Source organism: Desulfovirgula thermocuniculi DSM 16036 (genome assembly GCF_000429345.1).
Lineage (GTDB): Bacteria > Bacillota > Desulfotomaculia > Desulfotomaculales > Desulfovirgulaceae > Desulfovirgula > Desulfovirgula thermocuniculi.
Map to the genome: position 1 here is coordinate 1 of NZ_AUBR01000024.1, position 47,066 is coordinate 47,066.

The 47,066-nt window shown below is 60.5% G+C and carries 49 protein-coding genes, 4 tRNA genes, 1 pseudogene and 1 riboswitch; of the genes and pseudogenes, 44 read left to right on the forward strand and 10 right to left on the reverse strand.

What is annotated here, in order from left to right:
• The 12 genes from G454_RS18105 to G454_RS0106965 form a co-directional block, all read left to right on the forward strand.
• On the forward strand, nucleotides 1–465 hold a 465-nt coding region (locus G454_RS18105; RefSeq protein WP_035107271.1), incomplete at its 5' end, for an aldehyde ferredoxin oxidoreductase C-terminal domain-containing protein.
• 70 nt (nucleotides 466–535) lie between these two features.
• The gene (locus tag G454_RS0106915) at nucleotides 536–748 is read left to right on the forward strand and encodes a hypothetical protein (RefSeq protein WP_027718037.1); all 213 of its coding nucleotides are present in this window, start codon (nucleotides 536–538) and stop codon (nucleotides 746–748) included.
• 17 nt (nucleotides 749–765) lie between these two features.
• Nucleotides 766–2,322 (forward strand): sodium:solute symporter family protein, encoded by a 1,557-nt coding sequence (locus G454_RS0106920; protein ID WP_027718038.1) that lies wholly within the window; start codon nucleotides 766–768, stop codon nucleotides 2,320–2,322.
• A 95-nt stretch (nucleotides 2,323–2,417) separates the two neighbouring features.
• Complete coding sequence (locus G454_RS0106925; protein WP_156896693.1) at nucleotides 2,418–2,756, forward strand: hypothetical protein; 339 nt, start codon at nucleotides 2,418–2,420, stop codon at nucleotides 2,754–2,756.
• Nucleotides 2,757–2,761: 5 nt separating this feature from the next.
• Nucleotides 2,762–4,180, forward strand: coding sequence for an NAD-dependent malic enzyme (locus G454_RS0106930; protein ID WP_035107297.1), 1,419 nt, complete (start codon nucleotides 2,762–2,764; stop codon nucleotides 4,178–4,180).
• Nucleotides 4,181–4,183: 3 nt separating this feature from the next.
• Nucleotides 4,184–4,918, forward strand: a complete 735-nt coding sequence (locus G454_RS0106935; RefSeq protein ID WP_027718041.1) for a HesA/MoeB/ThiF family protein — start codon at nucleotides 4,184–4,186, stop codon at nucleotides 4,916–4,918.
• An 89-nt stretch (nucleotides 4,919–5,007) separates the two neighbouring features.
• The gene (locus G454_RS18110; RefSeq protein ID WP_051276018.1) at nucleotides 5,008–5,268 is read left to right on the forward strand and encodes a 4Fe-4S dicluster domain-containing protein; all 261 of its coding nucleotides are present in this window, start codon (nucleotides 5,008–5,010) and stop codon (nucleotides 5,266–5,268) included.
• Nucleotides 5,268–7,232: an aldehyde ferredoxin oxidoreductase family protein gene (locus tag G454_RS18115; RefSeq protein ID WP_035107275.1), complete on the forward strand. Its 1,965-nt coding sequence runs from the start codon at nucleotides 5,268–5,270 to the stop codon at nucleotides 7,230–7,232. Before G454_RS18110 ends, G454_RS18115 begins: the two co-directional genes overlap by 1 nt.
• Nucleotides 7,217–7,915 (forward strand): ABC transporter permease, encoded by a 699-nt coding sequence (locus G454_RS0106950; protein ID WP_027718042.1) that lies wholly within the window; start codon nucleotides 7,217–7,219, stop codon nucleotides 7,913–7,915. The genes G454_RS18115 and G454_RS0106950 overlap by 16 nt, the downstream gene beginning before the upstream one ends.
• A 17-nt stretch (nucleotides 7,916–7,932) precedes the next feature.
• Nucleotides 7,933–8,361, forward strand: coding sequence for a nucleoside recognition domain-containing protein (locus tag G454_RS0106955; protein WP_027718043.1), 429 nt, complete (start codon nucleotides 7,933–7,935; stop codon nucleotides 8,359–8,361).
• A 28-nt stretch (nucleotides 8,362–8,389) separates the two neighbouring features.
• A complete protein-coding gene (locus tag G454_RS18120; RefSeq protein ID WP_035107277.1) occupies nucleotides 8,390–8,851 on the forward strand; it encodes a hypothetical protein in 462 nt (153 codons plus the stop codon).
• A 55-nt stretch (nucleotides 8,852–8,906) separates the two neighbouring features.
• Nucleotides 8,907–9,638: a FadR/GntR family transcriptional regulator gene (locus G454_RS0106965; RefSeq protein WP_027718044.1), complete on the forward strand. Its 732-nt coding sequence runs from the start codon at nucleotides 8,907–8,909 to the stop codon at nucleotides 9,636–9,638.
• 27 nt (nucleotides 9,639–9,665) lie between these two features.
• On the opposite strand, the gene G454_RS18125 is transcribed toward G454_RS0106965, so the two are convergent.
• The 3 genes from G454_RS18125 to G454_RS21770 all read right to left on the reverse strand — a co-directional run bounded on the left by G454_RS18125 (nucleotide 9,666) and on the right by G454_RS21770 (nucleotide 13,141).
• Nucleotides 9,666–11,633 carry a TRAP transporter permease gene (locus tag G454_RS18125; protein ID WP_035107280.1) on the reverse strand — a complete coding sequence of 656 codons (1,968 nt, stop codon included), beginning with the start codon at nucleotides 11,631–11,633 and terminating at the stop codon, nucleotides 9,666–9,668.
• Between the two features lie 78 nt (nucleotides 11,634–11,711).
• Entirely contained in the window at nucleotides 11,712–12,746 is a 1,035-nt protein-coding gene (locus tag G454_RS0106975) for a TAXI family TRAP transporter solute-binding subunit (protein WP_027718045.1), read from the reverse strand.
• 251 nt (nucleotides 12,747–12,997) lie between these two features.
• Nucleotides 12,998–13,141 carry a hypothetical protein gene (locus G454_RS21770; protein WP_169719322.1) on the reverse strand — a complete coding sequence of 48 codons (144 nt, stop codon included), beginning with the start codon at nucleotides 13,139–13,141 and terminating at the stop codon, nucleotides 12,998–13,000.
• Here G454_RS21770 and G454_RS0106980 point away from each other — a divergent pair.
• The 3 genes from G454_RS0106980 to G454_RS0106990 are packed head-to-tail and all read left to right on the forward strand — an operon-like array spanning nucleotide 13,133 to nucleotide 16,960.
• Nucleotides 13,133–14,476, forward strand: coding sequence for an FAD-binding oxidoreductase (locus tag G454_RS0106980; protein ID WP_245574346.1), 1,344 nt, complete (start codon nucleotides 13,133–13,135; stop codon nucleotides 14,474–14,476). The two genes, G454_RS21770 and G454_RS0106980, sit on opposite strands and share 9 nt — an antisense overlap.
• A gap of 3 nt (nucleotides 14,477–14,479) precedes the next feature.
• Nucleotides 14,480–15,712, forward strand: a complete 1,233-nt coding sequence (locus tag G454_RS18130) for a (Fe-S)-binding protein (protein ID WP_051276020.1) — start codon at nucleotides 14,480–14,482, stop codon at nucleotides 15,710–15,712.
• Nucleotides 15,713–16,960: a nickel pincer cofactor-dependent isomerase, group 22 gene (locus G454_RS0106990; RefSeq protein WP_027718047.1), complete on the forward strand. Its 1,248-nt coding sequence runs from the start codon at nucleotides 15,713–15,715 to the stop codon at nucleotides 16,958–16,960.
• Here G454_RS0106990 and G454_RS0106995 read toward each other — a convergent pair whose 3' ends face one another.
• Both G454_RS0106995 and G454_RS0107000 read right to left on the reverse strand, forming a co-directional pair.
• Complete coding sequence (locus G454_RS0106995) at nucleotides 16,961–17,704, reverse strand: ABC transporter ATP-binding protein (RefSeq protein ID WP_027718048.1); 744 nt, start codon at nucleotides 17,702–17,704, stop codon at nucleotides 16,961–16,963.
• The gene (locus G454_RS0107000) at nucleotides 17,701–18,588 is read right to left on the reverse strand and encodes an ABC transporter substrate-binding protein (RefSeq protein WP_027718049.1); all 888 of its coding nucleotides are present in this window, start codon (nucleotides 18,586–18,588) and stop codon (nucleotides 17,701–17,703) included. Before G454_RS0107000 ends, G454_RS0106995 begins: the two co-directional genes overlap by 4 nt.
• Nucleotides 18,589–18,768: 180 nt before the next feature.
• Nucleotides 18,769–18,889: riboswitch (molybdenum cofactor riboswitch) on the reverse strand.
• Nucleotides 18,890–19,055: 166 nt separating this feature from the next.
• On the opposite strand from G454_RS0107000, the gene G454_RS0107005 reads away from it, so the two are divergent.
• From G454_RS0107005 to G454_RS0107015, 3 genes are all read left to right on the forward strand, one after another.
• Entirely contained in the window at nucleotides 19,056–20,687 is a 1,632-nt protein-coding gene (locus tag G454_RS0107005) for a long-chain-fatty-acid--CoA ligase (protein ID WP_027718050.1), read from the forward strand.
• 84 nt (nucleotides 20,688–20,771) lie between these two features.
• The gene (locus tag G454_RS0107010; protein WP_084413337.1) at nucleotides 20,772–21,068 is read left to right on the forward strand and encodes a 4Fe-4S binding protein; all 297 of its coding nucleotides are present in this window, start codon (nucleotides 20,772–20,774) and stop codon (nucleotides 21,066–21,068) included.
• Nucleotides 21,069–21,152: 84 nt separating this feature from the next.
• The gene (locus G454_RS0107015; RefSeq protein WP_027718052.1) at nucleotides 21,153–21,347 is read left to right on the forward strand and encodes an MBL fold metallo-hydrolase; all 195 of its coding nucleotides are present in this window, start codon (nucleotides 21,153–21,155) and stop codon (nucleotides 21,345–21,347) included.
• Here the strand turns inward: G454_RS0107015 and fdhD are convergent.
• Nucleotides 21,344–22,144, reverse strand: coding sequence for a formate dehydrogenase accessory sulfurtransferase FdhD (fdhD, locus tag G454_RS0107020; RefSeq protein ID WP_027718053.1), 801 nt, complete (start codon nucleotides 22,142–22,144; stop codon nucleotides 21,344–21,346). The two genes, G454_RS0107015 and fdhD, sit on opposite strands and share 4 nt — an antisense overlap.
• A gap of 92 nt (nucleotides 22,145–22,236) precedes the next feature.
• On the opposite strand from fdhD, the gene G454_RS0107025 reads away from it, so the two are divergent.
• The 12 genes from G454_RS0107025 to G454_RS0107080 all read left to right on the forward strand — a co-directional run bounded on the left by G454_RS0107025 (nucleotide 22,237) and on the right by G454_RS0107080 (nucleotide 31,441).
• On the forward strand, nucleotides 22,237–22,728 hold the full coding sequence (locus tag G454_RS0107025) for a MogA/MoaB family molybdenum cofactor biosynthesis protein (protein ID WP_027718054.1): 492 nt from the start codon (nucleotides 22,237–22,239) through the stop codon (nucleotides 22,726–22,728).
• A 291-nt stretch (nucleotides 22,729–23,019) separates the two neighbouring features.
• Nucleotides 23,020–23,310, forward strand: a complete 291-nt coding sequence (gene groES, locus G454_RS0107030; protein ID WP_027718055.1) for a co-chaperone GroES — start codon at nucleotides 23,020–23,022, stop codon at nucleotides 23,308–23,310.
• Between the two features lie 38 nt (nucleotides 23,311–23,348).
• Complete coding sequence (gene groL / locus G454_RS0107035; RefSeq protein WP_027718056.1) at nucleotides 23,349–24,959, forward strand: chaperonin GroEL; 1,611 nt, start codon at nucleotides 23,349–23,351, stop codon at nucleotides 24,957–24,959.
• Nucleotides 24,960–25,083: 124 nt separating this feature from the next.
• Complete coding sequence (locus G454_RS0107040; RefSeq protein WP_027718057.1) at nucleotides 25,084–25,515, forward strand: EamA family transporter; 432 nt, start codon at nucleotides 25,084–25,086, stop codon at nucleotides 25,513–25,515.
• Between the two features lie 11 nt (nucleotides 25,516–25,526).
• Complete coding sequence (gene cysK, locus G454_RS0107045) at nucleotides 25,527–26,465, forward strand: cysteine synthase A (RefSeq protein ID WP_027718058.1); 939 nt, start codon at nucleotides 25,527–25,529, stop codon at nucleotides 26,463–26,465.
• 55 nt (nucleotides 26,466–26,520) lie between these two features.
• A complete protein-coding gene (locus G454_RS0107050; protein WP_027718059.1) occupies nucleotides 26,521–27,414 on the forward strand; it encodes a DMT family transporter in 894 nt (297 codons plus the stop codon).
• A gap of 2 nt (nucleotides 27,415–27,416) precedes the next feature.
• Nucleotides 27,417–27,977 (forward strand): methylated-DNA--[protein]-cysteine S-methyltransferase, encoded by a 561-nt coding sequence (locus G454_RS18135; protein ID WP_035107306.1) that lies wholly within the window; start codon nucleotides 27,417–27,419, stop codon nucleotides 27,975–27,977.
• 115 nt (nucleotides 27,978–28,092) lie between these two features.
• A tRNA-Thr gene (locus G454_RS0107060) sits at nucleotides 28,093–28,167 on the forward strand.
• Nucleotides 28,168–28,251: 84 nt separating this feature from the next.
• Complete coding sequence (locus tag G454_RS0107065; RefSeq protein WP_156896694.1) at nucleotides 28,252–29,148, forward strand: DMT family transporter; 897 nt, start codon at nucleotides 28,252–28,254, stop codon at nucleotides 29,146–29,148.
• A gap of 25 nt (nucleotides 29,149–29,173) precedes the next feature.
• Entirely contained in the window at nucleotides 29,174–30,088 is a 915-nt protein-coding gene (hslO, locus tag G454_RS0107070; protein WP_027718061.1) for an Hsp33 family molecular chaperone HslO, read from the forward strand.
• A gap of 5 nt (nucleotides 30,089–30,093) precedes the next feature.
• Nucleotides 30,094–30,900 carry a DUF429 domain-containing protein gene (locus G454_RS0107075; RefSeq protein WP_027718062.1) on the forward strand — a complete coding sequence of 269 codons (807 nt, stop codon included), beginning with the start codon at nucleotides 30,094–30,096 and terminating at the stop codon, nucleotides 30,898–30,900.
• A complete protein-coding gene (locus G454_RS0107080) occupies nucleotides 30,896–31,441 on the forward strand; it encodes a nucleoside-triphosphatase (RefSeq protein WP_035107288.1) in 546 nt (181 codons plus the stop codon). Before G454_RS0107075 ends, G454_RS0107080 begins: the two co-directional genes overlap by 5 nt.
• Here the strand turns inward: G454_RS0107080 and thiM are convergent.
• Nucleotides 31,433–32,245, reverse strand: coding sequence for a hydroxyethylthiazole kinase (thiM, locus tag G454_RS0107085; protein ID WP_035107290.1), 813 nt, complete (start codon nucleotides 32,243–32,245; stop codon nucleotides 31,433–31,435). The genes G454_RS0107080 and thiM overlap by 9 nt on opposite strands.
• 104 nt (nucleotides 32,246–32,349) lie before the next feature.
• Here thiM and G454_RS20340 point away from each other — a divergent pair, with 104 nt between their 5' ends.
• The 5 genes from G454_RS20340 to G454_RS0107115 all read left to right on the forward strand — a co-directional run bounded on the left by G454_RS20340 (nucleotide 32,350) and on the right by G454_RS0107115 (nucleotide 34,346).
• Nucleotides 32,350–32,976 (forward strand): alpha/beta hydrolase, encoded by a 627-nt coding sequence (locus G454_RS20340; RefSeq protein WP_051276027.1) that lies wholly within the window; start codon nucleotides 32,350–32,352, stop codon nucleotides 32,974–32,976.
• 393 nt (nucleotides 32,977–33,369) lie between these two features.
• Nucleotides 33,370–33,891: a GNAT family N-acetyltransferase gene (locus tag G454_RS0107100; RefSeq protein WP_027718065.1), complete on the forward strand. Its 522-nt coding sequence runs from the start codon at nucleotides 33,370–33,372 to the stop codon at nucleotides 33,889–33,891.
• A 96-nt stretch (nucleotides 33,892–33,987) separates the two neighbouring features.
• Nucleotides 33,988–34,064 (forward strand) — tRNA-His (locus G454_RS0107105).
• A 5-nt stretch (nucleotides 34,065–34,069) separates the two neighbouring features.
• Nucleotides 34,070–34,144: transfer RNA gene (locus G454_RS0107110), tRNA-Gln, on the forward strand.
• 116 nt (nucleotides 34,145–34,260) lie between these two features.
• Nucleotides 34,261–34,346, forward strand: a tRNA-Leu gene (locus G454_RS0107115).
• A 120-nt stretch (nucleotides 34,347–34,466) separates the two neighbouring features.
• On the opposite strand, the gene G454_RS0107120 is transcribed toward G454_RS0107115, so the two are convergent.
• Nucleotides 34,467–34,901 carry a universal stress protein gene (locus G454_RS0107120; protein ID WP_027718066.1) on the reverse strand — a complete coding sequence of 145 codons (435 nt, stop codon included), beginning with the start codon at nucleotides 34,899–34,901 and terminating at the stop codon, nucleotides 34,467–34,469.
• A 306-nt stretch (nucleotides 34,902–35,207) separates the two neighbouring features.
• On the opposite strand from G454_RS0107120, the gene G454_RS0107125 reads away from it, so the two are divergent.
• From G454_RS0107125 to G454_RS18145, 3 genes are all read left to right on the forward strand, one after another.
• The gene (locus tag G454_RS0107125; protein ID WP_027718067.1) at nucleotides 35,208–35,468 is read left to right on the forward strand and encodes a TIGR04076 family protein; all 261 of its coding nucleotides are present in this window, start codon (nucleotides 35,208–35,210) and stop codon (nucleotides 35,466–35,468) included.
• 155 nt (nucleotides 35,469–35,623) lie between these two features.
• Nucleotides 35,624–36,895, forward strand: coding sequence for an MFS transporter (locus G454_RS0107130; protein ID WP_211230002.1), 1,272 nt, complete (start codon nucleotides 35,624–35,626; stop codon nucleotides 36,893–36,895).
• Between the two features lie 93 nt (nucleotides 36,896–36,988).
• Entirely contained in the window at nucleotides 36,989–38,359 is a 1,371-nt protein-coding gene (locus G454_RS18145) for an MFS transporter (RefSeq protein ID WP_051276028.1), read from the forward strand.
• 55 nt (nucleotides 38,360–38,414) lie between these two features.
• Here G454_RS18145 and G454_RS18150 read toward each other — a convergent pair whose 3' ends face one another.
• Nucleotides 38,415–39,263, reverse strand: a complete 849-nt coding sequence (locus G454_RS18150) for a methyl-accepting chemotaxis protein (RefSeq protein ID WP_051276029.1) — start codon at nucleotides 39,261–39,263, stop codon at nucleotides 38,415–38,417.
• 179 nt (nucleotides 39,264–39,442) lie between these two features.
• Nucleotides 39,443–40,726, reverse strand: coding sequence for a CaiB/BaiF CoA transferase family protein (locus tag G454_RS0107145; protein ID WP_027718069.1), 1,284 nt, complete (start codon nucleotides 40,724–40,726; stop codon nucleotides 39,443–39,445).
• Nucleotides 40,727–41,254: 528 nt separating this feature from the next.
• Here G454_RS0107145 and G454_RS0107150 point away from each other — a divergent pair.
• From G454_RS0107150 to G454_RS0107175, 6 genes and pseudogenes are all read left to right on the forward strand, one after another.
• Nucleotides 41,255–42,112: a 3-hydroxyacyl-CoA dehydrogenase family protein gene (locus G454_RS0107150; RefSeq protein WP_027718070.1), complete on the forward strand. Its 858-nt coding sequence runs from the start codon at nucleotides 41,255–41,257 to the stop codon at nucleotides 42,110–42,112.
• A 38-nt stretch (nucleotides 42,113–42,150) separates the two neighbouring features.
• Nucleotides 42,151–42,927, forward strand: coding sequence for an enoyl-CoA hydratase/isomerase family protein (locus G454_RS0107155; RefSeq protein WP_245574347.1), 777 nt, complete (start codon nucleotides 42,151–42,153; stop codon nucleotides 42,925–42,927).
• Nucleotides 42,928–42,958: 31 nt separating this feature from the next.
• Complete coding sequence (locus G454_RS0107160; RefSeq protein ID WP_035107293.1) at nucleotides 42,959–44,710, forward strand: acyl-CoA dehydrogenase family protein; 1,752 nt, start codon at nucleotides 42,959–42,961, stop codon at nucleotides 44,708–44,710.
• 31 nt (nucleotides 44,711–44,741) lie between these two features.
• A complete protein-coding gene (locus tag G454_RS0107165) occupies nucleotides 44,742–45,929 on the forward strand; it encodes a thiolase family protein (protein WP_027718073.1) in 1,188 nt (395 codons plus the stop codon).
• A gap of 88 nt (nucleotides 45,930–46,017) precedes the next feature.
• Nucleotides 46,018–46,791 (forward strand): electron transfer flavoprotein subunit beta/FixA family protein, encoded by a 774-nt coding sequence (locus G454_RS0107170; RefSeq protein WP_027718074.1) that lies wholly within the window; start codon nucleotides 46,018–46,020, stop codon nucleotides 46,789–46,791.
• 21 nt (nucleotides 46,792–46,812) lie between these two features.
• A pseudogene (locus tag G454_RS0107175) lies at nucleotides 46,813–47,066 on the forward strand (electron transfer flavoprotein subunit alpha); the annotation flags it as partial.

The window sequence follows — 47,066 nt, forward strand, 5'->3', positions numbered from 1 at the left end:
TACGACCCGCGGGTCTTACAGGGCATGGGGCTGGCCTACGCCACGGCGGCGCGGGGTGCGTGTCACCTGCGGGCCACCTTTTACAAGCCCGAGCTGGCGGGGATCATCGACCCCAAGGCCGTGGAAGGCAAGGCGGAGCTGTTCATCGACTACGAAGACCGGCTGGCCATCTACGATGCCTTGATTCTCTGCCGCTTTTACCGCGACCTCGTGCTGTGGGAGGACCTGGTGGAGCTGGTGAACGCCACCACGGGGCTGGGCTTAGACGAGGGGAACTTGCGCGGCATAGCCAGGCGCATTGTGGAGGCCACGCGGAAATTCAACCTGCGTGAAGGGTTAACGAAAGAAGACGACAGCCTGCCGCAGCGCTTCTTTACCGAGCCCCTGGAGAACGGAGACGTCCTGCCGCGGGAGAATTTTGCGCGGCTCTTGGCCGACTACTACCGCCTGCGGGGGTGGGAGTGAGGAAGGGACGTTGGGCTGGCCTAGGGTTGTTGCGCTTCTATCTAACACTCGGTAAAGGAGGGTGAGCCTTATGAAAGACTTGGCGCGCGTGCTGGTAGTATGGATCTTTCTCTGGATCTGGTGCTACGTGGGGGTAGGGCTCCTGGCACCTTCCCTCAGGTCCGTCCCCGGCCCTCTGGGGGTGTCGTGGACGGGCTGGCTGGGGCCCTGGGTTTACTATTTTGGCTCTGCGGCCATCTCCGTCTGGGCCGCGCAGGTGATTGCCAGGAAAATGGAGCGCTAGGGAGGAGGTATTGATTAATGGTCAGCGGAACCAACCCGTGGGTGGTAGGCATATTTATCGTTTACTTTATCGTCCTGCTTTACTTTGGCCTCATTGGTTATCGTAAAACCAAGACTTTAGCCGACTACCTGGTGGCCGGTAACTCCATGGGCCTGCTTTTGGGAGTGGGTACCTTTGCCGCCACCTGGATGAGCGCCGTGTCACTCCTGGGGTTGCCCGGCTACATTTACGCCTACGGCCTAAACGGCATTTACTACGGCGTCGGCAGCTGGTTCTTTGCCACCGTGCCCATCATCATCCTGGCCTACAAGCTGCGCCGCAAGCCGGTGACCACCGTCCCGGAGTTCTACCTGGCCAGGTACAACAGCCGTCCCCTGCAGGCACTGGGCGGCGCCCTCATTGCCCTCTTTTACATCCTCTACGTGGTTATCCAGCTGCGGGGCTTCGGCATTGTGGTCAACACCATGACAGGCATTCCCTACGAGTGGGCTGTTATCGGCTGCTGGGTTTTTCTTATCTACACCACCTTTGGCGGCTTTTATTCGGTGGCCTGGACCGACCTGATGAACTTTATCGTGCTGACCATCGGTGCCTGGGTGGCGGCCATTGCCGGCATAGCCATGTCCGGCGGGCTGGGGGAAATGTTTGCCACCTTAAATTCCCTGGGTACCGTTCCCCTTGAGGGGGCCAAGGGGATGCCGGGCAAGGTTACCCCGCCCGGCGGCCTGCTGGACGCCTGGACGCTGACCCTGTGGCCCTGGTTGACTATGGTCGGCGTGTTCATGGGCTGGGGCCTGGGCCACGCGGCCAACCCGCAGTACGCCGTGCGCCTCCTGGCCTCCCGGGACATCCCCACGGCGGCGCGCATGGGGGGCTACAGCGTGGCGGCCATGTGCTTCTCCTACCTGGGGGTAATCCTGGCCGGCCTTGCCGCCCGCGCCCTGGTGCCCACCCTGCCGGCCAAGGTGGGTAGCATTGACTACGCCCTGCCTTATGTGGCCAACCAGCTCTTCCACCCCATCCTGGTAGGCTTCCTGCTCACGGGCATTGCGGCAGCGGCCATATCTTCGGCCAACTCCCAGTTGCTGCTTATGGCCAGCGGCATTTCCTACGACATCGTGAAATTTTTCCGCCCCAACATTGACGACAAAAAGTTGCTCACCTACAGCAAGGCCGCCGTGGCCCTGGGGAGCCTGGTCAGCCTGGCCATTGCCCTGAACCCGCCTAAGGCCGTGCTCATCTTTGGCGGCTACGTGTGGGGTCTGTTTGCCGCCACCTTCCTGGCGCCGGTTTACCTGGGCTGCTTCTGGAAGCGCGGCACCAAGGAGGGCGCCTTTGTGGGCATCATCCTGGGGTTCATTGCCGCCGTCCTCTGGACGCCCATGTGGACGGGCATGGGCGGCAAGAGCCCCGTGCACCCGGCGGTGCTGGGCGTCGTCGCCTCCGTTGCCGGCTACGTCGTGGCCTCCCTGCTGAGCAAGCCCACGCCGGTGGAAAACCTCAAGCACTACTTCGACGACGTGGAAGGGGAGGCCAGAGGGTCTTCTCCCTCGCAGACCGTAGTTTCGGGTTAAGGGCGGGTAGCAGTGAAGGGGGATTCCCCGCTTCCCCGGCGAGGGGCGGGGACTCCCTCCTTTTAATTTTTCAGCGCCGGAGGAGGAGAAGTATGGTGCCGGAAAAAGACAACGGCCTGGAACTGCTGCATTGCTTTGCCAGGGTTGCCCCGTATATAAACCAGCTGGCCCCCGAGGACACGGCGGTGGCCGTGGCCACCCGGGAGAAATACCTTGCCTACGTGCCCGGGCGGAAAAAGAACCTTTTAGAAGAGCTAAAGAAGCACTTGGAAGAGGTCAGCGAGAGGGCTAAAATATTAGAAAAAGTTACCGAAGCCCAGGTAAAGTTAATGGAGTCGCTTTCCCAGATGATCGCCAGGCTGGAGCCCGTTGCCCTGGAGCTCCTGCGCATGGCCAGGAGTGTTTCCCACAAAGAAGAATCAAGTGAGGAGTGAATGCCGTGAGCCTTTCTTTAAACATCGTGCTGCGCTTGAAGCTGGCCAACCGTCCGGGGGTCCTGGCCAGGGTGCTGGAGGTCGTGGCCGCCGAAGGGGGGAACCTGGGGGCCATCGACCTGGTGGCGGCCACCCCGCAGCATGTGGTCAGGGACCTCATGGTGCGGCTGGCCAGCGCGGAGAGCCTGGAAAGGATCGCCGGGGCCTTAAAGCAGCTCCCCGGCGTTGAGTTGCTGCACGTGGCGGACAGGGTTTACCTGCGTCACCTGGGCGGCAAGATCGAGGTCGGCCTGAAGGCGCCTCTTAAAAACTGGGAGGACCTCTCGCTGGTGTACACGCCGGGTGTGGCCCGCATTGCGAAAGACGTGGCCCAAAACCCCCTTTCAGCCTACCGGCTGACCATGAAGGGCAACTTTGTGGCCATTGTCACCGACGGCTCGGCGGTGCTGGGCCTGGGCAACCTGGGCCCCCTGGCCGCCCTGCCCGTCATGGAGGGTAAGGCGGCCCTCTTCAAGCAGTTTGCCGGTGTAGACGCCGTGCCGCTCTGCCTTAACGTGCACGAGCCCGAGGAGATAGTGAGGGTTGTGGCCGCCATATCACCCGCCTTTGGCGGCATCAACCTGGAGGACATTGCCGCCCCCAAGTGCTTTGAGGTGGAGGAGAGGCTGCGGGAGCTTTTAGACATACCCGTCTTCCACGACGACCAGCACGGCACGGCCATTGTGACCCTGGCGGCCCTGCTCAACGCCCTGAAGGTGGTGGGCAAGGACATCCGGGCCGTGAAGGTGGTCATCAGCGGCGCCGGGGCTGCCGGGGTGGCCATCACGAAGATCCTCTTGAGCGCCGGCGCGCGCCGCATTGTGGTTTGCGACCGGAAAGGAGCCATCGCGCGGGACAACCCGCCCAAAGAGCCGCACAAACGCTGGCTGGCCGCAAACACCAACGAAGAGTGCCTTCACGGCAGCTTAAAGGAGGTCCTCGCGGGGGCGGACGTCTTCATCGGCGTTTCGGCGCCGGGCCTTCTCACACGGGAGAACGTCATGAAGATGGCCGATAACCCCGTGGTCTTTGCCCTGGCCAACCCCGACCCGGAGGTGGAGCCGGAGGAAATTTACGGGGTGGCAGGGGTTATTGCCACCGGCAGGTCCGACTACCCCAACCAGGTCAACAACGCCCTGGCCTTTCCGGGGGTCTTCCGCGGGGCGCTTAACTGCCACGCTCGCACCATCAACGAGGAGATGTGCCTGGCGGCGGCCCACGCCCTGGCCGGGGTCATACCGGACGACCAGCTGAGTGCGGAGAACATCATCCCCTCGGTGTTCAACAAGGATGTAGTCCCTGCGGTGGCCAGGGCCGTGGAGGAGGCCGCGGCGCGCACAGGGGTGGCCAGGCCAATACCCGGCCCGGAAGGGAAAGGGGTGTAGGCCGTGGGCGGAGAAAAGGGGCGCTACCACTACAACATCCTGCTTGCCGGGGTGGGAGAGGAGGGGCAAAAGAAGCTTTTGGCCTCCTCCGTCCTCCTGGTCGGCGCCGGCGGGCTGGGGTCGCCGGCGGCGTATTACCTGGCCGCCGCCGGGGTGGGACGGCTGGGGCTGGTGGACCCCGATGTGGTGGAGCTGTCGAACCTGCAGCGCCAGATCCTGCACCGCACCGCCGACGTAGGGCGGCTGAAGGTGGAGTCGGCCCGCGAAAAGCTCCTGGCCTTAAACCCCGAAATAGAAGTGGAAGTTTTCGCCGCGCGCTTTTCTCCGGAAAATGCCGCCTCCCTGGTGGGCCGCTACGATGTGGTAATTGACTGCACCGACAACTTTGCCGCGCGTTTTTTGCTCAACGAAACCTGTCTGGCCCTGGGCAGGCCCTTTGTCTACGGCGGGGTGCTGGCCTACGCCGGGCAGGTAATGACGGTGGTGCCGGGGAAAGGTCCCTGCCTGCGCTGCATCTTCCCCCAGGAGCCCGGCCCGGAAGCCCCGAGCACGCGGGAGCTGGGCGTGCTGGGGGCGGTGCCGGGCGTCATCGGCGCGTTGCAGGCCACGGAAGCCGTAAAGTACCTCCTGGGCCTGGGCGACCTTCTGGTGGGCCGCCTGCTGGTGTACGATGCCCTGTTCATGTCCTTTACCGAAATCAAGGTGGAACAAAATCCCACCTGTCCCGCCTGCGCCTAGCAGGCCGTTTTTTTCCCAAAAGAAGAGGTAATGCGCCGCCGGCGGCGAACACTTTTTAAAACCGCGCTTTTTGCCGGGGGTGTGTTATTTTGCCTAAGGGAGTGGCGGTGATCCCTGCCAGGTGCACGGGCTGCGGCACCTGCGCCCTGACCTGCTCCGTGGTCAACTGTGGCGAGTTTGGCCCTGCCCGCGGGCACATTTCCGTTGCGCGCCGCGAGTTTGCGGGGACTTTCGAGATCTCCTTTTCCTCCACCTGCAAGAGTTGCGGGACCTGCGCGCTGGCCTGCCCCTCGGGGGCCCTGCAGGTGGTGGAACTGGTTGAGGCCGCCGGTGAAAGGGGGCGGGCGTGATGTACGGCTACGCCGGAAAGATACTGGACGTGGACTTAAGCAACGGGAAAATAAGGGAGCTGCCCGTGGACGAGGGCCTGGCCAGGGAGTACCTGGGCGGCCTGGGCTTTAACGCCCGGCTGCTCTACGGGGAGATACCTGCCGGCGCCGACCTCCTGGGACCGGAAAACGTGCTCGTTTTTTGCGCCGGCGCGCTGGTGGGGACGAACGTGCCCACCGCTTCCCGCACCGAGGCCTCCGCCCTTTCCCCGGCCACCAACCTCTTCGGCACGGCAAACTCCGGCAACTTCTGGGGCGGCGAGCTGAAGTTTGCCGGCTTTGACGGGGTCATCATCAGGGGGAAAGCACCGGCGCCGGTTTACCTCTTCATCGGCGACGGCCAGGCAAAAATACTGCCCGCCGGCCACCTCTGGGGGCTGGACGCCTGGGAAACCGTGCGGCGCATCCGGGAGGAGCACCGGGACGAGGCCGTGCAGGTGGCGACCATCGGGCCGGCGGGCGAAAGGCTGGTCCGCTTTGCCAGCATCGAAAACGGCCCCTTTGACGCCTGGGCGCGCACCGGCCTGGGGGCGGTGATGGGCAGCAAGAATTTAAAGGCCGTGGCGGTGCGGGGAAGGGGCACCGTAAAGGTGGCGAAAAAGAAGGACTTTCTGCGGGGGGTGGAGGAGGCTAAAAAGGCCATCTTTTCCTCCCCCTTCTACGGCCCCTTTTCCCGTTACGGCACCATGCTGGCCAGCCTGCCCTACCAGGAGTTCGGCGCCCTGCCGGGTCGCAACTTCCGCTGGGGCGCCCTACCCGGCTGGGAGGAAACCCGCAGCCGCAAGGCCATGCATAAGTACACCTCGCGGGGCATTGCCTGCATGGCCTGCCCCCTTGCCTGCGCCCACTGGGTGGAGGTGAAGGAGGGGCCCCACGCGGGCCTGCGCTTAAAGGACCTGGAGGTCACCCCGGTCATCGGCTTTGGCGCCGGCTGCGATGTGGGCGACCTCGCCTCCGTAGCCGCGCTCACCGCGCTTTGCCAGCGCTTGGGGCTGGACATGGTTTCGGCCGCCGCCGTGGTGGCCTTTGCCATGGAGCTCTTTGAAAAGGGGATTATTTCCGCAAAGGACGTGGGCTTTCCCCTGGAGTGGGGGGACGAAGTAGCTGTGGCCAGGCTCCTGGAGATGATCGCCTTGCGGCAGGGCATAGGGGACGTCCTGGCCGAAGGAGTGCGGCGGGCCTCCCGGCACTTCCCCGGCGCGGAAAAGTGCGCCGTGGAGGTAAAGGGCCTGGAGCCCTTTCTCCTGGACCCGCGGGCCCGCTGGTCCACCTGGACCCTCGGCTACCTTACCAATGTGCGCGGCGGGGACCACCTGCGCACGCGCAACCCCGTGGAAAACCTGCGCTACAACGAGAACCCCGTGCCCTACTTCACGGAAAAATTCGGCTTCCCGCCGGAAATGTACGAGGGCCTGGACATGCCGGAGCACCTAAAGCGGGAAATCTTCGACCCCGTCACCAGGGACGTGAACATTCCTAGGATGGCCAAGTGGTCCGAAGACCTCCTGGCCCTGTACAATTCCCTGGGCGTCTGCATCCGCCCGCCGCTTTTGCACACCATCGGGCCCACCATCCTGGCCCGCCTGTACTCCGCCCTCACCGGTGTGGACGTCACTCCCGAGGAGGCCATCCGGGCCGGGGAGCGCGCCTGGAACCTGCAAAAGCTCTTTAACCTGCGCCACGGGGAAAAGCCCGCCGATTCCGACTTCCCCCCGCGGTTTTACGAAGAAGGGGTGCAGGCCGGTCCCGCCGCCGGCAGGAAGCTTGACCGTGCCAAGGTGCGGGAGGTGCTGCGGGAATATTATCGGGCGCGGGGATGGGACGAAGAGACGGGCGTTCCCGGCAATGAGAAGCTGGCGGAGCTGAACTTAAAAGAGCTAGTCCAGGAGGGAGGCGTGGGAGACAAACCATGGAGATTTTCTTAAACGGTTTAAAAGAGGCCGTCCGCCTCCTGGCTTCCGGCGACCCGGAGGTGCTGGACATCACCTGGCGAACGTTAAAAATATCTGGCCTGGCCACCCTGCTCAGCGTCATGGCCGGGGTGCCCCTGGGTGTACTTTTGGCCCTGACCCGCTTTCCGGGGCGGCGTTTCTTGATTAGCCTGGTGAACTTCGGCATGGGCCTGCCGCCGGTGGTGGTGGGGCTGGCCGTCTGGCTCACCTTTACCCGCTACGGGCCGCTGGGCTTTTTAAACCTCCTCTACACCCCGGCGGCCATGGTGGTGGCCCAGGCCATCATTGCCACGCCCATTGTGGCCGGCTTTACCGTGGCCGCCGTGCAGTCGCTGCCCCCGAAGATTCCCCTGCAGATTTTGGCCCTGGGGGCCTCCCGCTGGCAGTTGCTCTGGCTCTGCGTGCGGGAGGTGCGGCTGGGCCTCCTGGCCGCCGTAATGGCCGGCTTTGGCGGGGTGGTTTCCGAAGTGGGGGCTTCCATGATGGTGGGGGGCAACATTGCCGGCAGCACGAGGGTCCTGACCACGGCCACGGTCCTGGCCGTGGGGCAGGGCAAGTACGAGCTGGCCTGCGCTCTGAGCATCATCCTCCTGCTGCTCTCCTACGCCGTTACGGCTGCCCTGACCCTGGCCCAACAGCGCAGCAGCTACACCTGATGGCGGAGTGGTTTAAAATGCTGCAAGCGAGCGCAAAGGAGGTCTTTTACCAGGGCCTTTATAAAGGCGCTGCCACCACCTGGAAGCTGGCCAAAGTGGTGGTGCCCGTGTACGTCCTGGTAACGTTCTTGAAGCACACGCCCGTTTTGCCCTGGCTTACCGGGCTTTGCGCGCCGCTCATGGGTCATTTCGGCCTGCCCGGTGAGGCGGCCCTGGCCCTGGTGCTGGGCAATGTATTGAACCTGTACGCAGCCGTGGGGGTGATCACCTCCCTTGCCCTCTCCCCGCGGGAGGTGACCATCCTGGCCATGATGCTGCTCATCTCCCACAGCCTGCCCATGGAAGCGGCCGTCTGCGCGCAGGCGGGCGTAAACCCCCTGGTCATGACCCTCTTCCGCCTCGGTGCCTCCCTGGCGGCCGGCCTTCTGCTCAACGCCCTCTTGTAATCATGCGAGCGAAAAGGAGAGGTATCCCTTGAACCTTGTCTCCGTGGCCGGGGAAGCCCTTGCGGGCGCCCTGCGCACCGTCCTTTTCATGGCCGCTATACTGTTCCCGCTCATGGTGCTCCTGGAGGCCCTGCGCCGCGTCCCCCTGTGGAAGAGGTGGACGGAAAAAGGGGGGCGCTACCTGCGCTGGCTGGGCCTCTCGGAGGCCTCCGCCTTCCCCCTCCTGGCGGGTCTCTTCTTTGGGTTGCTGTACGGCGCGGGCGTGATCATTGAAGAGCTCAGAGGCGCCAGGCTGCACAGACGCGAGGTGTGGCTCTTAAACCTTTTTTTGGGGATGTCCCATGCCGTAGTGGAAGATACGGCCATTTTTCTGGCCCTGGGGGCCAACCTGTGGGTAATTCTGGGCGGTCGCCTCATTTTGACGCTGGCGGTAATCGGTCTTCTGGCGGCGGTGGTGCGGAAAATCGCGGCCAAACTTGTTATGCAGTAGGGTTTTATGATAACCTTACTTGTAGAGAAAATTTCGGAGAGGAGTAAGGCCGGGTTTGATTAACAGGCGCAAGGCTTGGGAGCTAATCGTGGATGAGCTCAAGGCCATGATTCAAAAAGGGCAGTACAAGCCGGGAGACAGGCTGCCCTCGGAGGCCGAGCTTGCCAAGATGTTCGGGGTAAGCCGCTCGCCGGTGCGGGAGGCCCTGAGCGTGCTGGAAGCGGCGGGGATTATAGCTTCCAGGCAGGGAGGGGGGAGCTACGTGCGGGCCGGCTGCGGCAGCTCACTCCTGGAACCCCTCATCCTGGAAGCCATGGATTACAAGCAGGTGCTTTACCTTTTAGAGGTGAGGCAGATCCTGGAGACGGAGGCTGCCGCGCTGGCCGCCGAGCGCCGGGATGAGGAGGACCTGGCGGCCATGAGGGAAGCGCTGGTGAGGTTCCGCCTGATTACGGAGGACGAGACGGCCATCGGCGAGGAAGAGGACTTTGCCTTTCACCGCGCGGTGGTGGCGGCAACGCACAACCCGGTGCTCATTCGCATTGTGGACGACATTTCGGACCTCTACCGCAAGTGCCTTTCGGTGACCCTGGCCAAAAACGTGGGCTTCCGCCGCAAGAGGGAGCAGGTCTTTAAGGAGCACGAGGCCATTTTCGAGGCCATCAAAGAGGGCCAGGCCAACCTGGCCAGGGTCCAGGCAAACGTACACCTGGAAAAGGTAAAGGAAAAGGTAAAGATGCTTCTGGAGTCCCTGGAAAAAGGAAAAGGGGCCCGGGTTAGCAACTGAGCCGCCCGGGCCCCGGTTTTTATTTTTTTAAAGTATGGTGCCTTTGGGAAGCTTTCTGGCAGCGCGGGCAAAGTGGAGGACGAGGGCTGTACCTACAAGCCCGATGCCGATACTATCTGTGACCAGTCCCGGAATGATGAGCAGGACGGAGCCGCAGAAGAACAGTGCGCGTTCAATCAGTGAAAGATAATCCTTTAAGTACCCGATGGTGGCTGCTGAGAGCCCGAATACGCCGATTATACTGGTGACAATGGCAATGAGCAATTCCGGGACGTGGAGCGAGCCTCCCGGCGGTGCCTGCATGAGCAGCAGGGGGTTGTAGGCGGCCACAAAGGGGATGAGGAAGCCTGGGATGGCCAGGCGGAAGGCTGCCCAGCCGGTGCGCATGGGATCGCTTTCGGCAATGCCCGCGGCGGTGTAGGAAGCCAGGGCGACGGGCGGCGTTATGTTGGAGATGGCCCCGAACCAGAAGACGAAGAAGTGCGCCGCCAGGGGATGGACGCCTGCCTTGATTAGTGCCGGTGCTGCCGTTACCGCTACCACAATGTAAAGGGCCGTGGAGGGTAGCCCCATGCTTAGAAGGATGGAGGTCAGCATAACCAGGATGAGGGCCAGGAGTACGCTGCCGTGGGAAAGGTTGATGATGTTGTAGGCGAAGACCGAGCCGACCCCCGTCATGTTGACCACGCCGACAATGATCCCCACGCTGGCGCAGGCAATGCCCACCTGGATTATGCCCGTAGCGCCTTCTTCCAGGGCGGTGAGCAGTTTAGATAAGGTTAGCCGGGAGCCCGGCACAAAGAAGCTGGCGGCAATGGTGACCAGGATACCCAAAAAGCCGGCGTAAAGTGGTGTCTTACCGGTAATGAGGGTGAAGAAGATGACCAGAATGGGGACTATGAGAATGCCTCTTTCCCGCAGAACCTGGCTTACCCGTGGCAGGGATGAGGGATCAAGGCCTTTGAGGTTCAAGCGGCGCGCCTCCAGGTAAACTGCTATGATTGCCGCCAGGTAATAGAGGAGGGCCGGGATGATGGCGGCCAGGACAACGGTGCCGTAGGGTATCCCCAGAAACCCGGCCATGATGAAGGCGGCGGCGCCCATGATAGGCGGCATGATCATGCCCCCGGTGGAGCTCACCGCCTCTACCGCGCCGGCAAAATGCGGTTCGTAACCCACGCGCTTCATGAGCGGTATGGTGAAGGTGCCGGTGGTGGCCACGTTGGAAACGGCACTGCCGCTTAAAGTACCCATCATGGCACTGGAGATGACCGCTACCTGGGCGGGGCCGCCCTGCCACCTCCCGGCAATGGCCATGGCCAGGTCGTTAAAGAAGGAGGCCGCGCCGGTAGCCCGCAGGAACGAGCCAAAGAGGATGAAGATGAAGATGTATGTTGAGGCTATAGAGAGGGTAGTACCGAAGATTCCTTCGGTGGTCATGTACATCCTGTAAAGCAGCCTTTCCGGGGAAAAGCCGGCCATGGCAAACATGCCTGGGAAATAGCGGGCGTAGAGGGCGTAGATAAGGAAAAGGACACACAGGACGGGTATGAACCACCCCACCGTGCGGCGGGAAACTTCTAGGAGTATGACAATTGCCAGGGCGGCAAAAAAGTAGTCCGTGAAGATGGCCTGGGACTTCCTCACCACGTGCAGGTCGGTGTAGAAAAAGACGATATAAAGCACGCTGAGCGTACCCACGATGGCCAGAATGAGGTCGAAGTAGGTAAAGCGCTGCTGCGGTGACCGGCGCGTGGCCGGATACAGCAGGAAAGTTAGCGCCACCATAAAGGCCAGGCTTATGGCGTTGCGGTAAATTTCCTCCATGTTAATTATGCTGTTGCTAATTATTTCAAAAAGGGAAAAGAGAATGGCAATAGCGCTGGTTAGGGTTTTCTGCCACCCTGCCAACTTGCGTGTGCTTCCCCCTGCTTCCTTATCTCTGTGTGCTCCGGCTTCTTTTGTTACTGCCTTTTGCTTCTTGGTTAGCAACATGAAGGCTTCCTCCTCAAAAAGGCTTTTAGGAAGGGGTAAGAGGTTTCCTCTTACCCCTTCGGAGATTGTTTTTAACCGTTACTTAACCCCTGGAGGAACGAGGTTATCGGGGATGCTTACGCCTTTTTCCTTAAAGTACCGGTATGCTCCGGGGTGAAGCGGTACGGGGAGGCCCTTCAAGGCGTTTTCCAGGGTAATGCCTTTTGCCGCGTCATGGATAGAGTGTACGGCGTCAAGGTTTTCAAACATGGTCTTGGTCAGCAGGTAAACCGTTTCCTCGCTGACGCTGTCGGCCACTCCCAGCCAGTTGGGCTGGGCTATGGTTTTGACTTCTTTATTCAGGCCCGGGTAAGTGTTCGGCGGAATCACGAAGCGGAACCAGGTGTTGTAAATCTTGTTCACGGCCTGCAGTTGCTCATCCGTAAACTCCAGGATGGTCACATTTGCCCGGCTGGCGTAGAGGTCGGTGACTGCCGCCACAGGTATGCCGGCAGGCATGGAGCCCCCTTGCACGCGTCCGTCCTTAATTGCCGAGGCCGTATCGTTGTAGCCGAGGTACTCCGGGGAAATGTCGTTGATGCTCAGGCCCAGCGCCTTCATGATGACCAGGGTCGATTCTTCGGTGCCGCTGGCCCTGGGCCCTACGGAGAACTTGGTGCCCTTGATGTCGGATACGTTGCCCGTTTTAACGGCACTGTTTACGAGGACGAAGTGCTCAACATTAGGCCAGAGCATGGCGATGGAGCGCAGGCCTTTATAGGGCTTACCTTCAAACCTCCCGCGTCCCTCATAGGCCTGGACACCGATCAGGCCCTGGAAAATGCCCAGCTGGGCTTCGCCTTTCTGGAGAAGGTCCACATTTTCCACCGAGCCGGCGGAGGACTGGCCGCTAGCGCGTATGCCCTTATCCTTTAGCTTTTCCGTCCACAGGTTTGCCAGCCCCACGCCTACGGGGTAGTAAGTTCCTCCCGGGGAGGCCGTAGCAATGTTCAGAAACTGTTGCTTGGGAGCGGTGCTTTCTTTCTTTTCGCCGCCGCAGCCGGCCAGGGCAAGGGTGAACAGGGCCATTACGGCAACCGCCAGCACCCTCAGGCCAGGTCTATTCACCTTCATGTGTTTTGATCCCCCTTCTACAAATGTTTACAAGTGCTTCTGTGCGGTTTTGAGGCTTGGGGCTTGCGCTTTGCGGTTCTTGTTCCCCTCCATCCACCACCCCCGCGCAGAAAAATTTTCAAGCTTGTATAACAAATTATAGCATATAACCTGACAGATGGGAAGAGCTAATCATCTTACATAGCATGTTTTTCTGAAACTTTTGGTGGGGGAAAGAAAGAAGATCTTATTGCCACTAAAGGGAAAATGGGTTAAAATAAACTCAACCTGTCTGACAACTTGACGGCCATATTGCCGGTTTCTTTGCCCGGGCGGGCCATTGATCCGAGGTGCAGATCGTGAAAAAAGGCAAGAATGAAAAAATTGTCAACAATCTTCGGCGCCTCTTGGGCCATGGCAAGGTTTTATCCTCTCCCGAGGACCTCTTTTGCTACTCCTACGACGGGACCTTTTTATACGGCGCGCCGGCGGTGGTGGTGCGGCCTGCCACCACCCGGGAGGTGGCGGCGGTGCTGAAGCTGGCATCTGCGGAAGGGATCCCCGTAGTTCCCCGGGGGGCTGGGACGGGCTTAAGCGGCGGCGCCGTGCCGGTGGAGGGGAGCATCGTCCTCGACTTAACGGCCATGGACCGCATCCTGGAGATCGATACGGCCGACATGCTGGCGGTGGTGGAGCCGGGGGTAGTCACCGCGCGGCTGCACCGGGCGGCGGAGAGCGCGGGCCTTTTTTACCCGCCGGATCCCTCCAGCTCGAACGTTTCCACCATCGGCGGGAACATTGCCGAGTGCGCTGGCGGTCCCCGGGGCTTGAAGTACGGCGTCACCCGGGACTACGTCCTGGGGCTGGAGGTGGTGCTGGCCGGCGGGGAGGTGGTGGTGTGCGGGGGCAGGACGGTAAAAAACGCCAGCGGGTACGATTTGACGGGGCTTTTTGTGGGCTCCGAGGGCACGCTGGGCGTTGTTACGCGGGCCGTCCTGCGCTTGATCCCCAGGCCGGAGACCAGGCAGACCCTGCGGGCCGACTTTAAGGCCATCGAGCAGGCGGCGGAGGCCATTACCGCGGTGCTCGGTGCCGGAGTGGTGCCGTCTGCCCTGGAGATCATGGACGACGTGACCATCAGGTGCGTGGAAAATTACCTCCGCATCGGGCTTCCCCTTGATGTGGAGGCCATCCTTCTCATAGAGGTGGACGGGCCGGCGGCGGCCCTGAGCGAGCAGGCCAGGCTCATTGCCGCCCTCTGTGAAGAGCACGGCGCCGTGAGGGTGAGGGTGGCGCAGACGAAGGAAGAAGAGGCGGAGCTGTGGCGGGCGAGAAAGGCCGTCTCACCTGCCGTGGTGCAGGTTAAGCCCACCAAGATTTCCGAGGACGCCACGGTACCCCGCAGCCGGGTGCCGGCCTTAATCAGGGCCATCAAGGAAATCGCCCGCAAGTACCGGTTGACCATTGCCATTTTTGGCCACGCCGGGGACGGCAACCTGCACCCGAACCTGCTGGTGGATAAAAGCGACCCGGACGAGATGGCCAGGGCGGAAGCGGCCATCGAGGAGATTTTCAAAGCGGCCCTTGCCCTGGGGGGAACCCTATCCGGCGAGCACGGCATCGGCCTTTTAAAAGCGCCCTTTTTGGAGCTAGAGTACGGGGGCCCGGGGGTGGCCACTATGAGGAAAATAAAGGAAACGCTTGACCCGTACGGCATCTTAAATCCGGGCAAGATCTTTGGGGGGAGTTAAGGGTTGCTGGAAAGTGCGGAAGAAGTGAGGTACCACGTCAACCGCTGCAGCAAGTGCGGCTCCTGCCGTGAGGTCTGCCCCGTATTTTTGCAGGAAGGCAGCGAGCCCTGGGTGGCCAGGGCGCGGGTGCAGCTGGCCGGGGCCGCCCTTGAAGGGCAGCTCCCTTTTTCCCGGCGCCTCGGCGAGATAATGGACGCCTGCCTCCTGTGCCAGGCCTGCGTGGCCCACTGTCCAAACGGCGTGAGGGTAGACGAGCTGGTGCTCTGGGCCAGGGCGGAAGGCGTCAAAAGGAGAGGGCTTGCGCCGGCCAAAAAGGTTCTCCTGCGCGGTGCCCTGCCTTCTCGACGCAGGCTGGCGCTGCTCGGCAGGGTGGCGGCGCTCTGCCAGCGTGCGGGCCTCTTGAAGAGCTTTCGCGGCAGGAAGCTGCCGGCTTTCCATCCCCTCCCCTTTACGCGGCTGTTCCGCCCGGCAAAGCTGGAAAAACCTTCTCTCACCGTGGCTTACTTTGTGGGGTGCATGACGCAGTACGCCTACCACCAGACCGGGCGGGCCGTATTGAAAGTGCTGGAGGAGAACAGCGTGCAGGTGCTCCTGGCCGGCGCCGGTTGCTGCGGCATGCCGGCCCTGGCGGCAGGGGACTTGAAAACGGCCAGGCAGTTAGCCAGGCGCAATGTAGAGAGCTTAAAAAATCTAGAAGCAGACTTCATCGTCACCGATTGCGCCACCTGCGGGGAGATGCTTAAGCTGTACGGCAGGCTTTTGGGGGGAGAGGCGGCCAAAGAGGTGGCCGCAAGGGTACAGGACATTTCATACTTCCTCGTGCATACCGGCGGTTTCTTAAAAGGAAAGATAGAGGTGCCGTTGGTGGTTACCTACCATGATCCCTGCCACTTAAAGAGAGGGCAGGGAGTGCATGCGGAGCCGCGCCAAATCCTGGCCGGCATTCCCGGCCTTACCCTGGTGGAGATGCCCCAAAGCGATGTCTGCTGCGGGCTGGCCGGTTCCTTTGGCTTTACTCACCCCGCGCTTTCCCAAAAAATATTGAAGGCAAAAGTAGGCAGCATTAAGGCAACTAAAGCGCGGGCGGTGGTTACGGGCTGCCCCTCCTGCCGCCTGCAGCTGGCTTCCGGCCTGGCCGGGGAGGGGCTGGACCTGCCCGTTTTCCACACGGTGGAGCTTCTGGCCATGTCTTACGGCACGGAAAGTATGAATATGCCGCCAAAGGAGATGGAGTAGATGGAATTCCCCCTCTTTGTAAAAATCCGGCAGCGCTTTCCCCGCCGGGTAGTTGAGGACGTACCCCGGAAGGTCCGCGCCGAGCTGGAGAGGATTGGCCTGCGCGGGAGGGTCGGGCCCGGCCAGCGCGTGGCCATCACCGCCGGCTCCCGGGGGATAAAGAACATTGCCGCCATCCTGCGCGCGGTGGCGGATGAGGTGAGGGCCGCCGGGGCCGAGCCTTTTGTGGTGGCCGCCATGGGCAGCCACGGCGGGGGGAGCGCGCAAGGACAGAAAAAGGTGCTGGCCTCTCTGGGCATTACGGAAGAAAGCGTGGGATGCCCGGTGCTGGCCGCGGAAGAAGTGGTGGAAATAGGCAGGACTGCCGGCGGGGTGAGGGTTTTCTGCGATGCCCTTGCCTGGCAGGCAGACGGCATGGTGGTGGTGAACCGCATCAAGCCCCACACCACCTTCCACGGCCCGGTGGAAAGCGGGCTGTTGAAAATGATGGCCGTGGGGCTGGGGAAGGCCAGGGGGGCTTCTGCCTTTCACCGCACGAAGCCCGCCGAGATGCCGCGGGTGCTCGTGGAGGTGGGGGAGGTTTTCCTGCGCGCGGGGAAGGTGGTGGCCGGCCTGGGCATTGTGGAAAACGGCTACGAGGAGACGGCCCTCATCGAGGCGGTGGTGCCCGAGGAAATGGTGGCCGCGGAGATGCGCCTTTTAAAGGAGGCCTACCGCTTGCTGCCCCGCCTGCCGGCGGACGAGCTGGACTTCCTGGTGGTCAGAGAAATGGGCAAGAACATCAGCGGCACGGGCATGGATGTGAACGTCATCGGCAGGATGAGGATGGCGGGGGTGCCGGAGCCGGAGCGCCCCTTTATTGCGCGCATCGTGGTTCTGGATTTGACCGCGGAGTCCCACGGCAACGCCACGGGCATAGGCCTGGCCGATTTCACCACCGCGCGCCTGGTGGAGAAGATGGACCGCGAGGCCACCTACCTCAACTGCATTACCAGCGGTAACGTGCAGCGGGCCATGATCCCCATCGTCATGCCCGACGACCAAAAGGCTGTCGAGGCGGCCCTGCGGAGCCTGGGGGCGGAGGACTGCCGCGCCCTCAAAGGGGCCATCATCAAGAACACCCTGGAACTGGAGTGCCTCTGGGTCACGGAAAACCTGGCCCACGAGCTGGCCTCCCGGGAAGGCGTGGAAATACTTACGCCGCCCCAAAAGATCGAGTTTATAGGCGGCCTGCTCCAGCTCGATTAGTTAGAAGCCACGGCAGTGCAGCGCTTTCGCGAGGGAGGTGATGCGGGCCACCTCCGACGGCGAAAGCCCGCACAGCCCGGTAAAGCTGCCCCGGTAAATTAGGCGTCCCTCCTTTAGCAGGGCCGCCTGCCCGGTGAGGTGGGGTACCTCCGTTAGGTCGTGGGTGACGAAGACGGTGCTCGTGCCGGTGTCCCGCAGGAGCTTCCCCAGGTCCTCCAGGAGGGCCAGGCGGGTGGGCAGGTCCAGGGCGGCAAAGGGCTCGTCTAAAAGGAGCACCTCCGGCTCCAGGACGAAGGCGCGGGCCAGGCTCACCCGCCGCGCCTCTCCTCCCGAAAGCTGGTGGGGGCGGCGGCCCGCCAGGTGTTCGATTCCCAGGCGGGCCAGCCAGTGCCCCACCCTCTTTTTAATTTCCCCTGCGGGGAGCCCCCTGAGCTTCAGCCCGGCGGCCACGTTCTCGTAAACGGTGGTGTTGAGGAGCAGGGGCTCCTGGAAGACCACGGCCATGCGGCGGCGCACCAAGAGGGCCTCGCGGGGGCCAACTAACGAGCCCCGGAACAGCACCTCCCCCCGGGTGGGCTTTAAAAGCAAGGCCAGAACCTGCAGGAGGGTGCTCTTGCCCGCCCCGTTGGGGCCGAGCAGGGCCAGGACCTCTCCTTCCTCCAGCCCGAAGCTTTCCACGTCCAGGATTTTTCTTTTCCCCCGCCAGAACTGCAGGTTGCGCGCCTCAATAACGTACTTTTTCACCTCGTGCCTCCCAGTTCCTCTTCTTTTTTGCCCGCGTCGGGGAAGAAGAGCGGCTGGCCGTACTTGTCCACCCCGAAGCTGCCGATGATTTGCTGGCCCTCGGGCGAGACCAGGAAGTCCACAAAGGCCTTAGCGCCTGCAGCGTTGACCTTAGCGAACTTATCCGGGTTCACCTGCATGACATGGTAGATGTTGAGCAGGCTTTTATCCCCTTCCAGGAGGATTTTGAGCTTCAGGTGCTTCTGGTTGGCCAAGTAGGTGGCGCGGTCGCTTAAGGTGTAGCCGCCCTTTTCCGAGGCAATGTTTAAGGTATTGCCCATGCCCGTGCCCGCTTCCTGGTACCACCTGCCGCCGGGGGCGATGCCGGCTTCCTGCCAGATCTCTTTTTCCTTCTTGTGGGTGCCCGATTCGTCCCCGCGGGAGACGAAAGTGCTCTGGGTCGCGGCAATCTTCTTAAAGGCTTCCGCCGCGCTCTTGGCCGCCTTTACCCCCGCCGGGTCGTTCTCCGGCCCCACCAGGACAAAGTCGTTGTGCATGACAAGCCGGTAGTTTATGCCCACCCCGCTGTCCACCAGTTCCCTTTCCGCTTGGGGGGAGTGCACCAGCAGCACGTCCGCCTCCCCCCTCTTGCCCATTTCCAGGGCCTGGCCGGTGCCTACGGCAATGACCTTGATCCTGTAGCCCGTCCTCTTTTCAAACTCCGGGACGAGCACGTCCAGAAGGCCGCTGTCCTGGGTGCTGGTGGTGGTGGCCAGGATCACGTCTTGCTTTGCGGGCCGTTTCCCGGCAGGCTTCTGTTCGCCGCCGCTCCTGGAACCGCACCCGCCTAAAAGCACCAGGACGAGGAAAATGCCCGTAGCAAAGATGGCCGCGCGCTTAAACACGGAACTCGCCTCCTCGTTCATAGTATTTCTTTTGGCCCGTGACGTTTTTGCCGCGTGCGGGTAGCCTCCCGTCTCCCACCTCCTGGCCCGCCGTCATCACAAAAGGCTGTGCCCCTGCGGAGAAAGAGCACAGCCCCTCACGTATTCCCAAAAAAAAATGTGTTCTGCGGCAGGCAGAACACAAGGTCGCTGTGTTCTCCTTTCCGCACCGGGAGGCGTGCCGGTTTCCCAACACACCCTATCGGCCCGAAAGCCATAGCCCACCGGCCTTAGGCAATCGGGCTCGGAGAACCTGGGCCGCACTTGATTGTCCCAAAAAGCAAATTCGCAGGGCAGGGGCTAAATTCCTGCTGCCGTTAAAAATCAAAAAAGTGGCGCATCTTTAGAAGGTTTTAAAATTTTTCTGTCGAAGTAAATGAATGAATATTCATTTACCATAACCCACAAACTTTAGGGAGGCGGCTCGCATGGCGGAGACAAGGAACCTTCCCTGGTTGCGCTTTTACGACGAGGGCGTGCCCCACACCGTGAGCTACCCGCAAACGACCATGCCCCAGTTGCTGGACAAAGCGGCGGCCACCGTTCCCGAGCACACGGCCATTATCTTTGCCGGCCAGGAGATTACCTACCGGGTGCTGGCGGGCATGGTCCACCGCCTTGCCGGGGCCCTGGCGCGGCTGGGCGTTAAAAAGGGCGACCGCGTGGCCCTCATGTCCCCCAATTGCCCCCAGTACGTGGTGGCCTACATGGCCATCCAGAAGGCCGGGGGAGTGGTGGTGCAGGTCAACCCCATGTACGTGGAAAGGGAGCTGGAGTACATCCTGACGGACTCCGGCGCCGAAGTAATCGTGGCCTACGATGCCCTCTACCCCCGCATCCGGAACATTTACGGTGCCACGCCCTTGAAGCACGTCATCCTCTTTGCCCTCGGGCAGCCGGCTGTAGAAGCCCCTCCCGGCGTGCTGTGGATGGAGAAGCTGCTGGCCGAAGCCCCCGCCGCGGCGCCCGCCGTGGAGATCGACCCCACCGCGGACCTGGCGGTGCTGCAGTACACGGGGGGGACCACCGGCTTTCCCAAGGGGGCCATGCTCACCCACCGCAACATCGTGGCCAATGCCGTGCAGACGGCGGTCTGGTTTGCCGGCTGCGAGTACGGGCGGGAAAAGGTGCTCGCCGTGCTGCCCTTCTTCCACGTCTACGGCATGACCGTGGCCATGAACCTGGCCGTGCTCATGGGCTACACCCAGATCATCCTGCCGCGCTTTGAGGTTACGCAAGTGCTGGAGTGCATCCACGCTTACAAGCCCACCCTCTTCCCCGGAGCGCCCACCATGTACGTGGCCATAAACAACCACCCCGAGGTGGGCAAGTACGACGTGCGCTCCATCAGGTACTGCATCAGCGGCTCGGCCCCCCTGCCGGTGGAAGTGGCCAACAGGTTCGAGGAGCTCACCGGCGGCTACCTGGTGGAGGGCTACGGCCTCACGGAAGCCTCCCCGGTCACCCACTGCAACCCCCTGCGGGGCCGGCGCAAGGTGGGCAGCATCGGCCTGCCCTTCCCCGACACGCTCTGCAAGATTGTGGACCTGGAAACCGGGGAGAGAGAGCTGCCGCCCGGGGAAACCGGCGAGCTGTGCGTGAAAGGGCCCCAGGTGATGAAGGGCTACTGGAACATGCCCGCCGAAACGTCCAAGGTGCTGCGGGACGGCTGGCTTTACACCGGGGACATCGCCAGGATGGACGAGGAGGGCTACTTCTACATTGTGGACCGCAAGAAGGACATGATCATTGCCGGGGGCTTTAACATTTACCCGCGGGAAGTGGAGGAGGTCCTCTTTGAGCACCCGAAGGTTCTGGAGGCGGCGGTGGTGGGCATACCCGACCCCTACCGGGGTGAGACGGTCAAGGCCTACGTGGTTTTAAAGGAGGGCCAGACGGCCACCGCAGAGGAGCTAATGGCCTTCTGCCGCTCCAAGTTGGCCGCCTACAAGGTGCCGCGGCAGATCGAATTCCGCGAGAGCCTGCCCAAGACCATCGTGGGCAAGGCCCTGCGCCGGCTGCTGCGGGAAGAGGAGCTGGCCAGGCAAAAACAAAGTTAAAGCGGGAAGAGGGATCGGCCTTCCGGCGTGGAATAAACATAATTGTGGCTTTTAAACATATTTTCTTGTGGGGAGTGGGAGAGGATGGCCGAGCCCCAGAAACAGCAGAAAGAAGTCGTCATTAACCTGGGCGGTGTGCAAATTACGGTGCCTCCGGGAACCAAAGTAAAGGAGGCGGCTGCCGCCGCCGGGGTGGAGATCCCGCCCCTGAAGGTGGACCCGGAAAAGTGCAAGGGCTGCCAGTCCTGCACCAAGGTGTGCGAGACAGGGGCCATAGCGGGAAATAAAAAAGAGCCGCACGCCATTGACCCTGCGAAGTGCATACGCTGCGGCGAGTGCCTGGCCAAGTGCAAGCTGGGGGCCATCGTGCCCGCCGCGTAAACGGCCAGTCTTGCGGGCATAAGTAAGACCAGGCTCTTTTTCAGGGGCCTGGTTCGTTGTTTGTGGAAAGGGGGGAGCGGACAGGTGCCCAAGGACACCCCCGCCGGATTAGACCCGCGCCTGGTGGAGGCGCTGCAAAAGGCGGCCGGCGAAGGCAAAATCACCTGCACGGCTGCGCGGCGCCTGGCGGAGGAGCTGGGCGTGCCGGTGCGGGCGGTGGGCGAGGCCTGCGATGCCCTGGGCATTAAAATCACCGCCTGCGAGCTGGGCTGCTTTTAAAAAATGATCCTCTCCGGGTGGGCGTAGACGTTCATTCTTTCGCCGCGCACAAAGCCCGCCAGGGTGATCCCCAGCTCGCGGGCCATTTCCACGGCCAGCTCGGTGGGGGCGCCCCGGGCGGCCAGGACTGGTATGCCCATGCGGGCCACTTTGAGCAGGATTTCCGCCGAAACCCGCCCGCTGAAGACCAGGAGCTTGTCGCTTAAGGGGATTTGTTCCAGGAAGGCGTGGCCGATGATCTTGTCCACGGCGTTATGCCTGCCCACGTCCTCGTAGAGCAGGAGGTACCTTTCCGGTGAGCAGAGGGCGGCGGCGTGGGTGCCCCCGGTGGCCCGGAAAAGCACCGCCTTTTCCTCCAGCTCGCGGCTGAAGGCGAGGACGGCCTCTGCCCGCACGGCCAGCGGCGCGGTTACCGGGGAGAGCCGGGCGTCGCCGACGAAGTAAAAGGAGGCGCGGGCCCGCCCGCAGCAGGGGGTGAGGTAGCGCTTTAAAAAAGTCTCCCGGGGCCGTACTGCCCGGGAGGTCTGCACCCACACCAGCCCCTCCCCGGGCCGGGCAAAAAAGTCCTTTAAATCTCCCGGCTCCTTTAAGATGCCCTCCGCGCACAAGAAACCTACGGCCAGCTCTTTGAGGTGCTCCGGCAGGCAGATGAGGGTGGCCAGCTCTTCGTCGTTGACGAAGACGGTTACCGGGGCCTCCCTGATGACCACGTCTTCCGCCGGCGCCGCTTCCGTGGTCCGGGCGCCCGCGCTTACCCTGGTGAGGGTTACTCTGGCCACTAGCTCATCATGGGCCATTCTTTTTGCCTCCCTGTTGGGGGGTTTGAGTTCATTTTACAACTCGCCGCGCACCGGCGGCAATTTCAGTTTCCCAGGAGGTGTTTTTCAATATGTGGCGGGTAGGTATCCTTACGGCCAGCGATAAAGGTTCTCGGGGGGAGAGGGAAGACAAAAGCGCCGCGGTGATCCGCGAAATGATCGCCGGGATCGGCGGCGAAGTGGTGGTTTACCGCCTCGTGCCCGACGACCTGGACGTGCTGAAGGAAAACCTCATCAACATGGTGGACCAGGAGAAGCTGGACCTGGTGCTGACCACCGGGGGGACGGGCTTCGGCCCCCGGGACAACACCCCTGAGGCCACGCGGGCGGTAATCGAGCGGGAGGTGCCCGGCATTCCCGAAGCCATGCGCTACCGCGGCCTGCAGCAAAACCCCCGGGCCATGCTCAGCCGGGCCGTGGCCGGCATACGCCACCGCACCCTCATCATCAATTTGCCGGGGAGCCCGCGGGGGGTGCGGGAGTGCCTGGAAGCCATTCTCCCTGCCCTGGCCCACGGCCTGGAAGTGCTGACCGGCAGGGCAGGGGAGTGCGGGGAGCAGTAGCCCCCGCCCGGCGCCAGCACGGGCGAGGGAAGCCGATGTATATAAAGTTTTCCCGGCGGAAAAAATCTATTGGTAGAAAAGTAGAACCGAAAACTTAATCTGGAAAAAGGGCTCGTTAGCGGGAGAAAACAAAAGGTACTCTAACGTAATTTCAGCGTACAGGCCGAGAGGAAGATTTTTGTCGTACCGTGCCGCTTGCTTCGGAAATTCCCGCTTTATATTATAGATTTTGGGTATTAGCACTCGCTTTTTGTGAGTGCTAACAATAAATTTACATAAGGAGGGGTATTGGTGAGGATCAGGCCTCTTGGCGAGAGGGTAGTCGTGAAGCCTCTGCCGCAGGAAGAGAAGACCAAGGGAGGCATTGTGCTGCCGGAAACGGCCAAGGAGAAGCCCCAGGAGGGCGAAGTGGTGGCCGTGGGTCCGGGACGCCTGCTGGATAACGGTACCCGCGTGCCCATCGACCTGAAAGTTGGCGACCGGGTACTCTTCTCCAAGTATGCCGGCAACGAGGTCAAGATTGACGACGAGGAATACCTCATCATGCGCGAAGCCGACATCCTGGGCGTCATCGAGAAGTAAGGTCCGCATTAAATTTTTGACAGGGGAGGTAATGGAAGTTGGCTGGTAAGGAGATTATCTTCAAAGAAGATGCGCGCCGCGCTCTGGAAAGGGGCGTTAACGCCCTGGCCGATGCGGTCCGCGTGACGCTGGGTCCCAAGGGCCGCAACGTGGTGCTGGAGAAGAAGTTCGGCTCCCCCACCATCACCAACGACGGTGTGACCATCGCGCGGGAGATCGAGCTGGCCGACCCGCTGGAGAACATGGGGGCGCAGCTGGTTAAGGAAGTGGCCACCAAGACCAACGACGTGGCCGGCGACGGCACCACCACCGCCTGCGTGCTGGCCCAGGCCATCGTGCGGGAAGGCATGAAGAACGTGGCCGCCGGGGCCAACCCCATGCTCATGAAGCGGGGCATTGAAAAGGCCGTGGAGAAGGCCGTGGAGGCCATTAAGGCCGCCGCCAAGCCCGTGGAGAGCAAGACGGCCATCACCCAGGTGGCTTCCATTTCGGCCAACGACCCGTCCATCGGCGAGCTGATTGCCGAGGCCATGGAAAAGGTGGGCAAGGACGGCGTCATCACCGTGGAAGAGTCCAAGGGCATCGGCACCACCCTGGAAGTGGTGGAGGGCATGAACTTTGACCGCGGCTACATCTCCCCCTACATGGTGACCGATGCCGAGAAGATGGAGGCCATCCTAAACGATCCCTTCATCCTCATCACCGACCGTAAGGTCAGCTCCATTGCCGACCTCCTGCCCATCCTGGAGAAGGTCGTGCAGACCGGCAAGCCCCTCCTGCTCATTGCCGAGGACGTAGAGGGCGAGGCCCTGGCCACCCTGGTGCTGAACAAGTTGCGCGGCACGCTGCCCTGCTGCGCCGTTAAGGCCCCCGGCTTCGGCGACCGCCGCAAGGCCATGCTGGAGGACATCGCCACCCTCACCGGCGGCACGGTTATTAGCGAGGAGCTCGGCCTGAAGCTGGATAAGGCCACCCTGGACATGCTGGGCCGCGCGGAGAAGGTGCGCGTGAAGAAGGAAGAAACCATCATCGTGGGCGGCAAGGGTTCGCCGGAGAAGATCAAGGCCCGCATTGCCTCCATTAAGAAGCAAATCGAGGAAACCACCTCGGACTTCGACCGCGAGAAGCTGCAGGAGCGCCTGGCCAAGCTGTCCGGCGGCGTAGCGGTCATCCAGGTCGGCGCGGCTACCGAAACCGAGATGAAGGAGAAGAAGCTGCGCATTGAGGACGCCCTCAACGCCACCCGCGCGGCGGTGGAGGAAGGCATCGTGCCTGGCGGCGGCGTGGCCTACATCGAGGCCATCAAGGCCTTAGACGGCATTGAGACCAGCAGCATGGACGAAAAGGTGGGCGTGGACATCATCCGCCGGGCCCTGGAGGAGCCGCTGCGGCAGATTGCCAACAACGCCGGTGCGGAAGGCTCGGTGGTCGTGGAGAAGGTCAAGGAGCTGCCCTCGGGCATGGGCTTTAACGCCCTCACCGGCGAGTACGTGAACATGATCGAGGCGGGCATCATCGACCCGGCCAAGGTGACGCGCTCGGCCCTGCAAAACGCTGCTTCCATCGCCGCCATGATCCTGACCACGGAAACCCTGGTGGCCGAAAAGCCGGAGAAGGAGAAGGAAGGCCGGGAAATGCCGCCCATGTAAGGGCATAAAGGCCCGGATAAAGGCCCCGCAAAGCACCCCGCTTTGCGGGGCTTTTTTATTTTTCCTTCAGGTGGTAAAATATCGCCGCCGGGTAAACATTTATTAAAACAGCCGTTATCGGGGGGTGGCTAAGATTAGCTGGCTTTTCTGGTCTCTTTTAGCCGCTTCGTGCTGGGGGCTGGGTCCCGTGTTTGCAAAGCTCGGCCTGGTGAAAAGCGACCCCTACGGGGCGCTTTTGGCGCGCACCCTGGGGGTGCTGGCGGCCCTTTTGCTCTGGGGGGCGGTGACTTCCGGGTGGGGCAGCCTGCAGAATTTTGAGGCACGCACGTGGGGCCTGCTGGTGGCGGAAGGGATTGCGGCCTCGGTCATCGGGCACTTTGCCTATTTTAAAGCCCTCAAGGCAGGCAAGGTTTCCGCCGTGGTTCCGGTGGTGGCTTCCTATCCCGTGCTGGCCCTCCTTCTGGCGGTTCTTTTGCTGGGGGAGAAAGTTACCCCGGGGCGGGGAATCGGTGCGGCTTTAATTGTCTTAGGCGTATTCCTGGTGCAGAGGTTTTAGGGGGTGAAAGCGTGCCCGTTTACGACAGCGTGCTGGATCTAATCGGCAGGACGCCCCTGGTGAGGCTGGCGAAGGTGGCGGCAGGCCTGCCGGCCAGGGTCCTGGCCAAGCTGGAGTACTTCAACCCCGGCGGCAGCGTCAAGGACCGCATAGCCTGGAGCATGATCCGGGAGGCCGAGGAGAGGGGCCTCATCAACAGGGACACCGTCATCATTGAGCCCACCAGCGGCAATACGGGCATCGGGCTGGCCATGGTCTGCGCCGCGCGGGGCTACCGGCTGGTGCTGACCATGCCCGAGAACATGAGCGTGGAGCGGCGGAAGTTGCTGGCCGCCTACGGCGCCGAGGTGGTGCTCACGCCCGCCGCCGAGGGGATGGCCGGGGCCGTAAAAAAGGCCCGGGAGCTGGCACAGGCCCAACCCAACTCCTTCATGCCCCAGCAGTTTGAAAACCCGGCCAACCCTGCCGCCCACCGGGCCACCACCGCCGAGGAAATCTGGCAGGACACGGGGGGCGAGGTGGACGTCGTGGTGGCCGGGGTGGGCACAGGGGGGACCATCACCGGGATTGCCTCGGTGCTGAAATCCCGCCGCCCCTCCCTGAAGGCGGTGGCCGTGGAGCCGGCGGCCTCCCCCGTCCTTTCCGGCGGCCTTCCCGGGCCGCACAGGATCCAGGGCATCGGCGCCGGCTTCGTGCCCGCCGTGCTGGACCTGTCTTTAATCGATGAGATCGTAAAGGTGGGCGATGAGGAGGCCATGGAAACCGCCCGGCGCCTGGCGCGGGAAGAGGGCCTCCTCGTGGGCATTTCCGCCGGGGCGGCGGCCCGGGCGGCGCTGCTGCTGGCTGCCCGCCCGGAAAATGCGGGCAAAACGATAGTGGCCATCCTGCCCGACACGGGAGAGCGCTACCTCTCTACCGAGCTTTTTGCGGGGGAGGATTTTAAAGGATGACGGAGAATTGCTAAGGAAAGCAAACACCGGCTTATGCCAAAAAGAGGGGCTATTGGTGGAAAAAGAGAAAAATCCCCTCCTCAGTCCTTACCTGGCCACGTTGCTGGGCGTGGTGGCGGCTGCCTTTTCTTCCATCTTTACCAAGCTTGCCGCCGCCCCGCCGCTGGCCGTTGCCTTTTACCGGCTGTTCCTCACGGTGGCCCTCATCTCGCCCTTTGTGGTCGCGCAGAAAGACGAACTGCGCGCCGTTTCGCGGCGGGACCTGGCCTTGGCTCTCCTGGCCGGCCTTTTCCTGGCCCTGCACTTTGCCTCCTGGATTACCTCCTTAAGCTACACCTCCATTGCCAGCTCCACGGTCCTGGTGACCATGCAGCCGCTCTTTGTGCTGACGGGCGGCTACCTCCTCTTTAGAGAGAAAGTTTCTCCCAGGGGGCTGGTGGGGGCGGCCCTGGCTCTCCTGGGCAGCGCGGTCATCGGCTGGGGGGACTTCCGGCTGGGCGGGCAGGCTTTCCTGGGAGACGTGCTGGCCTTTGCCGGGGCCGCCTTTGTGGCGGGCTACGTCCTCATCGGGCGTAGCTTACGCCGCCGCCTCTCCCTCCTGAGCTATGTGTTTCTGGTTTACGGCGCCAGCGCCGCCGTTTTGCTCCTGGCCAACCTGGCGGCGGGAGTCCCGCTTTACCCCTACCCGCCGGAAACCTGGCTTTGGTTTTTCCTCCTGGCCCTCGTGCCCACCATTGGCGGCCACACCGTTTTTAACTGGGCCCTGCGCTACGTCAAGGCCGCCGTGGTTTCGGTGAGCAACCTGGGCGAGCCGGTGGGGGCCACCATCCTGGCCTACCTCATTTTCCACCAGGTACCCGCGCTGACCCAGCTGTTGGGGGGGGCCGTCATTATCGGCGGCCTGGCCTTGTTCATCCTCACCTCAGCCAGGGAGGGAGAAAACCCTTGAGTGTGCGGCTGTATTTCTCGCGGACCGCCGCCGGGTATGTTGCCGCCGCCTGGAGCGAGAGGGGCCTCCTGGGCTTAAGCTTCCCGCAGGCCACGCGTGAGGAGGCGCGCGCGCTGCTGGCCGCCGGCGGGGTGCCCCTTTCCGGGGCGGCGGCCAGCGCGGGGGAAGAGGAACTCCACCTGCTCCTGGAAGAAAATCTGTGCGCCTACTTTGCGGGCCGGGCGGTGGATTTTAGCGCCGTTCCCGTGGACTTTTCTCCCTACACCCCCTTTGTGGCCCGCGTGCTGGAGTTTGTCAGGAGCATCGGCTACGGCGAGCTGTGGTCCTACGGCCAGGTGGCCGCCGCGCTGGGAGTGCCTGGAGCGGCACGTGCCGTGGGCCGTGCCCTGGGGCAGAATCGCACCCCCCTGGTGGTTCCCTGCCACCGGGTGTTAACCCGGGAGGGCGGCCTGGGGGGCTTTAGTGGCGGCCTGGATTTAAAGAGGCGCCTGCTGGAACTGGAGGGCCACCGCCCCGGCCCGGGAGGGCGCTACCAATTGACAAAGGTGTTTTGCGTAGGTTAATATAGATAAGGCAGGTGGCGCAGGCCTGTAGCCGGGGTGCCGGAGGCGGAATGCGCGGGCACTGAGAGGGATGAGCCTTCCGGCGGCTGGAGGCCATGAGCGCCGGGACATGCAGGCCGGAGTAGCTCAGCGGTAGAGCAGCGCACTCGTAATGCGCAGGCCGTCGGTTCGAATCCGATCTCCGGCTCCAGAATATCAAGGCCTCCGGGGATGGGACCGGAGGCTTTATTTATTGTGGTTTTGGACGTCAAGTTGCCGGGAGATGAATTAAACGGTGAGCAGCCGCGCTACGGGGGCCGCGCTGGTGGCCTTTTCGGCAGTTTGCTTTAGCTTCATGCCGGTTTTCGTTAAGCTTGCCTATGCCGGAGGCGTTAATCTGGTAACCCTCCTGGCGGCCCGCTTTGCCCTGGCGGCAATTGTCGTTTGGCCGGCCATCTTCTTCACCGGGCAGCTTTCGCGCGTGGGCATAAAGGACATGGGCGCCTATCTCCTGCTCAGCCTCGTAGGCTACGGGGGGGCGTCCACCTGCTATTTTGCCGCGCTCCAGCGCATACCTGCTTCGCTGGCCGCCATGTTGTTTTACGCCTACCCGTTGTTTGTGGTGCTCTGGGAGATGCTCTTTTACCGTGCGCGCCCCGGCGCGGAAAAGCTTGCCGCCCTGGCGCTGGCGGTTGCCGGCCTTTTGCTTGTGCTGGGGAAAGGTTCCGGGGAGGCGAGCGCAATTGGGCTTTTGCTCGGCGCCGGCTCGGCAGTCTGCTACGCGGCCTACTTCGTCTTTGGGAGGCGGCTTTTGCGCCAAAGATCCCCCCTGGCGGCGACGGGTTTTGTGCTCCTCCTGGCGGCAGCAGGCTTTTGGCTGTACGGCGGTATCTCCGGCCAGCTCTTACTTGACCTTCCCGTCCGGGCCTGGGCCTGGGTTGTTGCCCTGGCGGTAATTTCCACGGCGGTGGCCATTCTGGCCCTCTTTGCAGGCTTAAAAAGGGTTGACGCCGGCACGGCGGCCATCACCAGCGCGCTGGAGCCGGCGCTGGCGGTTATCCTGGCCGCGGCTGTTTTTGCCGAGCCGCTCACTTTTGGGCAGGCTGCCGGCATTATGCTGGTCCTGGGCGGCGTGGTGGTGCTCCAGTTGCCCCGGTCCCCATCATCAAGTCTTCCGGACACCCGTCGCTGAGGGCAAAACGTAATTTTAAAGAGGGGTGAGGCCATTGCTTACCGGGGATTACGGCGGCGATTACCTGGTGCGGGCGACGGCGGCAGAGGGGAAGGTGCTGGTCCTGGTGGCCCGCAGCACGGAGATGGTGGGGGAGGCCAGCAGGATTCACGGCACTTCTCCTGTGGCCACGGCGGCCCTGGGCCGCGTGCTGACGGCGGCGGCCCTCATGGGGGCCACGCTAAAGGGGCGGCAGTCCCTCACCCTGCGGGTGGTGGGGGACGGGCCTGCCGGCGGCATTGTGGCCACGGTGAAAGAGATGCGCGTTAAAGGGTACATCCGCGAGCCGCACATCTACCTGCCGCTCAATGCCGAGGGCAAGCTGGACGTGGCCGCGGCGGTGGGGAAGGGAATGCTGTACGTGAGCAAAGACCTCGGCCTGCGCGAGCCCTACAACGGCAGCGTCCCTCTGGTTTCGGGGGAAATAGGCAAAGACCTGGCTTACTACTTTGCCGCCTCGGAACAGACACCGGCGGCGGTGGGGCTGGGGGTCCTGGTAGGCAGGGACGGTGAGGTGCGCGCGGCGGGCGGCTACATCCTGCAGCTCCTGCCGGGGGCGGATGAAAGCATAGCCGAGCGGCTGGAGAAAAACGTGGCGGCCACCGGGCCGGTCTCCAACCTTATCGACCGGGGGTGCTCCCCCGACGACCTCCTGCGCCTGCTCCTGGACGGCTTTACATATACCGTACACGAGAGGCTCCTTTTCCGCTTTGCCTGCGACTGCTCGCGGGAGCGCTTGAAGGAAGTCCTCTTGGCCATGGGGCGCCAGGAACTGGAAGAAATCATGGCCGGCCAGGGCGAAGTAGAAGCCCGGTGCGGCTTCTGCACCCAGGTTTACCGCTTCAGCAGGGAAGAGCTGGAAGAGCTGATCGCCATGGCCCGCCAGGGAGAGGAGCACTAGTACCTATGGCGCCCTCACTGTCTGGCCGCATCTGGGGTGTGGACTTTAGCGGCGCGGCGGATGCCGGTCGCCGGATATGGATTGCCCGGGGGGAAGCGGTGGGGGGCGCTTTGCACGTGACCCGCTGCTTTAGGGCGGAAGACCTGACCGGCGCGGGCGGGGAGCGGAGCCTTATTTTCGCCGCCTTGCGGGATTTTATCGCCCGGCAGCGGGACTGCGCGGTGGGACTTGACTTTCCCTTCGGGCTGCCGCAGCGGCTGGTAAAGGAAGAAAGCTGGGAGGAGTTCGTGCTCTCTTTTCCCGGATGTTACGCGGGTCCTGAGGAGTTCAGGCAGAAGTGCCTTGAAGCCGCCGGTGGAAAGGAGCTGAAGAGGGTGGGCGAGCAGAGGTGCCGTGCCCCCTTCTCGCCCTACAACCTGCGGCTTTACCGCCAGACATATTACGGTATAAGAGAGGTGCTGCACCCCCTGGTGAAAGAAGGGCTGGCCTGCGTGCTGCCCGTGCAGGAAGCCCGTCCCTGGGTGCCGTGGTTGGTGGAAGTGTGCCCCGCGGCCACCCTTAAAGCGCAGGACCTCTACCTGCCCTACAAGGGCCGGGGGAAGGAGCGCGAAAAGGCACGCGCCGCAATTTTAGAAGCGCTCGAAGGAAGAGGAGTGCTGGCCGTACGGGGCGAAGTTAAAGAATTGGCCGTGCGGGATGCTGGGGGCGATGCCCTGGACAGCATCCTGTGCGCGCTGGCCGCGTGGTGGGCGGTGAACGGGTGCGGTAACGAAGAGGGCGCCTGCAGGCTGGAGGGGTGGGTGTACTATTAGCGCGGGCGGGGCGAAAAACTTCCTTCTCACCGGCTTGCCCGGGGCGGGCAAGACCACGGTGGTGGTGAGGCTGGCCCACCTCCTGGGTCCCTTGGCTGCCGGCTTTTATACGGCGGAGATCCGCGCCGGGGGCAAAAGGGTGGGCTTTGAGGTGGTGACCCTGGGCGGCAAGAAGGATCTCCTGGCCCACGTGTCCTTTTCCTCGCCAAAGCGCGTGGGCAAGTACGGGGTGAGGCCGGAAGGGCTGAAGGAGGCCCTCCGGGAAATAGAGCACGCCCTGCAGGCAGGCGTGCCCAGGTGCCTGATTATTGACGAGATCGGGAAGATGGAGCTCCTCGTGCCGGGCTTTGCCGAGGCGGTGCTGAAAGCGCTGGAGGCGCCGGTGCCCGTAGTGGCCACCGTGCTGGCCAGACCCCACCCCTTTGCCGATGCCCTGAAAAGAAGGCCGGATGCACAGGTAATTGAGGTAACCGGCGAAAACCGCAACGACCTTCCCCGCCGCCTCTACGACGCCCTGGCTGCTCTGCTGGGCTTAAGATAACACCTCCACCCTGGCCCCGCGGGCTATTTCTTCCCCCGTCAGGCCAAACAGCTCATCAAAAAGGTAGACCGCAAAGCTCCCGGGCCCTGTGGCCCTGGCGGCAGCCTTTTCGGCGGCCAGACCGTAGCCGGCCAGCGCGGCGGCGGCGGCCAGGAGGGGGTTCTGGGGGCAGACGGCGGCCAGCGCCCCTGTAATGGCCGTGGCCATGCAGCCGGTGCCGGTAACGTGGGCCAGCAGCGGGTGCCCGTTCTTCACGGCCACCAGGCGCGTGCCGTCGCTTACGTAATCGACGGGCCCGGTTACGGCTACGGTGAGGCCCAGCTTGCAGGCCACGCTGCGGGCAATTTCGGCAGGGTCCGCCGGGCTTTCCCCGGCATCTACCCCCCGGGTCTGCGCTTCGTATCCCCCGGTTACCGCTATTTCCGAGGCATTGCCGCGCAGGATGGTTACGGGCACCTCGCGCAGGATGCGCTGCGCGCTTTCCGTGCGCATGGTGGTGGCCCCGGCCCCAACCGGGTCCAGCACCACGGGGATGCCCTTTTGGCGTGCCGCCTGCCCGGCCCTGATCATGGCTTCCACCACCGGGGCCGTCAGCGTGCCGATGTTCAGCACCAGCGCCTGGGCAAGGGAGGTCATTTCCGCCACCTCCTCCAGCGCGTGGGCCATGACCGGCGAGGCGCCGACGGCCAGGAGGGCGTTGGCGGTAATGTTGGTGACCACCCAGTTGGTGATGTTGTGTACCAGGGGTCTTTTCTCCCTCACCGCCTGCCAGAGGGCGGCAATTTCACGGGTGTTTAGGTTCAAGGGCGCGAAACCTCCCCGCAAGTTTTTTGAAGTAGCATACCCGCCACGCCCTTCCTATTTTCGCCGCCCGCGGCATTTTTCCTTCCGGGAAAGGAGTTGGTGGTATGCGGGAAATTCCCCTTAGCTTTGTGAGCGAAGGCTTGCTCCTGGAAGCGGTGCTCTCGCTCCCTGCCGGGCCGGGCCCTTTCCCCGGTGCGGTTGTCTGCCACCCCCACCCCCTTTTTGGGGGCAACATGGAAAACAACGTGGTTTTGGCACTGGCCAGAGGTCTGGTGGACAGGGGGGTGGCCGCCCTGCGCTTTAACTTTCGCGGCGTGGGGAGAAGCCAGGGCTCCTTTGGGGAGGGCGTGGGGGAGCAGGCCGACGCGAAAGCGGCGCTGGCCTTCCTTGCGGGGCGGGAGGAAGTGGATGCGGGCCGCCTGGCGGTTTGCGGCTATTCCTTTGGCGGCATGGTGGCCCTGGCGGTGGGCTGCCGCCACGAAAAAGTTCTGGCCGTGGCCGCAGTTTCGCCGGTTGTGCTGCCCGGAATGCTGCACGGCTGTAGCAGGCCGGTTTTCATTATGGTGGGCGAGCGCGATAACCTCACCCCGCCGGGGCACATCCTCCAAGAAGTGCCGGCGGAGGATGAAATGTGCCGGGTGGAAGTTGTTCCCGGAGCCGACCACTTCTGGTGGGGGCATGAGGAAAAGCTGGCCGGCGTGGCCGCTTTCCTGGCGGGGGTCTTGCGGTAAGCAGGCATAAGAGCGGGCACCCCCGCCGGGGTGCCCGCGGTCATGGCCTAGGCCGCTACTGGGCCTGGTAGGGGAAGAACCCCCGCCCAAAGAAGAGCAGGATGAGGATGAGGAAGAGGATCAGGGAGAAGTTGCTATAGTAGTCGTAGCTGGGAGCCATAAGTTTGCCTCCTTTCTACCTGATTTTGCTAGCCCAATATCAGGGTATGCCGAGGGGAAGCAAATTGTGCCATGATTCCCGCTCGGCAGGGCTCCCTTAAGAAAAAATTGGTGAAGGGAGATGCGTTAGGGGGTTCCCTGAAAGGCAAAAGGCAAATATAATTTTGTTAAACGAATGTTAAGAGAAAGTTAAGCATTTTTAACAAAGGTTCAATATGGCCGGGTGGTGGGCTTATGGGCGGGGTGGGAGCGTACCGATTTGGCCTCTACGTTCCCGAAGGGGCAGAAGAACTGGGTGAGCGTTACCTCAGCCGCCTGCCGGGGGCGCTCAGGGTCCCGTGGTGCGTGCACGAGGCTTTGTCCGGCCTGCTGGAGGACGTGGGGGAGATCAACCCACGTTATCCCGGCTGGCAACAAATGCGCGAGCGTTTCGTTCTGATGATGCTTGACGACGAGGGTCGGCCTTGCGGGCTGTGTGCCTTTGTGCCGGAAAGGCGCGACTTGATCATGATCGATATCGTGGTGGTCAAAAAAGACCTGCGGCAGCAAGGCTTGGGCCGGCTTCTCATGGGTTACCTGGAACAGGCCTTCGAACACGGAACGGTGCTGTACGTTAAGCAGGCCACCAGTTCGGGGCGCAAGTTCTTCATGCGCTGCGGCTTTACACGGGACGTGGAGCTCTACAAGGTGCTGGGCAGGCACAACCGCATTTTAAAAGACGCGGCGGTGCCCGTAACCGCAGCCACATGCAGGTGAAAAGTTCCCCGGCGAGATTCTTGACTTCGCCCGGCGGGTTTGTTATAATGACTTCTGCGGCGGGGCTTCTATGCGGCCTTGCTGCTGGCCAGCGCGGTGGATGTAGCTCAGCTGGTCAGAGCACCAGGCTGTGGACCTGGGGGTCATGGGTTCGAGTCCCATCATCCACCCCAATTGCTGGGGCGTAGCCAAGCGGTAAGGCAGCGGACTTTGGATCCGCCATTCGTTGGTTCGAATCCAGCCGCCCCAGCCAAAAAGAAAACGCGGTTAGCCGCTTGGACCCGGTCCGGGCGGCTAACTTTATAATGCTTTCCTTATGGTCCGGTACGGCTGGCAGGCATGATGTTGGCGTTCAGAACCGTACGGCGTGCGGGCGTGGCGGAATGGCAGACGCGTCGGACTTAGGATCCGATGGGTTCGCGCCCGTGTGGGTTCAACTCCCACCGCCCGCACCATTTTTCCTAAGAAAGCTTTGCAAGAGTAAACCTACAAAAACGAGCAATTTTGCCCGGGGGGTTGGTTTTTCCAGGGCAAAATTGCTCGTTTTGTTTTGCGCAGGAGATAATTGACTCCCGCTATTTAATTACAAGCACCGGGCATTTGGCATAGCGGACCACGCGGCGGCTGATGCTGCCCAGCACCCATCCCTTGATCTCACCCATTCCCCGTCCGCCGATAACAATGAGGTCGTAGTTTCCTTCCTGCTCCTCGCGCGTAATCTCGTAAGCGGGGTCCCCCCATACCAGCTTTCCTTCGGCGCTAACACCGTTCCTGGAGCACTTTTCCATGGCCTCCTTGATGATTTTTTCGCCTGTATTTTGTACCTGCTGCCTTATGAAGTTGTATGTTTCTTCGGCCACGTGCGAGAGCGAGTGCAGCGTACTCGGGATGTGGAGTGCGTGAAAGACTACCAGCTTGGCACCGGTTATTTTGGCCAGTTCGGTTGCCCTATCAAGTGCTCGCTGTGAGTGCTCGGAGCCGTCCACAGGCACGAGGATGTTTTTAAACACGGAGATCACATCCTTTCATGAAGGTATTACTTAATGATGCATTAGCGATACAGGTGTATCTTTAATTCAACGGCTGATGTTGCAAATGTAAGACAAAAACTTGCGCTTATACCAACAATTAGTAGTTGTCACTTATAGTTATAAACAAGCGGCGGACCAGTGTCAATTCAGGCAAAAAATTTTTTGTTTTAGAAAGTTAAGATTTTTTTGGTATACTACTTGCAATATCTGCTGTACAAACTGCTTGGGAGGTGAGGAATGCGGTGTAGGATATTATAGGCCAAGTCTTTTTAAAGAGGTGATTTGATGAAAGTATTGGCCGAGATAGTGGAAATTCGCGGCAACGGGCACTGCTCTGTAGGGTACAAAATAGGTGAAAGGTTTGTGTTTTCTGCAGAAAGGTTTCCTGCCCTGTGCCCGTGGGCACTTGGTGCACTGATGATGCCGGTAATAGTGTTGCTGCACGGGGGCAAGTTTGAATGGATAGAAAAGCTTGAAGATACTTACTGGTGCTGCCCTGATCCAAATAATACTGTTATTTTCCGCTTAAGTAGCATAAATGGCTGAATTATATTCCTTGCTGGTTTAAGACATCACAATAGACATTATGATTTACGAGGTGGGGGAAATAAGGAATGAGAAAATATTACGTCTCGGAGGTAATTGATGAACTAGGGGTTTCCGGTTTTACATGGAGGGTGTACTTACTTATAGGCTTGGCAATGATTTTAAACGGTTTCGTGCAAATGATAGTCTCATATACGATGCCGCAGATCTCCAAAGAATGGGCGCTAACCAAGGTGCAGACGGGTAGCCTTGCTTCTTGGACGTTGCTGGGGTTGCTAATCGGCGGAGCCATTGCAGGGATCATTTCCGACCGCATCGGGCGGAAAAAGATGTTGATACTGGCATGTATTGTATACTCCATATTTAACCTGCCAATCTACTTTGCGCAGAACTTTGAGACGTTTGCCGTCTTTAGAATTTTGAGCGGCATAGGGATCGGGGCTTGTATCCCCGTGTCGGCAACTATTAACTCGGAGTTTGTGCCCACCAAGAGCAGGGGTGCCTTTGTGGCATCGACGTTCTCTTGGCTGGTGGCCGGCTGGGTGCTTTCGGGCCTGGTGGCCATTCCGGTGGTGCCGGCTATGGGCTGGAGGTTCTGCTACCTTCTTGCCGTCGTGCCTGTAGTATACGCCCTCATACTGGCGGCGCTGCTGCCCGAGTCGCCCCACTGGCTGGTCAGCAAGGGGAGGAACGCGGAGGCCGTAGGCGTCATCCGGGCCATGGAGAGGGCGGCCCGGGGGTCGGCGCGGGAGTGGAGCCCGGAGGGGCTTTTGGTGCCGCCGCCCCCGAAGTCCGTGGGCGTGGCGGCGCTGTTTTCCCGGGAGTACCGGCTGGCCACCGTCGGCCTCTGGATCATGTACTTCATGGGCTGCGTCATCATTTACGGCGTGACGGCCTGGATGCCCAGCCTCTTGTATGAAAAGGGCTTTTCCCTGGCCAAGAGCTATGCCTTTGCAGCGCTCCAAAACGTGGCCTCCATTATTGCCAACGCCGTAACGGGATTCGTTTCGGACAGGGTGGGAAGAAAGAGGAATATTATTTTCGGCTTTGCGCTGGCGGCAGTGGCCGTGGCCGTACTTGCGGGGGCGACAGGGCAGTGGTTCATTTTGGCCGCCTGCATGTTCCTGGGGTTTGCCAATAACTTTGCTTTGACCGCCGTGCAGCCGCTTTTGGCGGAAACCTACAGGACGGAATTTAGAAATACAGGCGTGGCCATGACCAATGCTTTTGGGCGCATAGGGGGGCTGCTTGCCCCGATTATGGCCGGTTACGTGCAGCAACTCGGCGTCGGCTTTTCGGGAACGATGCTGTGGTTCATAGCGCCCTGCATTATAGCCATCCTGGCAGCCGTGTTCTTTATAAGGTATGAGACCACCGGCAAGACGCTGGAAAATATCGTGAGCGAAATGGCCGAAAAGAGAGTGTAAGGAAAGCCCGGGACGTTAAACTCCGTGGCGCTTAGCAGCGTCACGGAGTTTAACGGGAGCAATTTGCTTTTATGAAAAAAGAGGTGGTCGAGCGTGAAAAAGTACGTTTCAGAAGTGGTAGACGAATTAGGTATGTCGAGGTTCGTGTGGAAGGTCTACCTGCTTGTCGGGCTGGCCATGATCTTTGACGGCTTTGACTACATGATTGTCTCCTACACCATGCCGCAGATTTCCAAGGAGTGGGCGTTAACAAAGGTGCAGACCGGCAGCCTTGCTTCCTGGAGCCTGCTAGGGTTAATTTTCGGCGGCATGGTGGCCGGCATTTTATCCGACCGCATTGGCCGGAAAAGGACGCTGATCCTCTCCTGCGTGCTTTATTCTCTTTTTACCATCCCCATATTCTTTGCCCAAAGCTACGAAATGTTTGCAATTTTTAGGGTATTGAGCGGCTTCGGCCTCGGGGCGTGCATCCCCGTCTCGGCAACCATAAATTCCGAGTTTGCCCCTTCAAAGTACAGAGGCTTTTTCATTGCCTCCTCATTTTCCTGGCTGGTGGCCGGGTGGGTGATGGCCGGTCTCGTAGCCATGGCCGTAGTGCCCCATTGGGGCTGGAGGTATTGCTACTTGATAGGGGGGTTGCCCATTCTCTATGCCCTCATACTGGCGGCGCTGCTGCCCGAGTCGCCCCACTGGCTGGTCAGCAAGGGGAGGAACGCGGAGGCCGTAGGCGTCATCCGGGCCATGGAGAGGGCGGCCCGGGGGTCGGCGCGGGAGTGGAGCCCGGAGGGGCTTTTGGTGCCGCCGCCCCCGAAGTCCGTGGGCGTGGCGGCGCTGTTTTCCCGGGAGTACCGGTTGGCCACCGTCGGCCTCTGGATTATGTACTTCATGGGTTGCGTCATCATTTACGGCGTGACGGCCTGGATGCCGACCCTGCTGTACGAGAAGGGGCTCTCTCTCACCAAGAGCTATGGCTTTGCCATCATGCAAAACGCCGCTTCCATTGTTGCCAACGGTGTGGCCGGGCTGACTTCGGACAAGATGGGTAGGAAAAAGAATATTATTTTTAGCTTCATTGTTTGTACCCTGGCGGTCGTACTCATGGCCAATGCCGCCGGCACGCTGGGAATTCTGGCCGCTTGCATTTTCCTGGGCTTTGCTTCCAACCTGGCCCTCACCTCGGTGCAGCCTCTCATTGCCGAAACGTACCGGACGGAGTTCAGGAACACGGGCGTGGCCTGGACGCACGCCTTCGGGCGGATTGGAGGGTTTTTGGCGCCAATTATGGCCGGTTACGTGCAGCAGCTGGGCATAGGGTTTACGGGCACCATGCTCTGGTTTATCATGCCCTCCTTAATCGGTGCTGTGGCGCCGGTGTTTTTCGTGAGATACGAGACGCGCGGCAAGTCACTGGAAAGCATCATCGGGGAATTCAGCGGAAAAGCGCCGGATGCGTCAGGCCATTAGGAAAAGGGGCGCTAACCAAAAGAGGCCTACCCCCCGCAGGGAAGTAGGCCTTTATTTATTCCTCGATCATTTCGTCGGCCTGCTTTTTCAGCGCCTCCACCACCGCGTTTAGCTCGTTTATGGAAGCGTGGATCTCCTGGGCAAGGGCCGATAGCTGCTGGCTTGCCGCGGCGACCTCCGTGATAACGCTGGTGAGGTTCTGGGCGAAATCCTTTATGCTGCCTAGTTCCCGGGAAATTTCCTTGATGGAGTTCTGCGTCTCCTGCGAGAGGTTACGCACCTCTCGGGCCACCACGTTAAAGGCGCGGCCCATGTTGCCCAGCCTGGCGGCCTCGATGGTGGCATTTAAGCCGAGGATGTGCGTCTTTTCGGCAATCTCCCGCACCAGCCTCAAAATGTGGTCCGTTCTGGAGATTTCACTCTGCAGGGACTGCGCGATATTTTGGAGGTCGGTGGTGGCGTTTGCCAGTTCCTCGGCACTCGTCGAAAGGGTGGCGGAGGCGCCGTTTAAGGCGGCGGCCTGGGACTCGAGGCGGTGGGCCATCTCGTAAAGGTTCTCTTGCTTTGCAGTGGGCATGGTGACGGTAATGGCGCCCACGGCTTCCCCGGTGGCGGGGTCGAGGAGAGGGTGGGCAATACCAATGTAGGGGACGCCGAGGACTTCGGCGCCGACCCGCCGGGAAACCCTCCTTTTGGTCCTTATGGCCTGGGCCGTAACGGTTCCCGCAGGCGTGACCTCCCCGGGCTTTACGGGCAGGGGGACTATGCCGTGTTCGCAGTACAGGAGGTGGCTTGTATCGGAAATATAAATGCCGACCTCATCGCCGAGCAGCTTTCTTATTGCCGGCGCCAGCCGGATGGCCCACGAAATTATGCTGCCGTTTTGTTCGCCCTGCTGCAACACCTGAAAGCCCTCCCGATATTGATTTCGGAAATTTAAGGAAAAAAAGATAAAGGGGTTTTCCCTCCTCGCGCCGGATATGCCATGCTTGCAGGAAAAACCCCTATGGAAAGCTTTTCCCCAGAGAAAAAGAAAGTGGGAGGAAGGGGAGAGTAGCGCTGTGTCTCTCTGCACTTCTCTATCTAAATGATGCCCTTTGCGCGAAAAGCAGCGATTTCATCGTCGCTGTAACCCAGGAGGCGCTTGAGGATTGCTTCCGTGTCCTGCCCAAGCCTTGGGGCCCCTCTCCAAACCTGCGGGGGAGTTTCGCTCATCTTGGGGCAGAAGCCGAAAGCCCTGACCGTTTGGCCCAGAGTTTGATCTTCGTACTCGATGAAGTTGCCCCGCTTCTGGTAATGCTCGCTTGCGGCCAGATCGGCAATGTTTTTGACGATACCGCAGGGCACCTTGTGCTTGGTGAGCTGTTCCTTCACTTCTGCAGCCGTGCGCGCGGCCACCCACTCTCCGGTAATCCGTTCGAGCTCCCTGCCTAGTTCGGAATTTACGGCCTCCTTGGAGGCGCCGGCCTTTTCGTGCGGGAATTTCTGCGGATCCAAGCCCAGGGCCTTAAGGAAGCGGTTGTACACCACGGGCCCGTAGGCGCCAATATAGACGTACTTATTATCCTTCGTCTTGTAAAGGTTTGCCGGCTGGAAGATGGGGATCTTGTTGCCAAAACGCTCTTTAACCATGCCGAGGAGGAAGTATTGGGTAAAGGCATCGTTGAGGCACTTGCTCATGGCTTCTACCTGCGCAATATCAACCACCTGGCCCTTACCGGTTTTCTGGGCGTTAATATAGGCCATGAGCACACCGCAGGCCATAAACATGGTGGTTATATAGTCGTTTACAAAGGAAGGCGCCAGCATTGGCGGCATTGGCTCGGGAAAGCCGTTTAGATACATGAAACCTCCCTCGGCCTGGCCGATGGCGTCGTACGACGGACGGTCGCACTCTTCGGGAACGCCGCCGAACTTGGGCCGGCCAAAGCCGCTGATGTGGGCAATAACCAGTTTGGGGTTGACTTCAAAGAGCATTTCGTCGTTAATGCCGAGTTTGTCTACCCAGACCATGTTTTCAATCCAGACATCAGAGTTTTTAATTAACCCGAGGAAAATGTCCTTAACTTCCGGAATATTCAGGTTTAGCTCCAGGGTTAGGCTGAGCCTGTTCCTGGCTTCTTGAATCCACCCTGCACTCACGCGCTGGCCGTTTTTCTCGATTACCGGTGCCTGATAGCGGAACGGGTCGCCGACATTGGGGCGTTCCACGTGGATGAGCTCGGCACCGTACTCAGCAAGGATGGTTGCGCCAAAAGGTGCGGCGACAATGCTACCGGTTAGAAGAATCCTCATTCCCGACAAGGGGCCAAATTTGGGTATTAAAGCAGGGGCGGGTACTCTTTCAACGGTTTGCCACCTCTCCATGCCCAAAACGTTGCCTCCTTCCCCAAAAATCCCTCAAAGTAATTTGAAAAACAAAACTTTTTAGAATATGAACTGCAATAAGTGTGCCAGATGGCATGATCGCTTTAATTTTGGAGAGGCGTGCTTTGGGGGCGCGCCTTTTGCTTTAAGTTTGTGCTGCGTGCCGGAGTACCCGGAAGATGCCGGGGGGAGTAGACTTGTTGCATCCAGGTGTGTAGCATATGGTCAACAGATGAACCAAATACGATACCTTCGCCATGAAATTTCGTAATTGGTTGCGGGCCGAGAGCAGGTGATGGTTAAAAGTGACAAATATGGTTTATAGGTGCATGACCATAAGGAATTGTCCGGTAGCCGTGGTTGCAAAAATTCTACATGGTAGAGAAAGTGAAACGGGTCGATGTTTCATTAATGGTACAGCCAATTTCGCGATAACTTTGCCGGCGGTGATTTCTTAAAAACTTTGGAATTGTGGCATAACTTTTGCACTGTCATAGTGCACAAAAAGTGCTAGGGAGGTTTTGGCAGATGGAAGTAAAGAAAGTTGGGGTTATTGGCGCAGGGACGATGGGGGGCGGCATTGCCCACCTGGTGGCGTCTAGCGGTTTTGAGGTACTCCTCTGCGATGTGGAGCAGAGGTTTCTCGACGGGGCCTTAAAGAGGATGGCCGACCTGATGGACAAGAGGATCGAAAAGAACAAGATGACCAAAGAGGAAAAAGATGCCATCCTGGGTAGAATCAAGACGACGACAAACCTGGACGAGTTTGCTGCTGCGGACTACGTCATTGAGGCGGTCATTGAAGACGTGAAAATAAAGAAAGATGTTTTTGCGAGGCTCGACAACATCTGCCGCAAGGAGGTCATCCTGGCCACCAACACTTCTTCCATTTCCATTACGGATATTGCCTCTGCCACCAAGAGGGCGGATAAGGTTGTCGGTATGCACTTCTTTAATCCTCCGCAGGTCATGCGCCTGGTAGAAGTGGTGCGGGGTTACTACACCAGCGATGAGACGGTTAAATTCGTGAAGGAAATGTGCCAGAAGCTGGGCAAGACCCCCATTGAAGTAAAGAAAGATTCCCCCGGCTTTGTGGTCAACAGGTTAATGCTGGCGCAGTACGTGGAAGCCATGAAGCTGCTGGAGGAAGGCGTGGCAACCGTTGAGGACATCGACATTGGCGTGAAGCTGGGCCTTAACCACCCTATGGGCGTTTTCGAGCTGCAGGACTTCGGCGGGTTGGATATCGGCTACTATGTGCTGAGCTACCTGTGCGAGGAGTTCAAGGACGGTAGGTGGAATCCGCCGACGAGCCTGAAGGTTCTGATAAGGGCGGGCAGGCTGGGACGGAAGACGGGTGCGGGCTGGTACGACTACCAAAAGTAACAGTAATGGCCATATTTCGCACATTGGAGGGTAGGCTCATGTTTGAGACGATTAAGGTTGAGTATGAAGAGAAGGTGGCCGTTATAAAGTTAAACCGCCCCCCAATGAACCCCCTTAACTCAAAGCTATTCGGGGAATTAGAGGCGGCCCTGGACGATTTATGTGCCAGGAAGGAAATTAAGGTGCTCATCATCACCGGTGAAGGCGATAAGGCGTTTGCCGCCGGGGCAGATGTGGGCGAAATGGCCAATTTATCGCCCTTTGAAATGTACTTCTTCTGCAAGAAATCGAGGGACGTCCTCTTCAAGCTGGAAAATTTAGAGCTGCCCACCATCGCTGCCGTTAACGGGTACGCCCTGGGGGGCGGTTTTGAGCTGGCACTGTGCTGCGATTTCAGGATAGCTTCGGAAAATGCCAAGTTCGGGCTACCCGAGATTAACCTCGGCATCATCCCCGGCGGCGGCGGCACACAGCGGCTGGCCAGGCTGGCGGGGGTGGCCAAGGCTAAAGAGCTCATTTACCTGGGAGAGATCGTTGATGCCGCCACCGCCGAGAAGATGGGTCTGGTTAGCAAGGTGGTCCCCGCCGGCGCGCTACTTGACGAGGCAAAGGAGATGGCCAAAAAGCTGGCCGGCAAGCCCCTGGTGGCCCTCAAGATGGCCAAGGTGGCCATAAATACCGGAGTTAACCAGGATATTAGCTCGGCGCTGAAGTTTGAGACGCACGCTTTCCTAACGGCCTTTTCTTCCGAGGACAGGGTGGAGGGCATGAAGGCCTTCCTGGAAAAAAGGAAGCCCAATTTCACCGACAGGTAATTTCTCCTGTCTTCACAAGTGAGGTGTGAGAATGATAAAAGGCGGCTCCTTTTTAATTGAGGATATCGAGGCGAGCCTGATTACCACGCCGGAGGATTTCTCGGATGAACAGAAGATGATCTTCCGCACGACCGTTGATTTTGTGGAAAAAGAGGTCCTGCCCCGTATGGACGAGATAGAATCCCAGGACGAGGCGACCATAAGGAGCCTGATGAAGGCGGCGGCAGATGTGGGCCTCTTGGGTGCGGATGTGGAAGAAGAGTACGGGGGTACGGACCTGGATAAGGTAAGCTCCATGATCATTGCCGAGTGCATGGGCAGGGGCGGTTCTTTCTGCATTACCCACGGCGGTCAGACGGGTATCGGGACGTTACCCATCGTCTACTTTGGTAACAAGAAGCAAAAGGAAAAGTACCTGCCGGACATTGTTTCCGGGGACAAGATAAGCTCTTACGCCCTCACGGAGCCGGAAGCCGGAACCGATGCCATGTCCATCAGGACAAGGGCCGTTTTGAGCAAGGACGGGCAGTATTACCTCTTAAACGGTTCCAAGCAGTTCATCACCAATGCTGGGTTTGCCGATGTCTTTGTACTCTTTGCCAAGGTAGACGGCGACAAGTTTACCGCCTTCATCGTTGACCGCGATACGGAAGGTTTTTCCATGGGGGCGGAGGAAAAGAAGATGGGCCTGAAGGGCTCGTCGACGAGAGCCCTGACCCTCGAAGATGCCAAGGTGCCGGCGGAAAATCTGTTGTTTGAAGTAGGCAAGGGTCACCTCGTTGCCTTTAACATCCTCAACATGGGGCGGCTTAAGATTGCGGCCAACGCCCTGGGCGCGGCAAAATACGCGCTCGAGCAGGCAGCAAATTATGCCAATAACCGCAAGCAGTTTAAACAACCCATAGTTAACTTTGGCCTGATTAAAGAAAAGCTGGCCAACATGGCCAAGAAGATTTTTGTCACCGAAAGTATGCTTTACCGGATCTCCGGGCTGATCGAGGAAGAGGTATTTTCCAAGCTCGATAAGTCAAAGGAGGTTCTCGGTTACGAGATAGCCGAGAGGTTAAGCGATTATGTTATCGAATGCTCAATTTTAAAGATTTACGCTACCGAGACGCTCTCTTATGTGGTGGACGAGGGCGTCCAGATTCACGGAGGCTACGGGTACATTGCCGAATACCCCATTGAAAGGGTCTACCGCGACGCCCGCATTTTCAGGATCTTTGAGGGGACAAACGAAATAAACAGGATCGTCATACCCACAACCATCGTGCGTAAGGCCCAAAAAGGGGAGCTACCTTTAGGGGAAAAGCTGGACAGGATTGACGAGGTTTGGGCCGGCATTGCGCCGCCCCTCACCAGGGCCGAAGAAATTGTGAAAATGGCCAAGGCGCTCTTCCTGTATGTTTATAAGCAGGCGACGGCAAGGTACGGCCAGAACATCGGCCGGGAGCAAGAGGTGCTGGGCAGGCTTGCCGATATGGCCATAGAAGTATACGGGATGGAAAGCGCGCTTCTCCGTACCCAAAAGGCCTTTAACTCGGGTAAGAAGGCGGAAGCGGAATTGATGAGGAAGATCACCGAGGCCTACGCGTTTGAGGCGGTGAGGGCCGTTGAGGCAAAAGCGGCGGACGTGCTGGCCATGGTCGGCGAAGAAAAAGAAAAAGAGGTCGGCAGGGTGCGCGCCCTCTGCACCCATGTGCCCGTAGACGTGGTGGCACTCAACCGGGAAATTGCCGCCGAGGTTGCGGAGGCCGGGGGTTACCCCATTAAGGTGGCCTAGTAAAAGCATTTTTTATACGAGGAGGAGACGTATGTATTCGAAGGCATATATCCCTTATCGCGGCTACTACAGCTCACCCTTTGCCAGGTGGCAGGGAAGCCTGCAGAACGAGCACCCCGTGGAGCTGGCGGCGACAACAGCCAAGAAGTGGCTTGCTTCCAAGGGGCTGGACGTCAAAATTTTCGATTACCTCTACCTGGGCAAAACCGTCGGGCAATTGCATACTTTCCATGCCGCGCCATGGGCCGCAGCCCTCATGGGGGCCACGCACATACCCGGGTGCCACATCTCGCAGGCCTGCACTACCTCGACCACGTGCATTAACCAGGCTGCTGCTGGCGTGGAAGTGGGGCTTTTCGAGACGGCTTTTTGCCTGATGACCGACAGGTGTTCTAACTCCCCCCACACCATCTGGCCCAATCCTATGGGACAGGGAGGGAAGGTCGTTGCCGAAGACTGGATGCTGGATAACTTCAACGACCCCATAGGAAAGTTTGCCATGATCCAGACGGCCGAAAACGTGGCCAAGAAAATTGGGGCCACAAAAGAACAGTGCGACGAAGTAGCGTACAGGCGCTACGAGCAGTATAAGGAGGCCCTGGCCAACGACCGGGCCTTCCAGAAGCGCTATATGTTCCCCGTGGAGTACAGGAAAGGGAAGAAGGAAATAGGCGTGCTGGAAGAGGACGAGGGAGTCTACCCGACCACACGGGAAGGGCTGGCGAGCTTAAAGCCGGTACTGGAAGGGGGCGTTCACTCCTTTGGCGCGCAGACCTACCCGGCGGACGGCAACTGCGGGGTGATAGTTACCACGCGGGAAAAGGCGAGGGAACTGAGCGCCGATAAATCCGTGGAGATCCAGGTAATTTCCTACGGCTTTGCCCGCGTGGAAAGGGCGCACATGCCCATGGCCCCGGTACCGGCAGCGAGAATGGCCTTAAGCAAGGCCGGCATTGACATTAAAGATGTAAAGGTTATCAAGACGCACAACCCGTTTGTGGTAAACGACCTTTACCTGGCCAGGGAGATGAACGTGGACGTAATGAAGATTAACAATTACGGTTGTTCGCTCATCTACGGGCACCCGCAGGGGCCGACCACGGGAAGAGGGATAATTGAAATGATTGAAGAGCTGGTCATGCTCGGCGGGGGTTACGGCCTGTTCACCGGCTGTGCAGCCGGCGATACGGCGGCGGCGCTGGTGGTCAAGGTATCGTAAGCATCGATACGCCATGAGGGGGCAGGGGGTGGTGTATGCCCGGCCCCCTCAAATAGCCTAAAAGAAAAACAGGACGGGGTGGTAGGCATTGAAGATAGTCGTTCTTCCCAAGCAGACCTTTGACACGGAGGCCAAGATCACGCTGGACGCCGCGGGCAAGATCAACCGCGAGGGCGTAAACCTCATCATGAACCCCTACGACGAATTTGCCGTGGAAGAAGCATTAAGGCTCAAAGAAAAACACGGCGGCGAAGTCACGGTGGTCTCCTTTGGGGGGCCCAAAGTGCCGGACATTTTGCGCCAGGCCCTGGCCATGGGTGCCGACAAAGCCGTGCACGTGGGAGACGAGGGCCTAGAGGAAATAGACGAGCACACCACGGCCACCATCCTGGCCAAACTACTGCGCGACCTGGAATACGACCTCATTTTGGCCGGGTGGCGGGCCATAGACGACGGCTCCGCCCAGGTGGCGGGCAGGGTGGCGGAGATCCTGGGCCTGCCCATGGTCAACATGGTCATCAAGCTGGACATTGCGGAAGGCAAAGCGGTGGCCAGCCGGGAAATCGAAGGCGGCTACGAAGTGGTGGAAGTGCCCCTGCCGGCGGTCATCACCGCCCAGAAAGGGCTAAACGAGCCCCGCTACCCCACCATGAAAGGCATCATGCAGGCCAAAAAGAAGCCCATGCAAAAGCTCACCATTGCGGACCTGGGCCTCGGGGGAGAGGAAGTGGCGCCCAAGGTGCGGGCGCGGAGGTACTATTTGCCCAGCCCGCGCTCACAGGGCAAGATCATCACCGGAGAGCCGGCGGAAGCGGCGGCGGAGTTGGTCAGGTTGTTACGCGAAGAAGCCAAGGTCGTCTAAAGGAGGGGCCAAAGGGGAGAGATGGCTAAAGGGATCTGGGTATACGCCGAGCACGCCAACGGCAAATTCAAGAAAGTCACCTTTGAGATGCTGGGCGCCGGGCGCCGGTTGGCCGACGAGCTGGGGGAAGAACTCTGCGCCGTGGTCATCGGTAAAGATGTAGGCGAGCTGGCCGCCGCCTTAGGGGAATACGGCGCGGACAAAATCTACGTGGTGGAAAGCGCGGAGCTGGCCCGCTACACCACCGACGGCTACACCCTGGCGCTCTCCAAGCT

Excerpts from the sequence above, each read along its gene's own strand:
- G454_RS0106915 (WP_027718037.1), top strand. The coding sequence starts at position 536 with ATGAAAGACTTGGCGCGCGTGCTGGTAGTATGGATCTTTCTCTGGATC.
- G454_RS0106920 (WP_027718038.1), top strand. The coding sequence starts at position 766 with ATGGTCAGCGGAACCAACCCGTGGGTGGTAGGCATATTTATCGTTTAC.
- G454_RS18115 (WP_035107275.1), top strand. The coding sequence starts at position 5,268 with ATGTACGGCTACGCCGGAAAGATACTGGACGTGGACTTAAGCAACGGG.
- G454_RS0106950 (WP_027718042.1), top strand. The coding sequence starts at position 7,217 with ATGGAGATTTTCTTAAACGGTTTAAAAGAGGCCGTCCGCCTCCTGGCT.
- G454_RS0106955 (WP_027718043.1), top strand. The coding sequence starts at position 7,933 with ATGCTGCAAGCGAGCGCAAAGGAGGTCTTTTACCAGGGCCTTTATAAA.
- G454_RS18125 (WP_035107280.1), bottom strand. The coding sequence starts at position 11,633 with ATGTTGCTAACCAAGAAGCAAAAGGCAGTAACAAAAGAAGCCGGAGCA.
- G454_RS0106975 (WP_027718045.1), bottom strand. The coding sequence starts at position 12,746 with ATGAAGGTGAATAGACCTGGCCTGAGGGTGCTGGCGGTTGCCGTAATG.
- G454_RS21770 (WP_169719322.1), bottom strand. The coding sequence starts at position 13,141 with ATGGCCCAAGAGGCGCCGAAGATTGTTGACAATTTTTTCATTCTTGCC.
- G454_RS0106990 (WP_027718047.1), top strand. The coding sequence starts at position 15,713 with ATGGAATTCCCCCTCTTTGTAAAAATCCGGCAGCGCTTTCCCCGCCGG.
- G454_RS0107005 (WP_027718050.1), top strand. The coding sequence starts at position 19,056 with ATGGCGGAGACAAGGAACCTTCCCTGGTTGCGCTTTTACGACGAGGGC.
- G454_RS0107010 (WP_084413337.1), top strand. The coding sequence starts at position 20,772 with ATGGCCGAGCCCCAGAAACAGCAGAAAGAAGTCGTCATTAACCTGGGC.
- fdhD (WP_027718053.1), bottom strand. The coding sequence starts at position 22,144 with ATGGCCCATGATGAGCTAGTGGCCAGAGTAACCCTCACCAGGGTAAGC.
- G454_RS0107025 (WP_027718054.1), top strand. The coding sequence starts at position 22,237 with ATGTGGCGGGTAGGTATCCTTACGGCCAGCGATAAAGGTTCTCGGGGG.
- G454_RS0107075 (WP_027718062.1), top strand. The coding sequence starts at position 30,094 with ATGGCGCCCTCACTGTCTGGCCGCATCTGGGGTGTGGACTTTAGCGGC.
- G454_RS20340 (WP_051276027.1), top strand. The coding sequence starts at position 32,350 with ATGCGGGAAATTCCCCTTAGCTTTGTGAGCGAAGGCTTGCTCCTGGAA.
- G454_RS0107100 (WP_027718065.1), top strand. The coding sequence starts at position 33,370 with ATGGGCGGGGTGGGAGCGTACCGATTTGGCCTCTACGTTCCCGAAGGG.
- G454_RS0107125 (WP_027718067.1), top strand. The coding sequence starts at position 35,208 with ATGAAAGTATTGGCCGAGATAGTGGAAATTCGCGGCAACGGGCACTGC.
- G454_RS0107130 (WP_211230002.1), top strand. The coding sequence starts at position 35,624 with ATGATTTTAAACGGTTTCGTGCAAATGATAGTCTCATATACGATGCCG.
- G454_RS0107145 (WP_027718069.1), bottom strand. The coding sequence starts at position 40,726 with ATGGAGAGGTGGCAAACCGTTGAAAGAGTACCCGCCCCTGCTTTAATA.
- G454_RS0107150 (WP_027718070.1), top strand. The coding sequence starts at position 41,255 with ATGGAAGTAAAGAAAGTTGGGGTTATTGGCGCAGGGACGATGGGGGGC.
- G454_RS0107155 (WP_245574347.1), top strand. The coding sequence starts at position 42,151 with ATGTTTGAGACGATTAAGGTTGAGTATGAAGAGAAGGTGGCCGTTATA.
- G454_RS0107160 (WP_035107293.1), top strand. The coding sequence starts at position 42,959 with ATGATAAAAGGCGGCTCCTTTTTAATTGAGGATATCGAGGCGAGCCTG.
- G454_RS0107165 (WP_027718073.1), top strand. The coding sequence starts at position 44,742 with ATGTATTCGAAGGCATATATCCCTTATCGCGGCTACTACAGCTCACCC.